At 41.7% G+C, this 57671-nt stretch carries 53 protein-coding genes (2 of these 53 cut by a window edge); 38 read left to right on the top strand and 15 right to left on the bottom strand.

What is annotated here, in order from left to right; genetic code table 11:
• From MKX62_RS01380 to MKX62_RS01325, 12 genes are all read left to right on the top strand, one after another.
• Positions 1 to 3: the 3' end of a hypothetical protein gene (locus MKX62_RS01380; RefSeq protein ID WP_067211663.1), read on the top strand. The gene continues 228 nt to the left of window position 1, outside the view; only the last 3 of its 231 coding nucleotides appear in the window; its start codon lies beyond the left edge, outside the window; its stop codon occupies positions 1 to 3.
• 107 nt (positions 4 to 110) lie between these two features.
• Positions 111 to 551: a cyclic-di-AMP-binding protein CbpB gene (gene cbpB / locus MKX62_RS01375; RefSeq protein ID WP_187045481.1), complete on the top strand. Its 441-nt coding sequence runs from the start codon at positions 111 to 113 to the stop codon at positions 549 to 551.
• Positions 552 to 663: 112 nt separating this feature from the next.
• Entirely contained in the window at positions 664 to 2109 is a 1446-nt protein-coding gene (locus MKX62_RS01370) for an MDR family MFS transporter (RefSeq protein ID WP_340742525.1), read from the top strand.
• A complete protein-coding gene (locus MKX62_RS01365; protein WP_067211655.1) occupies positions 2090 to 2983 on the top strand; it encodes a LysR family transcriptional regulator in 894 nt (297 codons plus the stop codon). Before MKX62_RS01370 ends, MKX62_RS01365 begins: the two co-directional genes overlap by 20 nt.
• 97 nt (positions 2984 to 3080) lie before the next feature.
• Positions 3081 to 5489 carry a hypothetical protein gene (locus MKX62_RS01360; RefSeq protein WP_338655714.1) on the top strand — a complete coding sequence of 803 codons (2409 nt, stop codon included), beginning with the start codon at positions 3081 to 3083 and terminating at the stop codon, positions 5487 to 5489.
• Positions 5486 to 6415, top strand: a complete 930-nt coding sequence (locus tag MKX62_RS01355) for an ABC transporter ATP-binding protein (RefSeq protein ID WP_067211650.1) — start codon at positions 5486 to 5488, stop codon at positions 6413 to 6415. The genes MKX62_RS01360 and MKX62_RS01355 overlap by 4 nt, the downstream gene beginning before the upstream one ends.
• Position 6416: 1 nt before the next feature.
• Positions 6417 to 7268: an ABC transporter permease gene (locus MKX62_RS01350; protein ID WP_067211648.1), complete on the top strand. Its 852-nt coding sequence runs from the start codon at positions 6417 to 6419 to the stop codon at positions 7266 to 7268.
• A 15-nt stretch (positions 7269 to 7283) separates the two neighbouring features.
• Positions 7284 to 8675: a hypothetical protein gene (locus MKX62_RS01345; protein ID WP_340740467.1), complete on the top strand. Its 1392-nt coding sequence runs from the start codon at positions 7284 to 7286 to the stop codon at positions 8673 to 8675.
• Between the two features lie 21 nt (positions 8676 to 8696).
• Positions 8697 to 9701 (top strand): AAA family ATPase, encoded by a 1005-nt coding sequence (locus MKX62_RS01340; protein WP_340740466.1) that lies wholly within the window; start codon positions 8697 to 8699, stop codon positions 9699 to 9701.
• On the top strand, positions 9698 to 10570 hold the full coding sequence (locus MKX62_RS01335; RefSeq protein WP_187045477.1) for a DUF58 domain-containing protein: 873 nt from the start codon (positions 9698 to 9700) through the stop codon (positions 10568 to 10570). The genes MKX62_RS01340 and MKX62_RS01335 overlap by 4 nt, the downstream gene beginning before the upstream one ends.
• Before the next feature lie 14 nt (positions 10571 to 10584).
• Positions 10585 to 12345 (top strand): vWA domain-containing protein, encoded by a 1761-nt coding sequence (locus MKX62_RS01330; protein ID WP_340740465.1) that lies wholly within the window; start codon positions 10585 to 10587, stop codon positions 12343 to 12345.
• Positions 12329 to 14926 carry a VWA domain-containing protein gene (locus MKX62_RS01325; RefSeq protein WP_340740464.1) on the top strand — a complete coding sequence of 866 codons (2598 nt, stop codon included), beginning with the start codon at positions 12329 to 12331 and terminating at the stop codon, positions 14924 to 14926. The genes MKX62_RS01330 and MKX62_RS01325 overlap by 17 nt, the downstream gene beginning before the upstream one ends.
• Positions 14927 to 15154: 228 nt before the next feature.
• Here MKX62_RS01325 and MKX62_RS01320 read toward each other — a convergent pair whose 3' ends face one another.
• On the bottom strand, positions 15155 to 16348 hold the full coding sequence (locus tag MKX62_RS01320; RefSeq protein WP_187045474.1) for an MFS transporter: 1194 nt from the start codon (positions 16346 to 16348) through the stop codon (positions 15155 to 15157).
• A 268-nt stretch (positions 16349 to 16616) separates the two neighbouring features.
• Between MKX62_RS01320 and MKX62_RS01315 the strand changes: the two genes are divergently transcribed.
• On the top strand, positions 16617 to 17969 hold the full coding sequence (locus MKX62_RS01315) for an IS1182 family transposase (RefSeq protein WP_338652378.1): 1353 nt from the start codon (positions 16617 to 16619) through the stop codon (positions 17967 to 17969).
• A gap of 411 nt (positions 17970 to 18380) precedes the next feature.
• Here the strand turns inward: MKX62_RS01315 and MKX62_RS01310 are convergent, their stop codons facing one another.
• The 6 genes from MKX62_RS01310 to MKX62_RS01285 form a co-directional block, all read right to left on the bottom strand.
• On the bottom strand, positions 18381 to 19454 hold the full coding sequence (locus MKX62_RS01310; protein ID WP_340740463.1) for an ABC transporter substrate-binding protein: 1074 nt from the start codon (positions 19452 to 19454) through the stop codon (positions 18381 to 18383).
• Positions 19451 to 20251: an ABC transporter permease gene (locus MKX62_RS01305; RefSeq protein ID WP_340740462.1), complete on the bottom strand. Its 801-nt coding sequence runs from the start codon at positions 20249 to 20251 to the stop codon at positions 19451 to 19453. The genes MKX62_RS01310 and MKX62_RS01305 overlap by 4 nt, the downstream gene beginning before the upstream one ends.
• A complete protein-coding gene (locus MKX62_RS01300) occupies positions 20235 to 21059 on the bottom strand; it encodes an ABC transporter permease (protein ID WP_340740461.1) in 825 nt (274 codons plus the stop codon). Before MKX62_RS01300 ends, MKX62_RS01305 begins: the two co-directional genes overlap by 17 nt.
• Entirely contained in the window at positions 21049 to 22155 is a 1107-nt protein-coding gene (locus MKX62_RS01295; RefSeq protein WP_067211626.1) for an ABC transporter ATP-binding protein, read from the bottom strand. Before MKX62_RS01295 ends, MKX62_RS01300 begins: the two co-directional genes overlap by 11 nt.
• Before the next feature lie 17 nt (positions 22156 to 22172).
• The gene (locus tag MKX62_RS01290; RefSeq protein ID WP_067211624.1) at positions 22173 to 22715 is read right to left on the bottom strand and encodes a helix-turn-helix domain-containing protein; all 543 of its coding nucleotides are present in this window, start codon (positions 22713 to 22715) and stop codon (positions 22173 to 22175) included.
• Between the two features lie 936 nt (positions 22716 to 23651).
• On the bottom strand, positions 23652 to 25106 hold the full coding sequence (locus MKX62_RS01285) for a hypothetical protein (protein ID WP_340740460.1): 1455 nt from the start codon (positions 25104 to 25106) through the stop codon (positions 23652 to 23654).
• A gap of 72 nt (positions 25107 to 25178) precedes the next feature.
• Here MKX62_RS01285 and MKX62_RS01280 point away from each other — a divergent pair, with 72 nt between their 5' ends.
• The 4 genes from MKX62_RS01280 to MKX62_RS01265 all read left to right on the top strand — a co-directional run bounded on the left by MKX62_RS01280 (position 25179) and on the right by MKX62_RS01265 (position 27745).
• The gene (locus tag MKX62_RS01280) at positions 25179 to 25502 is read left to right on the top strand and encodes a hypothetical protein (RefSeq protein WP_067211620.1); all 324 of its coding nucleotides are present in this window, start codon (positions 25179 to 25181) and stop codon (positions 25500 to 25502) included.
• Positions 25503 to 25700: 198 nt separating this feature from the next.
• Complete coding sequence (locus MKX62_RS01275; RefSeq protein ID WP_067211617.1) at positions 25701 to 26243, top strand: peroxiredoxin; 543 nt, start codon at positions 25701 to 25703, stop codon at positions 26241 to 26243.
• Positions 26244 to 26327: 84 nt separating this feature from the next.
• Positions 26328 to 26780, top strand: a complete 453-nt coding sequence (locus MKX62_RS01270) for a TlpA family protein disulfide reductase (protein ID WP_187045470.1) — start codon at positions 26328 to 26330, stop codon at positions 26778 to 26780.
• A 305-nt stretch (positions 26781 to 27085) separates the two neighbouring features.
• Positions 27086 to 27745 carry a potassium channel family protein gene (locus MKX62_RS01265; protein ID WP_067211613.1) on the top strand — a complete coding sequence of 220 codons (660 nt, stop codon included), beginning with the start codon at positions 27086 to 27088 and terminating at the stop codon, positions 27743 to 27745.
• A gap of 662 nt (positions 27746 to 28407) precedes the next feature.
• Here the strand turns inward: MKX62_RS01265 and rnjA are convergent.
• The 3 genes from rnjA to def all read right to left on the bottom strand — a co-directional run bounded on the left by rnjA (position 28408) and on the right by def (position 31307).
• The gene (rnjA, locus tag MKX62_RS01260; protein ID WP_187045469.1) at positions 28408 to 30075 is read right to left on the bottom strand and encodes a ribonuclease J1; all 1668 of its coding nucleotides are present in this window, start codon (positions 30073 to 30075) and stop codon (positions 28408 to 28410) included.
• Positions 30076 to 30077: 2 nt separating this feature from the next.
• On the bottom strand, positions 30078 to 30287 hold the full coding sequence (locus MKX62_RS01255) for a DNA-dependent RNA polymerase subunit epsilon (protein ID WP_067211608.1): 210 nt from the start codon (positions 30285 to 30287) through the stop codon (positions 30078 to 30080).
• 462 nt (positions 30288 to 30749) lie between these two features.
• On the bottom strand, positions 30750 to 31307 hold the full coding sequence (gene def / locus MKX62_RS01250; protein ID WP_340740459.1) for a peptide deformylase: 558 nt from the start codon (positions 31305 to 31307) through the stop codon (positions 30750 to 30752).
• A 136-nt stretch (positions 31308 to 31443) separates the two neighbouring features.
• Between def and MKX62_RS01245 the strand changes: the two genes are divergently transcribed.
• The 7 genes from MKX62_RS01245 to MKX62_RS01215 all read left to right on the top strand — a co-directional run bounded on the left by MKX62_RS01245 (position 31444) and on the right by MKX62_RS01215 (position 38698).
• Positions 31444 to 32085, top strand: a complete 642-nt coding sequence (locus tag MKX62_RS01245; protein WP_340740458.1) for a YkyA family protein — start codon at positions 31444 to 31446, stop codon at positions 32083 to 32085.
• A 266-nt stretch (positions 32086 to 32351) separates the two neighbouring features.
• Positions 32352 to 33467 (top strand): pyruvate dehydrogenase (acetyl-transferring) E1 component subunit alpha, encoded by a 1116-nt coding sequence (gene pdhA, locus MKX62_RS01240; RefSeq protein WP_067211600.1) that lies wholly within the window; start codon positions 32352 to 32354, stop codon positions 33465 to 33467.
• 3 nt (positions 33468 to 33470) lie between these two features.
• Complete coding sequence (locus tag MKX62_RS01235) at positions 33471 to 34448, top strand: alpha-ketoacid dehydrogenase subunit beta (protein ID WP_187045468.1); 978 nt, start codon at positions 33471 to 33473, stop codon at positions 34446 to 34448.
• A gap of 30 nt (positions 34449 to 34478) precedes the next feature.
• Positions 34479 to 35828: a dihydrolipoamide acetyltransferase family protein gene (locus MKX62_RS01230; protein WP_340740457.1), complete on the top strand. Its 1350-nt coding sequence runs from the start codon at positions 34479 to 34481 to the stop codon at positions 35826 to 35828.
• A 3-nt stretch (positions 35829 to 35831) separates the two neighbouring features.
• On the top strand, positions 35832 to 37244 hold the full coding sequence (gene lpdA, locus MKX62_RS01225; protein ID WP_067211592.1) for a dihydrolipoyl dehydrogenase: 1413 nt from the start codon (positions 35832 to 35834) through the stop codon (positions 37242 to 37244).
• 191 nt (positions 37245 to 37435) lie between these two features.
• Positions 37436 to 38392 (top strand): NAD(P)H-dependent flavin oxidoreductase, encoded by a 957-nt coding sequence (locus MKX62_RS01220; protein ID WP_340740456.1) that lies wholly within the window; start codon positions 37436 to 37438, stop codon positions 38390 to 38392.
• 24 nt (positions 38393 to 38416) lie between these two features.
• Complete coding sequence (locus MKX62_RS01215; RefSeq protein ID WP_340740455.1) at positions 38417 to 38698, top strand: UPF0223 family protein; 282 nt, start codon at positions 38417 to 38419, stop codon at positions 38696 to 38698.
• A 257-nt stretch (positions 38699 to 38955) separates the two neighbouring features.
• On the opposite strand, the gene MKX62_RS01210 is transcribed toward MKX62_RS01215, so the two are convergent.
• On the bottom strand, positions 38956 to 39585 hold the full coding sequence (locus MKX62_RS01210; protein WP_340740454.1) for a YktB family protein: 630 nt from the start codon (positions 39583 to 39585) through the stop codon (positions 38956 to 38958).
• Positions 39586 to 39744: 159 nt separating this feature from the next.
• Here MKX62_RS01210 and MKX62_RS01205 point away from each other — a divergent pair, with 159 nt between their 5' ends.
• Together MKX62_RS01205 and MKX62_RS01200 are read left to right on the top strand one after the other, a co-directional pair.
• Positions 39745 to 39942: a hypothetical protein gene (locus MKX62_RS01205; RefSeq protein ID WP_067211583.1), complete on the top strand. Its 198-nt coding sequence runs from the start codon at positions 39745 to 39747 to the stop codon at positions 39940 to 39942.
• Positions 39943 to 40060: 118 nt separating this feature from the next.
• A complete protein-coding gene (locus MKX62_RS01200; protein ID WP_067211581.1) occupies positions 40061 to 40855 on the top strand; it encodes an inositol monophosphatase family protein in 795 nt (264 codons plus the stop codon).
• 66 nt (positions 40856 to 40921) lie between these two features.
• On the opposite strand, the gene MKX62_RS01195 is transcribed toward MKX62_RS01200, so the two are convergent.
• Entirely contained in the window at positions 40922 to 41107 is a 186-nt protein-coding gene (locus tag MKX62_RS01195; protein ID WP_067211578.1) for a YlaF family protein, read from the bottom strand.
• A gap of 99 nt (positions 41108 to 41206) precedes the next feature.
• On the opposite strand from MKX62_RS01195, the gene typA reads away from it, so the two are divergent.
• The 3 genes from typA (at position 41207) to MKX62_RS01180 (ending at position 44264) form a co-directional block, all read left to right on the top strand.
• Entirely contained in the window at positions 41207 to 43036 is a 1830-nt protein-coding gene (gene typA, locus MKX62_RS01190) for a translational GTPase TypA (protein ID WP_067211576.1), read from the top strand.
• Between the two features lie 170 nt (positions 43037 to 43206).
• Positions 43207 to 43554 carry a YlaH-like family protein gene (locus tag MKX62_RS01185; protein WP_067211573.1) on the top strand — a complete coding sequence of 116 codons (348 nt, stop codon included), beginning with the start codon at positions 43207 to 43209 and terminating at the stop codon, positions 43552 to 43554.
• Between the two features lie 572 nt (positions 43555 to 44126).
• Positions 44127 to 44264 carry a hypothetical protein gene (locus tag MKX62_RS01180; protein WP_156476076.1) on the top strand — a complete coding sequence of 46 codons (138 nt, stop codon included), beginning with the start codon at positions 44127 to 44129 and terminating at the stop codon, positions 44262 to 44264.
• A gap of 103 nt (positions 44265 to 44367) precedes the next feature.
• Here MKX62_RS01180 and MKX62_RS01175 read toward each other — a convergent pair whose 3' ends face one another.
• Together MKX62_RS01175 and MKX62_RS01170 are read right to left on the bottom strand one after the other, a co-directional pair.
• On the bottom strand, positions 44368 to 44571 hold the full coding sequence (locus MKX62_RS01175; protein ID WP_067211571.1) for a YlaI family protein: 204 nt from the start codon (positions 44569 to 44571) through the stop codon (positions 44368 to 44370).
• Between the two features lie 13 nt (positions 44572 to 44584).
• Positions 44585 to 45085 carry a peptidyl-prolyl cis-trans isomerase gene (locus MKX62_RS01170; RefSeq protein WP_187045465.1) on the bottom strand — a complete coding sequence of 167 codons (501 nt, stop codon included), beginning with the start codon at positions 45083 to 45085 and terminating at the stop codon, positions 44585 to 44587.
• A 396-nt stretch (positions 45086 to 45481) separates the two neighbouring features.
• Between MKX62_RS01170 and MKX62_RS01165 the strand changes: the two genes are divergently transcribed.
• The 3 genes from MKX62_RS01165 (at position 45482) to pyc (ending at position 50457) form a co-directional block, all read left to right on the top strand.
• Positions 45482 to 45775 carry a YlaN family protein gene (locus MKX62_RS01165; RefSeq protein WP_067211564.1) on the top strand — a complete coding sequence of 98 codons (294 nt, stop codon included), beginning with the start codon at positions 45482 to 45484 and terminating at the stop codon, positions 45773 to 45775.
• 62 nt (positions 45776 to 45837) lie between these two features.
• Positions 45838 to 47001, top strand: a complete 1164-nt coding sequence (locus tag MKX62_RS01160; protein WP_067211561.1) for an FtsW/RodA/SpoVE family cell cycle protein — start codon at positions 45838 to 45840, stop codon at positions 46999 to 47001.
• An 18-nt stretch (positions 47002 to 47019) separates the two neighbouring features.
• Positions 47020 to 50457: a pyruvate carboxylase gene (gene pyc / locus MKX62_RS01155; RefSeq protein ID WP_340740453.1), complete on the top strand. Its 3438-nt coding sequence runs from the start codon at positions 47020 to 47022 to the stop codon at positions 50455 to 50457.
• A gap of 105 nt (positions 50458 to 50562) precedes the next feature.
• Here the strand turns inward: pyc and MKX62_RS01150 are convergent, their stop codons facing one another.
• A complete protein-coding gene (locus MKX62_RS01150) occupies positions 50563 to 51474 on the bottom strand; it encodes a COX15/CtaA family protein (protein ID WP_067214026.1) in 912 nt (303 codons plus the stop codon).
• Between the two features lie 325 nt (positions 51475 to 51799).
• On the opposite strand from MKX62_RS01150, the gene cyoE reads away from it, so the two are divergent.
• The 6 genes from cyoE to ctaG form a co-directional block, all read left to right on the top strand.
• A complete protein-coding gene (gene cyoE, locus MKX62_RS01145) occupies positions 51800 to 52717 on the top strand; it encodes a heme o synthase (RefSeq protein WP_340740452.1) in 918 nt (305 codons plus the stop codon).
• A 100-nt stretch (positions 52718 to 52817) separates the two neighbouring features.
• On the top strand, positions 52818 to 53891 hold the full coding sequence (coxB, locus tag MKX62_RS01140) for a cytochrome c oxidase subunit II (protein ID WP_340740451.1): 1074 nt from the start codon (positions 52818 to 52820) through the stop codon (positions 53889 to 53891).
• A 34-nt stretch (positions 53892 to 53925) separates the two neighbouring features.
• Entirely contained in the window at positions 53926 to 55800 is a 1875-nt protein-coding gene (ctaD, locus tag MKX62_RS01135) for a cytochrome c oxidase subunit I (protein ID WP_187045460.1), read from the top strand.
• Positions 55800 to 56426, top strand: coding sequence for a cytochrome c oxidase subunit 3 (locus MKX62_RS01130; protein ID WP_067211552.1), 627 nt, complete (start codon positions 55800 to 55802; stop codon positions 56424 to 56426). Before ctaD ends, MKX62_RS01130 begins: the two co-directional genes overlap by 1 nt.
• A gap of 1 nt (position 56427) precedes the next feature.
• Positions 56428 to 56775: a cytochrome C oxidase subunit IV family protein gene (locus MKX62_RS01125; protein WP_067211550.1), complete on the top strand. Its 348-nt coding sequence runs from the start codon at positions 56428 to 56430 to the stop codon at positions 56773 to 56775.
• A gap of 406 nt (positions 56776 to 57181) precedes the next feature.
• On the top strand, positions 57182 to 57671 hold the 5' portion of the coding sequence (gene ctaG, locus MKX62_RS01120; protein ID WP_067211548.1) for a cytochrome c oxidase assembly factor CtaG. 434 nt of this gene lie beyond the right edge of the window; 490 of the gene's 924 nt are visible here — the first part of the coding sequence; it begins with the start codon at positions 57182 to 57184; its stop codon lies beyond the right edge, outside the window.

Genomic DNA, 57671 nt, shown 5'->3' with positions numbered 1-57671 from the left:
TAACAGAAGGGGTTTTCTTTTTCATTTTCAAGGATAGAAAGTCCTTCTTATGATATGATAGATATGTAGTTTTAAGGTGAAAAGCATAGCTACAGAAGGAGTAGATTTACATGATTTCTATAAACAATAGGGATTTTCTTTTCACACCGATAGCGGATTTTATCATTTCGTCTGAAAAAGTTGCGCATGTTCAGGTTGGAAATAATGCAGAGCACGCCCTCCTTGTACTAACAAAAACAGGTTATTCAGCTATACCGGTCCTTGATGCGAAATATCGTTTAAAAGGGTTGCTCAGTATGGGGATGATTACTGATTCTATTTTGGGACTTGAACGTATTGAATATGAACGTCTTGACGATTTAAAAGTTGATGAAATTATGCAAACTGATTTGCCATCCATAAAAACGACGGATCGATTCCAAAAAGGGCTCGATTTATTAATTGACCATACATTTCTTTGTGTGACGGAAGAAGACGGCACATTTGCAGGCATATTAACACGAAGAGTAATAATGAAACAATTTAAAAGATATATTTACTCGGTTGAATAATTGTTTTGGTTAAATTGTGGGCTCCTAAATGGGGCCCTTTTCTGTTTAAAGGAGAATCTAGACTGTGAAAAATAATAAAATTACGAATCGCCCACTTGTGCTCATTTCTGTCATGTTGGCAATGTTTGTTGGTGCGGTGGAAGCGACGATTGTGACTACAGCAATGCCCTCAATTGCTTCGGACCTTGGTGGTTTTTCAAGATATAGTTGGATTTTTTCTTCTTATTTACTGATGAGTACAGTTACTGTACTCATTTATGGGAAATTGGCGGACTTATTTGGCCGAAAACCAATTTTGTTTATTGGATTGACGATATTTCTTATTGGGTCTATATTATGTGGTTTTGCAGTTTCGATGGAGCAGTTAATTGTATTTAGGTTACTTCAAGGCCTCGGTGCGGGTGCCGTAATGCCAATTGCTACTACGATTGTAGGCGATATATATACGACGGAAGAACGGGCGAAAGTCCAAGGGTATTTATCTAGTGTATGGGGAATTTCAGCTGTATCAGGTCCCGTTATTGGTGGGCTGATTGTTCACTATATGAATTGGAAGTTTGTTTTCTGGGTGAATGTGCCGCTTGGAATACTTGCAATGGTCGGTATCTATCTGTTTCTACATGAACCAAAGCGGGAGAAAAAGGTTTCGATTGATTATAAAGGTGCCTTCCTACTTACGTTATCGTTATCCACTATTTTATACTGGCTTGTTGAAGGTGGTCAGGCATTCGGTCGCTTGTCGTTTTACAGTATCACCCTCGTTATTGTAGGACTCGGGTCGTTAGCGTTATTTGTTAGGGTCGAACGACAAGCAATAGATCCAGTAATGCCATTTGCATTGTGGAAAACCCCCGTTATATTGTATGCGAATCTTGTTTCGTTAACGACAGGGGTCATATTGATTGGAGTTTCCTCTTATTTGCCGACATTCGTTACAGGTGTTATGGAACAGCCGGCGATAATTGCTGGATTCACCCTGACAGCAATGTCTATCGGATGGCCGATTGCATCCTCTGTTGCAGGTCATTTGTTAATCCGCTACGGTACGTTTCATGTATCTTTTGCAGGTGGGTTATCACTCATATTTGGAACAACCTTATTTGTCATGATGGACGCTGGGTCAGGACCTTGGTGGGCTGCGATTGCAAGCTTTTTTGTGGGCGTTGGCATGGGACTGACAAGTACATCGTTCACCGTCACAATCCAAGGGGCGGTTCCAAGAGAGAAGCGAGGATCAGCGACGGCTGCCAATATGTTCATGCGGAATTTCGGGAATACGGTAGGGGCGGCATTATTTGGCGCGATTTTAAATGGCATGTTAATGGCCCGGTTCAAAAAGGATGATTTGAATTATAGTTTAGATGATGTCAATTTACTTCTGACGGATGAAATGAGAAAAACGATACCTGCAACAAAAGTACAGCTGTTACAAAATGCGCTCGCTGGCTCGCTGCAATGGGTGTATATTACTGTAGCCATTTTTGCTGTTATCAGCTTGCTCTTTATATTAAAAATTCCACGTGGAAAGGGGTATTTGAATGACAACGACAGAACTTGAAATCATTAAAGCATTAGCAGAAGAAGGGAATATGCGAAAAGCTGCAGAGCGACTTTTTTTATCGCAACCGGCACTTTCTCAGCGGCTACAATCAATTGAAAAGGAATGGGGAACGTTATTGTTCATCCGCTCGCAGAAAGGTCTTGAGCCGACGCCAGCGGGAGAATTGATCATCGGCTATGCACGTGAAGCGATTATAAAACGTGAAGAAACGTTTGAAATGATTGCATCGATGGCGGACAAAGTGCACGGCACATTGAAAATTGCATGTGCATCCATCGTAGGGCAGACGTGGTTGCCTCAAGTATTGAAAGAGTATGTTGAAATGTATCCAGATGCCAAAATATCGCTGATAACGGGATGGAGTTCAGAAATTGTCAAAGCACTATATGAAGGAGAAGCTCATGTTGGAATTGTTCGGGGCCAGGTAGATTGGAAGAGTAAAAAAACGTATTTATTCCGAGACCATCTCTATTTAGTAGACCGTGAAATTACGTCAATCGAAGAATTGAAAGATACGACTCGTCCATTTATTCAATTCAAGAGTGACTCGAATTACCATATGGAAATTCAGCGTTGGTGGCAGCGTCATTTCGACCAAAATCCGGGGCGTCAAATTACAGTCGATCAGATTGAGACTTGTAAGCAACTGGCGTTAAATGGGATTGGTTATGCGATATTACCGTCAATTACGTTGACCGGTGATGAAGATGTCAATAAAATGCCGCTTTTGAACAATGAAGAAGAATTTGAGTTGACCCGAGATACATGGTTAATCGGCTATGAATCTTCGTTTGCACTAAAACAAGTGGATGCATTTACACAAATTGTCCAAAGTCATGCTGAAAGATTACAAAAAGATTACAATTATTGAGAAATAAAGGAACTTTAGGTTGTCTCGTTCGTACTAATAGATGAGAACAATTAGTCTACTGATAGATTTCTATTCAGCATGACAGGAGGAAATTAGTATGTGGAAAAAGTTCGGGGTAGTGTTGGTTTTGTTTGTTGGAATGATTGTCTTCATTCCAGCTGTCAATGCTCTTGCAGCTCCAAATCTGAAAGTGAGTGTTTCGGCAGGCATCGACGGTAAAGCAAAGGAAGGAAAAGGTGCTCCAGTAGTAATTGTGATTGAGAACAGTGGAACTGCATTTAGCGGGGATCTTGTAATCGACGTTCCGAGTTACTTTACGACAGGAAGTGGGGAAGCTATCCCTGTTGATATCGGTGCAGGGGAGACCAAAACGATTTCGCTTGTCATCCCGAGTATGACTGATATGAACAATATGTATGGGGGAATGTCGAACACGAAAACAATTTACCTATACGAGGGCGGATGGGAAAAAGGGAAAGAAGTTGTACATAAAGGAGCACAAACATTAACGACGACCATGTTTTACGATGATTCGAAATTCATCGTAACGTTTACGGATAATCCGGATCGTCTTGGCGCTTTGAAAACTAGCCGAATTTTGAATGCTTCTACTAGCCAAATCATTAGTGCGTCGAAAATGGGTGAACCAAATTTCCCGGAAGAAGCGGCAGGATGGGGAGCGGCTGATTTTATCATCATCGATGAGTATCCGCTTGCCGATTTATCTGAAAAGAAACAGAATGCGTTGATAGGATGGGTTCGTTCAGGAGGCATCTTAGTAATCGGAGGTTCTGATAACGTGAAAGCGGAGACGGGTGTCTTTTCAGATCATTTGCCTTTGACGTTGAAAGCAAGTTCTAAAGCGAATCCTGAAGTTTTGAATAAGTGGGCGGGAACAAAAGGATTTGAAGGCACAATCCCTTCCTATTTAACAGCATTAAATCCGGGTGCATCGTCTCTACTTGAAGATGAAGGAAATGTCCTCGTTGCCTATTCCAAGTTGGGCAGGGGGCAAATCGTCCAAACGGCTTTTTCAGTCGGCGATGACCCAATTGCTAAAATGGTTGGAATGCCGGCGTTCTGGGGGACATTATTCGATGCGACGGGACATTCAAATCAATGGGGACAGAATCCTTATGACAGTCCGAATAATGCAATTGTCCATACGGTAGCTAGCACCAATGAATTGTTTCCTTCATTCAAAGTATCTACGCCATTAATTTTTGGAATAATTATATTTTATATTATTCTTATTATACCAGTGCTTTACTTTATCCTTAAACGGAAAGACAAACGAGAATATGCGTGGTGGATTATTCCATCCATTGCGATACTGGCGTCCATTGCCATATTTGCATACGGAGCGAAAGATCGAATTGGAAGAGCACAAATTCAACATTCCGCAATATTAAATGTTGAACAGGATGGTAGTTTGACAGGGTATTATGTGGAGTCAATCCTAACCAATAAAGCTGGGAATTTTACATTTACTGCACCTGTTGAAACAACGCTTGGTGCTTCGTTGCCAAATAATGATCCTTTCAGGTCTTCTCAAGCGACTATCCATAAACAAGCAATTGTTGAAAAGGACGCAGCAGGTACGACAATGCATCTTCGAAATATTGGCTATTGGAATGTAGGGACAGTGTACGGAGAAACCAGGATCGAAAAGCAAGGGAATTACGAAATCCAATTAAATGTAACGGATAAAAAATTGACGGGTTCAGTGACAAATGGATTTCCGTTTGCATTGAAGGATGTATCGATTTGGTCGGGAACAAAACTGATTCCAATCGGTGATCTTGGACCGGGGGAAACTGCCCAAGTGGATGAAACGCTAAAAACCTCTACGTTGCTTCCGAGAAAATCGATGTTCAATTCGTATATGAATCCTGCACCAGTCAATATGGATGATTTAACGAAGATGAGGAAAGATAGCGTTCTCTCATTTGCCGGTGATTATATGAACAAGACTTCGAGTCCAGCCGTAATTGGTTATACAGATACACAGATTGTTCCTATTGAACTTCTTAAAGTAAAACCTTCAGTGTCAGCATTGACGATGCTCGTTCAAACAGCAATGGTAGACGTGACGTTGACTGATGTGTTTACAGTTGAACCAGAGATGATGGAGATGTCGATGCTGTCAGAGGATGGACAGTTTCAGCCTGATTCACAGGGATATGGTACGGATGAATATTACTTTAATGAGGCCGTGTACAATCAAACATGGCAATTACCAGCAGGGTTAATCGGAAAGAACATGAAATGGACATCGCTGGAACTATCGAAAATACAAAAAAAACTATATGATGTCAGCATATTAAATGTGCGATCGGGTCAATACGAGCAGTCAGAGTCTGGGAAATTGGTGAAGACGGAAAATGTAAACGACTATATAACGCCTGATGGAAAAGTTGTTGTCCGAATCATTTTTCATGATGAAAAGAATGGTAATCAAGGCCGTGCTCCTATGCTGAAGCTGAATGGGGAGGTGTCGCAATGATAGAGATAAAAGGACTTACAAAGAAGTACGGCCAATTCAAAGCGCTTGATAATTTGAATTTGACGTTGAGTGAAGGAACAGTTTTTGGGTTTGTTGGTGCGAACGGCGCTGGGAAATCGACGACATTCCTCATTCTTGCGACCTTATTACAACCGACTGCGGGGGACGTTTTCATCGACGGAGTGAATATCCGGAAGAATCCGGAGGCAGTTCGTAAAATGATTGGCTATATGCCTGACTTTTTTGGTGTCTACGATCAGCTAAAGGCGGACGAGTACCTGGACTTTTACGGTGCGAGCTATGGCATTCCTGAAGCGGAGCGGCAAAAGCTTATTCCGCAATTGTTGGAACTCGTCAACCTGTCACATAAGCGTCATGCGTACGTAGATCTTTTGTCGCGGGGGATGAAGCAGCGGCTTTGCTTGGCGCGCAGTCTTATCCATGATCCTAAAGTGCTTATTCTTGACGAACCTGCATCTGGACTGGATCCGCGTGCACGTGTTGAGATGAGAGACATTCTAAAAACATTGAAAAAGATGGGCAAGACGATTTTAATTTCATCACATATTTTGCCTGAACTGGCGGAAATGTGTGATGAAATTGGGGTAATTGATAATGGTCGTCTCATCGCACACGGCTCTGTTGCCGAAATTCAAGATAAGCTGCGCGGAGAAAGAGTTATTACAGTCCGTTTGGCTGGATCGCTCGATAGCACAATCGCATTTTTCGAAGAAGATCCGTACGTGTCAAATATCGAACAGTTGGATGCTAATGATGGCGTCAGATTTTCATATAAAGGGACGGAAGAAGACCAGGTCCAATTGTTGAAGCAAGCGATCACGAATAATGTTCCAATCCTTTCATTCATGGAGCATGTGACCAATCTGGAGGATGTGTTCATGGAAATTACGAAAGGAGCCGATTAATATGAAGATGAATTTCAATAATCCGGTTCTCTTTAAAGAATTGAAACTAAGGTTCCGCTCACCAAAAAGTTTCGTTGGTATCCTATTCTACTTGATAGCAATGTGTATTTTTGTTTTTGGTTTCATCTTTGCGACAATGACGATGTCAGGGACGTCTTATTTCAGACCTAGTGAAAGTTTCATCTTGTTTGGGTTGTTAGCATTTATCCAACTAGGACTTGTGTTATTCATCACTCCGGGTTTGACGGCTGGAGCAATTAGTTCGGAAAGGGAAAAACAAACGCTGTCAATTTTATTGACGACATCACAAAGTTCATTTCAAATTATTTCAGGAAAGTTGTCGTCATCAATCGCATTCCTGTTGCTGCTCATTGTGGCGGGATTACCGGTCTATAGTTTAGTATTCCTATTCGGCGGTATCTCTCCATTGGACTTTGTTAAAGTGTTCTTTTTCTTATTTGTAACGCTTCTTGCAATCGGCAGTGTAGGTGTTATGTTCTCCACGCTTATTCGCCGGACGATTGTTTCGATGATTGCAACGTATGGAACAATGCTGTTTCTATCGGTCGTCACTGGGTTCATATTCTTGATTGTTATGCAAATGATAGAGTTCAATCACATGGGAACAGGTACGCCGCCAACTTCAATGCTTGGGCATATTCTGGCGTCAATTAATCCTGCAATCCTCTTCGCATCATTCCTTTCGACAGGAATGGGGGATAGCATTTCGGAAATGACGCAAGTGAAATTTCCGATTTGGATAGGCTATCTTATTTTCTATTTGTCACTAACGGTTATTTCACTATTTATTTCAGTAAAGAAATTGCGTGTTAATATGAAACGTTCAAAATAATAGGGAGGTGGGCGAATGGAAAAGAAATCAGTATTAAAGAAATATGTGCTGGCTACTCTGTACCGGCTACGTTTTGAAAAAGCCATCTATACGGTGCAGACTGGAATGTTTGCTGCCGCCCTTTTCGCGGTCCTTTTAGTTGTCGCTTCTCGACTATTTGTCCTTCCTTATTATGGACGTATCGCGCTTATCGGTGCAGTATTGCTACTCATTGCGACAATCGTTTTCATTATCTACAAAAGATATAACAACGCTGAAGCGGTAAGGCAGCTTGATGAATTTATGCCAGATAATCTTCTTATAACAGCGATGGATATCAAGGTCAATGAAACTCATCTTGCTCCTGCTATTATCATTGCAGCCGAGTCGAAAGTGGCGGTTGCTTTTGAGCAATTTAAAAAAAGGGAGAAACGGTATGTAAATCCAAAGATGCTAGGTGGATTCATTATTATATCTGCTTGTCTTGCCCTATTAATCACGTTTCCCTCTGAAGCGCAGTTAGAAGCGGGAGCGATTGAACAGGAAAAAAAGATTATTGAAGAGATGCAAAAAGATGTGCAGGAATTGATTAAAAAAGAAGAATTACCCGAAGTGAAAAAGGAATTGCAGGAACTCGCTGAAAAGCTTTTGGAAGCGGAAACGTCGGAAGAAGCGTTGAAAGAACTTGTTAAGAAACAGAAGGAATTACGATTAAAAGAACAGCGTCTAGCAGACAAAAAAGAGTTAGCTAAGACATCTGGTGATCCAACCAAATCGTTAAGCGAGGCGGAAGAAAAAGAACTTAGTGAGCTTATGGAACTTACGGATAAACTTGCGCAAAATGCAGGTGAAGCACATAGTGCGTTGAATGAAATCGGTAAAGCACCTGCATTACCCGCCCTTGCAAGCTCAGGGAGTAGCTCTTCAGCAACAGAGGGTGATACTAAAACTGGGACATCAGAAGGTGAAGGCCAAGGGGAAGGCGAAAGTGAAAGTGAAGGCGAAGGGGAAGGCGAAGGTCAAGGTCAAGGTCAAGGTCAAGGTCAAGGTCAAGGTCAAGGTCAAGGTCAAGGTCAAGGTCAAGGTCAAGGTCAAGGTCAAGGCCAAGGTCAAGGTCAAGGTCAAGGCCAAGGACAAGGCCAAGGAGGAACCGGTGCTGGCAAAGGTTCGGGAGGAAGGAGTCTTCTTTCAATCCCGAATGACCGTGTAGGGGAAAAAGGGGATTCGTCCGTTGTTGGAGGGGAACTTGGTGAAGGGAGTTTCATCGAGGAACGAGAAACAGAAGGTCCAGTTGAAAAAGGAACAATTCGACCTTATAAAGAAGTTGTTGGAGATTATAAAGATTCTTACCTGAAGAGTACGGATAAGATGAAGCTGCCACCAGATTTGCAGCACATCCTCTCTGATTACTTTTCCTCAATCGAATGATGACAGAATGGGAGTGTACGTATGCCATTTACACCAGAGCAGTTTGAAGAAATGAGTGGGAAACTAGGATTAGTTAAAGAGGAAATCGGTAAATTCATCGTCGGACAACAGGAAGCGGTCGAGTTTTCTATCTATTCGATTTTGGCAGATGGGCACGCACTATTGGAAGGGTTGCCCGGACTTGGGAAGACAATGCTAATTAGAACGATTTCAGAAGTGCTCGATTTGTCATTTTCACGGATTCAATTTACGCCTGATTTAATGCCGGCCGATATAACGGGGACAAGCATTTTGGAACGAAATGAAGAAGGAATGCAGCGCTTCGCTTTTAAAGAAGGTCCGATTTTTAGCCAGATGGTATTGGCGGATGAAATTAACCGAGCTACTCCGAAAACACAAAGTGCCTTGCTTGAAGCGATGGGCGAAAAAACGGTGACGGTACTTGGAGAGACGAGACAAATGGCACGTCCGTTTTTCGTTCTTGCAACGCAGAATCCGATTGAGATGGAAGGAACTTATCCATTGCCGGAAGCACAGATGGACCGTTTTCTTTGTAAAATAATTTTACCGTATCCAGCGAAATCAGAACTGAAGGAAATTATTCTGCGTACAACGGGACCGCGACTTATCGAAATTCAAAAAGTAATGGATGCGGAAGAAATCGTAATGGCGCAAGAAATGGTCAAAGAAGTTGTTATTGCGGATGAAATGATTAATTACGCGGTCGATTTGGTTTCAGCAACCCACAACAACAACAACAACAACGGTTCAACCGATGACTGGGCAAAATATGTTCAGTACGGAAGCGGACCAAGGGGACTTCAGTCAATTATTAGACTCGCCAAAGCGCGTGCGCTTGTGTCAGGTCGTTATCATGTATCCATTGCGGATATTAAAACAGTTGCTAAACCTGCGTTACGTCATCGTATTCTCATCAATTATGAAGGGGAAGCAGAGGGCGTTGACGTTGACGGACTGATCGTTAAATTGCTTGAAGAAGTACGTCAAGGAGCATCGGTGCAATGAACGGTGAACTGTTTCCTAATGGGTTAGCGAAAAGGCTTGGTGCATTGTCAATTGTTTCTCGGTCGGGCCGTCTAGGACATCATAAAGGGACGCATCGTTCAAGGAAGACCGGTTCTTCCCTTGATTTCTCTGATTTCAGGGAATACCATCCCGGTGATGATTTGCGCCATATCGACTGGAATGTCTATGCACGAACGGACAAGCCTTACATTAAGCAGTTTCTTGATGAACAAGAGATGCGTATCCATATTTTACTCGATCCGACGAAGTCAATGGGGGCAGATGGAAAGTGGAATTATGCCCGTCAGCTGGCAATTGCGCTCGGGCAATTAGCGCTTAAAAGTGGAGATACACTATCGTTTTCCACGTGGACTGATGAGCAGGATACCTTTTTTAGAAAGAAAGGCGCTGCGCATCGTGCTTCAGTGACGAAATTCATTTCAGCGATTGAGGATCCGGGATCAACAGAAAATTTCACGGACCGAGCACTTGCGTCTATTCCAAAAGCAGTAACGGTGTTGTTCATCCTGACAGATGGACTTGAAGAGGTCGAAAAGTGGGAACATCTTTTCCGCCGTCTGCCAGGAATTTGCGGTGACGTACGTGTTGTAACGATTCATTCGAAAGTGGAAGAAGCTCCAAATTACGAGGGGGATATTCGATTTGTCGACATCGAGAGTGGTGACGGCATCGAAGTGACTATGACGAGGCGTACGGTTCAAGATTACCTGGAAAAGAAATCGGTACATGAAGCACAAATGATAGCGCTTGCCCGCAAATTCGGTATTCAACTTATTCGTGCAGAAGTTGCTGAAGGGGTCATGGAAACCGTAACTAAAAAAATGCGCCATGCAGGATGGGTGCGATAGATGGAGGCGGCTAAGTGGGATTTGATAAGTTAGTGAATGGTTGGACGGTGGTTTTTCCTTTGGCCGTCCTTCTCTATTACTTTTTCCGAAAACGCTACGAAACGACAACGATATCATCGACATTGTTCTGGGAACAATCGATGCGGGAAACAAGGGTGTCTCCTTACTTGAAAAACTTGCAGCGGAATGCCTTGTTTTATCTGCAAATGGCGGCACTTCTGCTAATAGTATTTATTTTACTAGGGCCTTATCTTACTAAAGAAGAGGCGGTCGGTGGTCATACTATTCTTATTGTGGACACGTCTGCGACTATGCTAGCTAGCAATGAAGGAACTTCACTATTTGCGCAAAATCAGGAAGCAATGAAGGAACTAGTCGCGAGTCGTCCGGGAGAACCAATCACAATTATGACGACTGGGAAAGAGCCCATTGTCGTCATACGGGAGGAAACAGACGGCGAAGCAATCATGACCGCTATCGATAAATTAACCGTTACATATGAACATGAATATATGGAACGGGCCATTGAGTTTGCAAAGTCAATCACTACAACAGGTGCTGCTATTCATATTTATACGGATTCGCTAGATCAAGCAACTTTTTCTGAAGGAGAAAGTGCCATCGCGTGGACGATTCATGGGGATGAAAATCCTAAAATCAATGTCTCCATCGATAAATTCGGAGCGGTCAAGACACCTGAAGGAACGGAAGCTATTATAAGAATTACCAATGATTCAGATGATACTCAAATCGGAGCCGTACATATTAAAGATCTACTAACCGGTAACTTATTGATAGCTGAAACTTTTTCTATTGAAGGCGAGGAAGAAGTACTTTTATCGTTCAAGGAATTACCCGAAAGTAAATTATTACGTGCCGAAATCGTTGTAGAGGACGATTATGAAGTCGATAATACGGCCTACATATTGTTAGGTAATGAGACGGGGGAGGCTGTTGTCGACGGGCACTTGCATGAGTTGGTCAAGAGAGCATTTGAAGCTGTCGGATTAACCGTTACGACCGGTTCCACGACTGAAATGCTTGCTGCGCAGGAAGAGTCCATTATCGTGACAAATGATGTTTCATTCCTGAAAAAAGGAACGAAGCCGGTGATAATTGTCGGAAGGAACGATAAATCCACTGAACCAGTTGCAGGCGCTGTACAAAACACCTCAGATCCATTGTTTACGGTTGCAAATATTAGTGACGTCTACGTAAGTGCCTTGTATCCGTCGTTTAAATCGTATACGACAATCGCGACTGTGGGCGATAAGCCGTTCATCCAAAAATCGAAGCGCGGCGACATTGTCATACTTGCAGATATTGAGCTGACTGATTGGCCACTTCATCCGTCCTTCCCACTATTTGTTTGGAGTACAGTTGAATTGTTGCGTTCTGAAACGGATTCTTTAGGGTTATTTGTACCGAATGAGCGCAAAGCGGTTCTTTCGGGTAGAACAGAGAATGGACTGGAAATCTACACGATAGATGATGAATATGTCACAACAATTACGGATGGTTCGAGTTTCATCGCGCCAACACGTCCAGGTATTTATAAAGCATTGGACGGAGGAGTAGAAAAGATGTTTGCTGTTCAGCTTGAGAAATCTGAAAAAGAGCTTGTACAGGGTTCATCGTACCAAATAGGGCATTCTGAAAATGTGAAAGGGAATGAAGAAGGGAAAAATAGGATTGGCTGGCTATTCCTCGTGCCACTTTTGCTTCTTCTACTTATTGAATGGGAGGTGCAAAGAAGACGTGGATATCCGAATTGATCAGCCTGTATGGCTTTTATTGTTCATTCCAATTGCGCTTTATATGGGGTATACATGGAAATCATCGGGCATGCGGCTTATTGGAAAAGGAACCATTCTCTTTGTTCTAAGATGTACTGCGATTGCTGCTCTCATCTTTGCACTGGCAACTCCTTTTATAACGCTGCGAGCTGATAAAGAACAAATATTGTTTGTTGTAGACCGCTCTGTTTCAATTGAAAGTGCCGGAAATTCAGCGGATAAATGGATTGCAGAAAGTCTGAAAGGCCGTCAAGTGTATCAGTCAGTGGGTATGTATTCATTCGCAGAGACGTTCCGAACAGATTCACAGTTGACAGATGCAGACGTAGAGCTTCCGATAATTGGGCAGATGGAATCAAGAGATGCAACCGATATTGCGAAAGCGATTGACCTTGCTGCAGCAGTGGCTAAAAATGATAGTGCGACACGGATCGTATTACTGTCTGATGGTTTAGAAACAGTGGGCAAGGTTGAAGAATTATTGCCTAAATATAGTGAAGGCCGTATGATCATTGACACTGTTTTACTTGAACGACCAGGAAGTGCGGACGCTTCGATCTCGATTTTTGATACGCCTCTGACTGCTTACGAAGGCGAGAAGCAGTTGCTACAAGTTGAAGTGGAATCATCTACTCGAACTACTGGTGAACTGCTCATTTATCAAAATGATAAAGAAATCATCAAAGAGCAGGTGACACTTGAGCCAGGTAAGAACACTTTTTCATTTCGGACATCGGCAACTGGAGGCGGGTTGCTGAAATACGAAGCTAAACTCCTTGTATCGGATGACAGCTTTTTAGAAAACAACCGAATGCTGTCCGTCACAATGATGGAACGTTCCCCGAGTGTGCTCGTTGTTCAGACGAGCCGTAATCCATCAGCAATCCCAGCACTGCTGGATAAAAACGTGATGAGCGTAGATGTTATTGATGCGGAACAATTACCAGAAACGCTGTCGGGTTATTTAGGCTACGGTGCTATCATTTTTGATAATGTGCCAGGGCACGTCGTTGGTGAGGATAAGATGACGGTCATTGAACAGGCTGTGAAAAACTTTGGTACAGGTTTCATGATGGTCGGAGGGGACGAAAGTTTCGGGCTTGGCGGATACTTCAAGTCTCCGATTGAACGGCTTCTTCCAGTTGAGATGGAAGTGAAAGGAAAAGAATCGCTTCCTTCGCTCGGGCTAATGATTGTTATGGACAGATCGGGAAGTATGTCCGGTTCGAAAATCATCTTGGCAAGAGAAGCAGCTGCCCGATCGGTAGAGCTTCTCCGTGATGATGACACGTTTGGTTTTACTGCATTTGATGATCAAGTATGGGAAGTCATTCCAATCGGTAAGCTAGAAGATAAGAAGGACGCAGTCGAACAAATCCTTTCCGTTCCGGCAGGCGGGGGGACGGATATTTTTCCGGGCATGCAAAAAGCCTATGATGATCTTGCGGATTTGAAGCTACAAAGAAAACATATTATTTTGATGACAGATGGCCAATCACCGATGCCTTCGGATTACGAAGAAGTGATTGCGGAAGGTAGAAAAAATAACATTACGATGTCGACGGTTGCTATCGGTTCAGATGCCGACTGGTCGCTTTTAGAAGATCTTGCGGAGAATGGTGGCGGACGGTTTTACGATGTCGTCGATGAGTCGACAGTACCGGCAATACTGGCCCGAGAAACGTCGATGATGACGCGAACATATATCGAGGATAATCCATTTTATATGACGCTAGGCGGTGTTCCTGAATGGTCGTCTTTGTTTAGAGAAGGGGTTCCGCAAATGAATGCCTATATTGCAACGACTGCGAAAACTACAGCTACGATTGCAGGGATTAGCCATAAAGAAGACCCAGTCATTGCTGAATGGATGTATGGACTCGGAAGGACTGTTGCATTCACATCTGACTCAACAGGGAAGTGGACGGGTGATTTAGCAAGATGGGACGGTTACCCAGAGTTTTGGAATACTGCAGTGGCACGATTGCTGCCGTCATATGAAGAAGTCCCTTACATCATCACCCATGAACGAGGTGGCACCTATACGGTAACAGATAGTTCTCGTAAGGCGGCATTCCTCGACATAGCCGTCGTGGATGAAGCAGGACAAGAAGTACCATTCACCTCAGAGCCACTTGCTCCCGGTAAAGTACGGGTAACTGTAGATGCCAAACCGGGTCTTGTATTTTTCGGTGTATCGGATGATAAAGGTGGATTGTTCGAAGCTGGCCTTTCAGTACCGTATAGCGATGAATATAAACCGGCAGTACCGAACGCAGCACTGATGACTAAAATTGCCGAACGGACAGGCGGAAAAGTGTTAGAAGAACCGACAGAGGCATTCCGTGATCACCCCTTTAAAAGTGGTGAAAAGATACGGATTGCAGAATGGCTAATCTTAGTAGCGATGATTTTGTTCTTTATCGATATTACGTTGCGTCGTTTCGGTATGTTCAAAGGGCTTACGAAGAAACGTCTAGTACGCGAACCAGTTGTCAAGGAGACATCGACAGCAGGGGAGAGTATTGCTGAATTATTGAAGGCGAAGAAGAAACGATGATTTGAAAGATTCCAAACCTGTAGAGGCTGTTATCTGCAAAGATTTTTACCGGTGGCGGTCATAATCTAAGTCATGCCGGTCATAACAAGTCTCATGGCGGTCATAACTGCATCCATGGCGAGCATAACAAGCTGCATGGCGGTTATAACGTAAAGGACGGTTATTGTTACATGAAGAAGCCCCATCACACTGGAATCTTTCAAGTGTGATGGGGCTTCTTTCATATGTTTATAGACCTGTAAGTAAATCTCCGTTTCGTTTTGCCCAATAGGATGCAATGACAAAACAGACCAGTAGGATGACTGTACCGATAATATATGGGTAAATAATATTGATATCAAACAGGATACCCGCAAGTGCAGGTCCAACCATGTTACCTAGAGACATGTATGCAGTCATCATACCAGCTGCAAAACCTTGTTCTTCGCCCGCCAGCTTCGAAATAAGTGTGTTAACGGCAGGTCGAAGGAGAGATGTAGCAGTGAAGAAAATCGTTGCTACGAAAAGAATCATAAAGAAAGAATTGACGAATACAATGCCAATCATTGCAAAAGCCGCGATGATAAGATTGACTTGAATGACGCGCATTTCCCCAAATCGATTGAACAGTTTGTTGATGACAAATGTCTGAGCGATGACTCCGACAAATCCTCCAACTGTAATGATGACGGCGATTTGGGCAGGTGTATAGCCGTATTTATGGTCTACATAAAGTGAAATTGTAGATTGGAAATTAGCCAAACCGAATGAAAAGACAAACATGACAATTAGCATGACGAAGTAAGGGGTTGTAGTTGAGCGCTTCATCTGCATGACAAGATTTTCCCTCTTTTTTTCAATTCCAGGATTGTCTGCACTACGAGGCGCCGGATTTGGTAAAGCAAAAATGGAAATAACCGCTGCCGTTAAGGCTGCTGCTGTCGCGATGTAAAAAGGGAATTGTAAGCTAACTTTTGCAAGGAATCCGCCGATTGCAGGTCCAATCATGAATCCTAGCGACATGGAAGCACCGAGAAGGCCCATTCCTCTGCCTCGCTGTTCGTATGTTGTGATATCAGCAACAAATGCCATCATAGGCGGTATGAGGAATGCAGAGCCAAGGCCAGAAAAGAATCGTGAGGCATACAGCATCCATAATTGGGTTGAGGTTCCGAATGCAAGTTGCGATAGACCAAAAATAATCAATCCTATAATAATCAGCTTTTTCCGTCCGTGCTTATCAGATAGATCGCCGGCAATCGGAGAAAAGATAAATTGTGAAAATGAGAACATGGCAACTAGAAAACCAAGAGCTTGACCAGCAACGCCAAACGTGCCCAGGTATTCAGGCATAATTGGGATTATAAGACCGATGCCTGCCATGGCGATGAACATATTGAACATTAAAACGTATAAGGCAAAATTATTAGATTTGACTGCCATAATTATCCCAACTTTCCAAACTGTTTCGTGTCACTAAAGTATAATACCATAAATCGCATGGGAATAGCTTTTAATGAGACTTCTGTACAGAAAGTAAAGACGCCCTTCGTGTGTATGAAGGGCGTCTTTATCATATCTATATGAATCAATTTCATATCTCTGAGCCCTTGCGGCTCTAAGTATAAAACGGCAAGAAAATAGAGCACCTCCCCAAATCCTGTATAATGAGAGTTCTGACACACACATTAACAGACTGGAGAAATGCTCTATGCCTATTATACGACAAGAAAGCCTGTTTGACATGAAAGTTTTATTTGATTTGGAACCTACCCATCGATTTAATTCAATTTTATCCGGTATTGAGATTCATCCGATCCTTGACGTAGTAATGAAAAAGTCTAGATTCGGACCTAAACAATCGCTTAATTACTCTGCAATGATCTATTCATTGATCATCCGAATCACCGAGCGTATTCCTTTTATTAAAGACTTAGTAAAACGTCTCTCTACAGACTTACGATTTAAAGTTGATTGTGGATTCTTGGTATCAGATGAAATCCCATCCGAAGCTTCTTATTCACGTATGATCACATTGATTAGCGATTCTGATGCGTTAGAAATTGTTCAAGAAAGCCTACTTCTTCAGGCTATATCAGAAGGTTTCGTCTCAGATGAAACGATAGCCATTGATGCAACGCATGTAGAAGCACGTGATCGTGCTCCATATAAATCAGATAAGGTTGAAAAAGAACCCCAAAAACGAGGGCGTAAAAAGAAAGAGGAACGTGAACAATGGCTAATTGATAAAGCCGAAATAGAAGCGAATCTTCCGGTTTACGAAAAGAAAATTGAATACCAACTTGATATACCGCTTAAGGAACTTCGTTCCTCAGTTCCCACACAACCAAAGTGGGGAATAAAGAAGAACAGTGAAGGGAAAAACGTATTTTGGTACGGATTCAAATGTCATCTGGCAGTTGGGACGAAGAGCCAATACATTCTTCAATCTCTGTTTTCCTCTGGTAATCTTAACGATGGAAAAGCTGCAATCCCATTATTAAAAGGTACTAAAGAACGCCTTCCGTTATTGAAAATAAAACATGTGACAATGGATGCTGGTTACGACTACCAACCAATTTATGAACAGATTTATCGTAATGGAGCGCAATCTATCATTGCTTATAATAAGAAGAACGAGCCCGAGCCAATAGGCTTTGATGAGCATTTCGCACCCACATGCGTGCGGGAACATTCCTATCGTTATGATAGCTTCGATGCGAAGTACAAAACGTTGAAATACACACGGCCAAACGAATGTAAGGACTGCCCATTAGCTAACGACAGTTTATGTCAGAAAATCTATAAAAAGAAAATTTCTGGCGATCTAAGACGTTACACAGCACCAGCACGTGGGTCAATGAAATGGGATGAAATTTATAAGGAACGAAGTTCCGTTGAACGTGTAAATGCTTATCTAAAAGGCTTTTTTCTGCTAGATCAGATTTATCATTGTACCGGAGTCAAAGCCAAAGTTCATTTCGACTTGGTTCATATTGCATACAATGCCAGTAAACTTGCAGTTGATCGTCTTACACAGCTTCAACTATCCGCAACAGCATAATCGTCTATTTCATTCGTTTTTTTAAGAAATCATTTCAAATTCTGTTTCTTTATGATTTTTTAAAAGTACGCATTATGAAATTGATTCATATAGGTTGAAATAAAGAAACCCATTGAATTAGCTACGGCGCTAGGGGATGCCTTCCGCCATAAGCTAGCCTAGTTATGCGGAAAAGAACGTCGCTGGGCCTGCAGGGTGTAGGTCATGCAACTAGGAGGGATTGTGAACTACATCCCTCCTAGTTGCGACAGGACGTCGCGAACTTAGACTGCCTTCCTCATTTCGTTACATTGTCTAGTCTCAGGCGGCCAGATGCTCGGGTCATAAGCCAGCCTGGCTATGCGGAAAAGAACGCCGCTCCGCCATTCTGTCTTATGCCTGTCGCATCTAAACGGCCGCATCGACATTTCGTTACTTCATATCCATTTTGAATTCCAGGAAAAATTCATTATAATGGCCCAGCATTTCAAGGCCAAGATTTCTATATACTTCAAGATGATCACGTGTTTCTTCATCGGGATAGAAACGTTCATCTTCTGTCACTTCAGCATCCATCAGGTCGAGAGCTGCCAAATTTGGTGTGGAATAGCCGACGTAATCGGCATTTTGTGCGGCAACTTCGGCATCGAGCATGAAGTTGATAAACGCATGTGCACCATCGATATTTCGTGAAGTTCGGGGAATAACCATATTATCGAACCAAAGATTGGAGCCTTCTTCAGGGACGATATAATCGATATCCTCGTTCTCATACATCATATCGGCGGCTTGGCCGGACCAAGTAAGTGAGATAGCAGCTTCTCCATTAATCATCAGTTGAGTCACTTCATCCCCGATGACGGCTTTGATATTAGGGCTAAGTGTTTTTAACTTATCTGTCGCTTCACGCAATTCGTCCATATCGGTAGAGTTCAATGAATAGCCTAATGAGTTTAGCCCCATTCCGATTGTTTCACGCGCGCTATCGACAAGAATAACTTGCTGTGTAAGAGTGGGGTTCCATAAATCATCCCATTCTTCAAATGTCTGTCCCTCTAAAAGTGAAGAATTGTATGCAATGCCGACCGTCCCCCAAAAGTAGGGTAGCGAATATTTATTGTCAGGATCGAAAGGTAAATCGAGAAAATAGGAATCGATATTTTTGATGTTTGGAATCTTACTGTAGTCGAGTGGCAACAGTAAATCTTTTTCCTTCATCATTTCAATCATATATTCAGAAGGCATTGTAATGTCGTAGGATGTTCCACCCTGTTCAATTTTCCCCATCATTCCTTCATTTGAATCAAACGTTTCGTACGTAACCTTAATGCCTGTTTCTTTCTCGAACTGTTTAAGTAAATCGGGATCGATGTATTCACCCCAGTTATACACAGTAATGGAATCCTTGCTGGCACTTCCTCCGCTTTCATTTAACTTGCTATTGATGAGTAGTAAAATAGCGGACATAATAATAATCACTACCGCACCACGTAAAATATCTTTCATTTTTTCACCCCCGAAAGCGGTGTTTTGGTTTTGCGGCTAACAGCGTAATAGCCTAAAACAAGTACAACCGTCACTAAGAAAATAAGTCCCGATAATGCATTGATTGTCAACGTAATACCAGCGCGTGCCATTGAATAGATTTCAACAGACAGCGTGGAGAATCCGTTTCCAGTGACGAAGAATGTTACGGCAAAGTCATCGAGAGAATACGTCAATGCGAGGAAGAATCCTGCAAGTATTCCCGGTTTAATAAATGGAATAATAACGCGTGTCAAGACATCGCGTTTTGAAGCCCCAAGATCGAGTGCGGCATCGATTAGCGTTGGACTCATTTCCTGTAGCTTAGGCAGTACCATAATGACAACGATCGGGATACTGAATGCGATATGCGAAATAAGTACGGAAGCGAATCCAAGCTTGACGCCAATCATTGTGAATAAAATAAGGAAAGATGCACCGATGATAACGTCCGGGCTGACAATCAAGATGTTATTGAGTGACAACACGGCATTGCGCATCGCTTTATTGCGCATGAAAACAATAGACAATGCACCGAGCACACCGATTGCAGTAGAAACGAGTGCAGACAATAACGCGACTACAATTGTATTGATTAAAATGACAATCAGCCGAGTATCTTCAAAAACTGCCGAGTAGTGTTCAAACGTAAACGACTCAAAATTAGACATGTTGCCGCCTGAATTGAACGAGTAAAAAATCAAGTAGAAGATCGGAGCATATAAAATAATGAATACGACTACCAAATAGATTTTAGGAAGCTTACTTAACTTTTCCATTGATTGTCGTCCCCCTATCGCTACTGCTCGTAATCAACATGATGATAAACATAAATAAAATTAGGAATACGGCGATGGTTGAACCCATTCCCCAGTTTTGCGTGACAAGAAACTGTTGTTCAATTGCGGTTCCAAGTGTAATGACTTTGTTACCTGCAATCAGTCGAGTAATCATGAACAGCGACAGGGCAGGGATGAAAACAACTTGAATTCCCGATTTAACACCGTTTAATGTTAAAGGCCATATGACACGCCTGAATGTCGTCCATGAATTAGCACCTAGATCACGTGACGCGTCAATAAGCGCCGGATTTAGTTTATCAAGTGAATTGAAAATCGGTAAGATCATGAACGGGATGAAAATATAAACGGATACGAAAACGAAACTAAAATCAGTGAATAGAATTTGCTGACTGCCAATACCAACCGTTTCTAACAATGCATTTATTGGACCATAAAGTCCGAAAAGGCCAATGAAAGCATATGTTTTTAGAAGAAGGTTAATCCAAGATGGAATAATAATGAGCAATAGCCAAAGTTGCTTATGCTTCGTTTTCGTCAGGAAATAAGCAGTTGGATAGGCAAACAGTAACGTGAACAATGTAATAAGAAACGCATACCAGAATGAACTGATAGTCAGTTTCAAATAGACAGAAGAGAAAAAGTTTACATAATTGTCAAAAGTGAAATGGCCTGCTAAGTCAAAAAATGAATAGTAAATGATAAGTGCAATCGGCGCTATTACAAAAAGCAGGATCCAAGCTGTATACGGAATCGTGTACAGCGGGCGTAGTGGTTTATTGTTCATTATCCGCTACCCCGTATGCCTCAAGTCTTGCGTCGAACTCCTCTTCAGATTCGTTTAAGCGCATGACATGAATGTCTTCCGGATCAAAATCGAGTCCGACCGTTACGCCGACTTCCGCTTTTTTAGTTGAATGCACAAGCCATTCATTGCCATCAGCATCGTAAGTAGAGAGTTCATAGTGAACGCCGCGGAATAATTGTGTATCTACTGTCACGTTCAATTTCCCTTTATCGACAGTTGTGAGTTCCAAATCTTCCGGACGAATGACGATATCTACTTTCTCATTTGGATTTAACCCTTTGTCTACACATTCAAATGTTTTGCCGGTAAATTGGACTACAAAATCTTCAATCATTTTTCCTGGTACGATATTGGATTCGCCAATGAAATCTGCGACAAACCGGTTGATAGGTTCATCATAAATATCAAGTGGAGTTCCTGATTGTTGAATTTCTCCTGCATCCAAGACGAAAATTTCATCAGACATCGCGAGTGCCTCTTCTTGGTCATGTGTAACGAATACGAACGTTTTACCTAATCGTTGCTGTAATTCCCGGAGTTCGTATTGCATTTCAGAACGCAGTTTCAAATCGAGTGCTGATAGCGGTTCGTCGAGTAATATAACTTCTGGGTCATTGATGATTGCACGTGCGATGGCGACACGTTGACGTTGCCCACCGGACATTTCTGCGATTTCCCGATTTTCATAGCCTTCCAAGTTGACGAATTTCAGTGCTTCAATAACACGACGTTTGACTTCGACTTGTTTCACTTTCTTAATACGTAGCCCAAATGCAACATTTTCAAAAACATTCAAATGCGGAAACAACGCATAATCTTGAAAAACCGTGTTTACTTGTCGTTCATTGGCAGGTACGTTGTTGATCTTTTTCCCATTGAAGAAAATTGTCCCATCCGTGGGTTCGATAAAACCTGCGATGAGACGAAGAATTGTCGTTTTGCCGCAACCTGATGGACCAAGTAATGTGTAAAACTTTCCACGTTCCATTTCAAAGGAAACACTGTTCAATACAGTTGTATCATGGTTATATTTTTTTGTAACATTTTCGAATCGAATAATTGGCTGAGTCGTCATGCTGACACTCCTTTTCTTTATAAGTAAGATTCTGTCGCGACGAGCAGTATTTCGCTCGTTCCGTTAGATGCATTTGATAAACAGTGATGCTCGGATGCATCATAGTAGACTGCATCTCCTTTTGAAGCGATGTGTTGTGTATTCCCAATGATCACGGCGACTTTTCCTTTCAAAACATATATAAATGTTTCTGCAAGAGATGGCTCGAATTTTTTAAATTCGCCCTGTGCGTGAAATGTGATGTGGACAGGTTCCATATCATTCTCATTTGATCTGGGCACTAACCACCGAATACTATATTTCATCTCATCATCGCTGTAGATCGTCTGATTATCAGTCGAGTAGACAACTTGTACATTTTTCTTGGGTTCGTCAAAAAAGTCTTTAGGTGTCGTTCCTAACACTTCTAATAATGCAAAAAGCGTTTCAATCGAAGGGGAATTCAAATTTCGTTCCAACTGTGAAATATGCCCTTTCGTTAAATCAGTCCGTTCTCCAAGTTCTTCCTGAGTGAGCCCCTTTTTTAAGCGTAGGCTTTTAATCCTGCTTCCAATCTCCATGGACATCCCCCTAATCGTAATGGAGTTTAGTAATACTATACTTGAAGTTTACTGAAAACCCTTCTAATTATACAAAATATCAAGCGAAAATCAAGGGTTACTTTAATATAACTCAGCAGAAGTATCTCGCTTCTATAAATGACATGATTGATAATACATGTGTTGGTTAACCAAACAAACTTAAATAAACACAATGGAGGGCACTGAAAAAGTACGATAACCTTCAATCCCGTTGATTTCCGTTCCGAGCGGACGCTTTCCGCGGGCACGGCTTCAGCTCGGGCTGTTCCCGCCGGAGTCGCCGCTCTTCACTACAATCAACTAGTTCTTACTATCAAAAAAGAACTTTTTCAGTGGCTTCACATAAAGCGCTAAAGTTTTTGGGAACGAGTAAATAACCAGTTACTTATCCATCAAAGGGCAGCCAAAGATGCAATTTTGGCTGCTTACTCCTTCTTTATAGCATTTCCTTTTCGAATGTAAGGCAGTGTCACTTTCTATATAGCGTCACACTGTTACTTGTATGATCTTTGCTAAAATAAGCAAAGAGACTTTATTAAAAGTGATGGAGTGCCCGAAATTTCATCTTCGGGTACTTGCAACCTTTATAGAAAGGTAGTTATTCTTTAATCTTCCAAAGTAGTTGCATTTTTCACTTGAATATTTTAGGTACGCGGCGGACAAATAGTCGCAACAGTATGACCGAAAGGGGTGTGGCCGAAAAATGACGAAGTCATTTTCGGCCACATTTAACCCACGGTAAAGGTATTGTGATCATTTCTTCCGAAGCGAGCCGGAAATGTACACGTGCAAATGTGAATTTTTATGCTTTTCTTAAAGATGATTCATGTGAGAAAATGGTTAATCAACAATCTTGGATTGATAATAAATAAAACCGGATTAGCCTCCTTATAAGAAAAGAGGGTCCGGTCATTATCACATACGGGAATTTGATTTCTTTCGGCGCAGTTTACTCATCATCATCTTGCCAAATGTAGTAACAACTAAATAAGCAGAAAGACCAATTCCACTCAGTGCAGTGACAAGTGAGACCCATTCAAAAAACGTGTAGCTGGAAAATTGCCTCCAGCCAGAAGGGGATTTCCAGTCTTCGATAACGAGATTCATACCATAAATTCCAGAAATGACGGTGAAAATTGTGAGAATGAAAAGAAGCATGTTCATCTTGTCGGAAGCCTGATTTTCTTGGCTTTTATACAGTTCGTGCAAAGTTGTATTCACTTCTTTGTAAAGGCAATCGATATTGAATGCTTGTCGGAACATCTGCGAAAGCTCTTTTCCTTCCGAACGTGTACTTACTTCCTGAGAATAATAGCCGGCTGAAAATAGCGTGATGAACTTAATCAGTGATTTTACATACTCCTCATCTTTTTCCCATTCGATTTGACTATATTCGAAAGACATTCGAAGTAACATTATCTTATAAAAGTAATGGAGAAGAAAGTTATAATAATGAGTACCCATGTATTGTGAAAGTTCCCTGCTCATATCCTTAGGAAGGCAGTTTGTAACAGTTACAAATGCATGCTCAGTTGTAACTGTATATGTGTTTGGGGCCCATCTATCATGAAGTGACTGATTCAGAGAACGCTGAATATAGTTTGGATTATTAGCGGATATGAATAGCTGGCCATTAGGTAATCTACCGTCCAAAGCACCCATTCGATACAATTGATCATCTGTGATGAGAGAATCTTGCTGGCAGAAAAGGAAAGCGGTTGTATACATCCTCTCATCTTCAAAGTAAGGCAGAGAGCCGGAATAGCCGTTCGACTTATCATCATGCAATATGAATTTTTCCAAAAAAGGACATAGATATTCAAAAAGTAGATGTCGAATAGATAAGTGATTTCCATTTTCGGGGCAGACAATTACCATCCCTTGTTCCTCTACTAACTGAGGTTCGACTGCTCTGAAATGATGCATGAAATCAAGAACGTCTGCTAGTTCATGGTCCTGGTTATCTAATTGAACTTTGACAGTTAAAAAAGCAATGTCGAAAGGGCCGAGTATTATATCGACGCTTTGGATAATGAAAGACATATTTATAGTTCTAAGTTTGTATTCAAAGCGTTTCATGATAGACTTTGTAAATCTGTGAAATCCATTTTCGTCTAACGAAGTGGGAAAGAGTTTGTCTTCGATATAGGGTAGAAAATACTGTTTAAGTTCTTTGCCAGTAACAGAGATTTCATCTTCGTTAACGCTACCTTCACTTAAAGACTTGTCTATCTGAAAAAAAGCGTAGTCATTTGCCTTAAGTGTTAGCGCAAGGTCATCCTTTCCCATACTGTCATATCTTATAGGAAGAGTAAATGACATATGCGAATGATGAATATCCAGTTTATTAATTGGAATTGTTAACTGCATTTTCACTCATCCTTCATCAATTGAAATTTTGGCTTTTCATGGTACAATATAGCGAATAAAGGAGGGCTTTGATTGGGAAAAAAGAAAGTAATTTATTTGGACCCGGATGACCGTAAATGGACAATGGAAGACCTCGGACTTAGTTGGGAATCGATTGGTAATCTGTTGGAAGATAAAAAAGAAATCGAAGGCATCTTTCTTATGAAAAATGGAAAGATCCGCAATATAGTAGAACTGCCCAATCACTGCAAAATCTGCCTTGATCCATTAGATTATAATGACGAACACGATTCCATATTTTGCCCATCGTGCGACGAATGGCGTGAGAGCTCTTGTAGTGATCCAACTTGTGAATATTGCCTAGCACGGCCTGCGAAACCGTCTAATTGTAAATAACACTTACAACTCTTTTCCCTCAATTGGGAGAAGAGTAAACATAATGACTGTATATACGTCATGGAATTGCCACATATTGAATAGGGCGCTGTTTGGACAAGGCGCTCCGTTTGAAATAGGGCGATTTTTTTGTTAGTCTTGATAAGGATTGTGCAGGCGGTTGTCCTGGCACAAAAGAATTAGTGGAGGGGTTATTTAATGATTAACCGTATGGTAGGTAAGCAAGCACCAGATTTCGCATTGGATGCGGTACTAGCAGATAAGTCTTTTGGAAAAGTAAGCCTTCAAGAAAATATGAAAAACGATAAATGGACAGTATTATTCTTTTATCCAATGGACTTCACATTCGTGTGTCCAACGGAAATTACAGCAATGTCTGATCGTTATGATGAATTCGAAGATTTGGATACAGAAATTATCGGTCTATCTACGGATACAATCCACACGCACCTTGCGTGGATCAACACAGACCGTAAAGATAATGGCTTAGAGCAGTTGAAATATCCACTAGCAGCAGATACTAACCACCAAGTTTCACGCGACTATGGTGTGTTGATTGAAGAAGAAGGTATCGCACTACGCGGCCTGTTCATCATCAACCCTGAAGGTGAACTTCAATACCAAACAGTATTCCACAACAATATTGGCCGTGATGTTGACGAAACATTGCGTGTGCTTCAAGCTCTTCAAACTGGCGGACTTTGCCCGGCTAACTGGAGACCTGGTCAGAAGACACTATAAGTAACAGTTGAATTTTTACCAAATGAAGTCCCCGTGCATATATTAGCAGTGGGGATTTTTTTGAAAAACGAAGGAGGAAAAAGCATGAAACTACGTGATCAATTACCTGAACTTACAGGTGCAACAGCATGGTTGAATGGAGAAAGAACAAAAGAGGAATTGGTCGGTGAAAAACCAACTCTAATCCATTTCTGGTCTGTTAGCTGTCACTTATGTAAGGAAGCAATGCCTGAAGTCAATGAATTTAGAGACAAATACAAAGAAGATTTAAACGTCATCGCAGTTCATATGCCACGTTCTGAAGACGATTTAGATCTAGTTGAAATCAAGTCAGTAGCAGCTGAACACGACATTACTCAACCGATTTTTGTCGATAGTGAAGCGACACTAACGGATAAATTCGATAACCAATATGTTCCGGCTTATTATGTGTTTGATAAAGACGGCCAGTTACGTCACTTCCAAGCAGGCGGCGGGGGCATGAAAATGCTTGAAAAGCGCGTTAACCGCGTACTAGATGAAATGAAAAAAGAGTAAAGAATCAGCCCGATTGCGCATTCGCGACATCGGGCATTTTTAATTGTTTAGGAAATAGTAAAACCACGTACTGTTGTAGATAAGTTGTATTATAGAGATTTTACATCTAGGCCCAAGACCCACACGATGTTGGTCATGCAGTGGGGAGGGATTGAATAGCATCTTCTTCCTTATTGCGACAGGATGTACTAGTGAGGACGTCGCCACAGGACGTGGCGCCTTTAGACGATAGATGGATATTTGAGCGTGCTAATTCAGTATGATACACTAATCGAATCCAGTAAGTGGATAGGGGAGGGTGCTCTATGAAAAAGGAATTTGCGGTAATTGGCTTGGGTCGTTTTGGTGGGAGTATTGTAAGAGAACTAATTGAGCTCGATGCTGATGTTATGGCTATCGATATTTCATCAGAAAGAGTGGATGAGTATGCTCACATTGCTACACAAGCGGTAGCGGCCGATACGACTGATGAGTCTGTTCTCAGGTCAATAGGCATCCGCAACTTCGAACATGTAGTCGTTGCAATTGGAGAAAATATCCAAGCAAGTATTTTGACAACACTTATGTTGAAGGAAATTGGTGTGAAAAAAATAACAGTGAAAGCTCAAAATGATTCCCATGAAAAAGTGTTGCGTAAAATTGGGGCAGACCAGGTAGTACACCCTGAACGCGATATGGGGATTAGAATTGCGAACAATATGGTATCGAATAATATACTCGATTATCTTGAACTATCAGATGAGTATTCCATTGCGGAAATAAAGGCGAATGATAAACTCGTTGGATCAACATTAATAGATTTGGACATTAGGGCCAAATATGGTGTCAATATTGTTGCCATCAAACGAGGTAAGCATATACTTGTATCTCCTCAAGCAATTGAAAAAATCCGACTTGAAGATATCCTGATTGTCATTGGATCGGATGAGGAAATCCATAAGTTTGAAAAGAAAGCACTGCATTAATGAATCACGTCTGTTGATTAATCATTTACTTGCATGAAATACTGGTGAGTAGGGCTTGAAGACCTTCATTTTCACTGCACTATTTTCAGTAATACTATTGGGAATAGTTGCCTGTCGCGTACCTACAATGTTCAAGTAAAAAATGCAGTCGTTTGGAAGAAAAGAATAGATTATATTCTATGGAGAGTATCAGTGCCCGAAGATGCAATTTCGGGCACTCTATTACGTTGTACAATGCGTTCCTTGCTTACTTTTAGCAAAGAGTATGCATGTAATCATGTGAACCTTTATAGAAAGTTTCAGCCGCCAAAATTGCATCTTTGGCGGCTTTTATCCAGCTAAGAAGCACAAGCTATTCTTTCGTCCCAAAAAGCTTCAGCAATACGTGTACTTATCCATTTGGAGCGCGACGGATGAAGGACCACCATACGATTACCGAAAAGACTGTGTAGGGATGCGACAAAGTCGCATCCCTACACAGTCAGACATCCCGTTAATTGTTTAGAAGTCATTCAATCCAAAGCAATCGGAAAATGCAACTATACACGTAGCGCCCAGTAGGTAATCATGTTATTCACTAGTTACTATTAGGTTTATCAACAGATGTGTTAATGAATAAAAAAACCGTAAACGCTTATAGGCGTTTACGGTTTTTAGCTTTGTTAAACTTCCATGATAACAGGAAGCACCATTGGTTTACGTTTCGTTTTATCGTATAAATACGGTCCGAGAACATCAATGATTTCACTTTTCAGTGCATCGAAATCTGAGGGCGAGCTTGCAAGCTTGCGCTGCATCTGTTTGGATAACATCTGTTGTGCTTCGTGAATCATTGCACCAGATTCACGCATATAAACGAATCCACGAGAAATGATATCTGGTCCTGAAACGACACGATTGCGTTTTAGATCTACAGTTGCTACAACAATTACAAGACCATCTTCAGACAAAATTCTGCGATCACGCAGAACGACGCTGCCGATATCCCCGATTCCGCTTCCGTCAATATAGACATCACCAGAAGGAATCCGACCAGCAAGGTGCGCTTCATCTTGTGTAAGAGCGAGTACATCGCCATTCCCCATGATGAATGTGTTCTCTCGAGGAACATCACAAGAGACAGCAAGATCAGTATGGATTTTCAACATTCTATACTCACCGTGAATCGGCATGAAGAATTTTGGTTTGATCAATCTGATCATCAATTTTTGTTCTTCCTGCGAACCGTGACCGGAAGTATGGATATTATTTAAAGAACCATGGAGCACATCAGCACCTGCACGGAATAGTGCATTAATAGCTTTATTGATGCTAAGTGTATTGCCTGGAATCGGTGAAGACGAGAAAATTACCGTATCGCCAGGATGGATTTGAACTTGTCTATGCGTTCCGTTTGCAATACGAGAAAGTGCAGCCATCGGTTCACCTTGACTACCTGTACAAAGAATTAATACTTTGTTGGCCGGCAGCTTATTCAATGATTGGGTATCGACAAATAATTCTTTCGGTGCATCGATGTAACCAAGTTCTCGACCGATTGTAATGGCATTGTCCATACTGCGGCCAAATACCGCAATTTTACGACCCAATACTTGGGCAGACTCAATTACTTGTTGCAGTCTATGAATATTTGATGCGAATGTCGCGAATATAATACGGCCTTCAACTTTTCTGAAAATCTCATTCAAGCTGTCGCCGACTTTTCGTTCAGACATTGTGAAGTTAGGGATTTCAGCATTTGTACTATCTGATAACAGACAAAGTACGCCTTCGCTACCGATTTTCGCCATCTTCGTCAAGTTTGCTGGTTCCCCAACTGGTGTGAAGTCAAATTTGAAGTCACCCGTGTGAACAATATTACCGGAAGGTGTTTTAACTACAACACCGAATGCATCTGGAATACTATGTGTAGTCCGGAAAAATGATACCGCTGTCTTACGAAACTTGAAAACGTCATCTTCACCAAAAGGGATCAACTTCGTAGTCCGTAACAGACCATGCTCTTCTAGTTTGTTACGCAAAAGTCCAAGTGCAAGTTTTCCGCCATATACTGGCACGTTAATTTTACGAAGAAGATAAGGAATACCGCCAATATGATCCTCATGGCCATGTGTAATGAATAGGCCTTTAATCTTGTCCACATTACGTTCAAGGTATGTGTAATCTGGAATGACATAGTCGATACCGAGTAATGCGTCATCAGGGAACTTAATACCAGCATCAATTAGAATAATTTCGTCTTGGAATTGTACACCATATGTGTTTTTACCGATTTCACCTAGTCCGCCTAAAGCGAAAACGGCAGTTTCATTGTTTTTGATAGATTTCATACTTAAACCTCTTCAAGCTCGAAATAGGGTGCAGCCTGTTCGTATTCAAGATGAACACCTTCAAGAAGTTGGATAAATTCGATGTTAAAAGCACGATCTTTCAACTTCGCACGGACTGACCTTTCCGAGTCCGCCTCGATGTACATGCTTTTCGTATTTTCACGGACTGGTATTTGAAGCAAGTTATCTTGATAATAGATTTTATAAATCATCGTTTGCTCTCCTTTTTACGTTCGTTTGAACTGATTCTCTTTATATTAGCATGACACCTCTTTAAAATAAAGAAAAGCCCACCAATTTGATGGCGGACTTAACATAATTAAGCGATAGTTTTTTTTCCGAGTATGCCATTTAGCCGTTTCAACCATTTTCGTTTTAGGCGTTTGTACATGGCGACATCACTCCTCGAAATCATTATACTATATTCAGAACATTGTGTCAAGTGGGATTTTCGGCATAGCCGAAAGATCCGTCCGTTATTTAAAAGCGTAGTCGAAAGATCCAAGTAATCACCAGTAACATGGGGGGAGGGGGTTGTATCAACTACTGCCCTTCAAATTGAGACAGTAGCTGGTACCACACACTTGGCACCATACTACAAACTGAACAAACTCTAGGATCATGTAGGATATAAAGATTCCGTTCAACTTCGCTCTGTTTACACAGAAAACATTTCAATCGCGAACAAGTGGGGTGGCACCGGGAATATCCTTAAAAGGTACTTCTTTATCAATATGGTCATAGAACATGACACCATTCAAGTGATCAAGTTCGTGTTGAAAAGCAATAGCGGCAAGTCCTTTCAATCTTTTTTTGAATTCATTGCCATCGGGATCATAGGCTTTAATTGTAATCCGTGCATAACGAGGTACATATCCTTCTACATCGCGATCTACTGAAAGGCAGCCTTCACCTGAAGGAAGATAGGTTTTTTCGATAGAGTGACTGACGATTTTTGGATTAACAGCAATAAAACTAATTGCTTGTTGAACATCATCTGTAATATGGAGTGCAAATATTCTTTTCGATTTATCCAATTGTGGTGCGGCTAGGCCGATTCCAGGGCGGAGGTCGAACTTTTCACTCAGTTCGGAATCTTGACTATTTATAACGTACCCCATCAAATCCTCGCAAAGTTTCCGGTCAACATCGGACAATGGGAAACTTAATTCTTCGGCTCGTTTGCGGAGAGCAGGGTGTCCTTCCCTAACAATATGTTCCATTAAAATCATCGTGCAATCTTCCTTTCGGTTTTACTCTATTCAATAGTATAAACGAATGTGAATAGGGGTGGAAGAAATTGAACGCGAAGTTGAATAGTGAAATATAAAACGTTATAGTGTAGAGGGAAATTGGAGGTCGGCAATTTTGAAGAAATCTATCATTGGATACATATTAGCGGTAACTTTGGTGCTCTCAGGGTGTAGTTCTGACTCGACGATTAAAACGCAACTGTCAGCTACTATAACAAAGATGAATAATGCCGAACAAGCATATAAGGATGCGCAAGCTGAATTGACGGAGCTTGAAAAATCGGAACAGGAATTATTCAATCAGACGATGGAGTTGACGCAACAACAGTTAGGTGAGCTGAAAATAAAGGTAGCTGAGCTTGAAGAATTGCTGGGACAACGACTTACTCATATAGAAGGAGAAGAAAAGTCCATAAGTAAAGCAAGCAAATCCGTGGACGAACTCGATGCAATCATTGAACAAACAGATGGAACTGTTGAAAAAAGTATAGAAGAACTGAAAGAAGCTGTAACTAACCGATATGAGCTCCATTCAGCCTTTGTTGTTGAATATAAAAAACTTACCAGTCTTCAAGAGGAGTTATACGGAATGCTTGTTGCTGAGGAAGTTGAACTAAAGGAACTTAAAGGTAAGGTCGGCGAAGTGAATGAACAGAATGAGTTAGTCCATACAGCAGTTATCTCTTTTAATGATGCGACGGTCAAAGTGAATGTGTTAAAGGACGACACTTTCTCTAATTTACAGAAAGAAGAATAAGCAGTAGTGAGGCAGTAGAGTTAATTCTATGCTTTTTTCTATAAATATAAAGTGTGGGAAAATGGTATTCTATTATAATACAGACGTCTTATTGTGCTAATACAGTTTGGTAATGACCATCAATTCTAATAGCTATTATCTGCAAAGGTACATGCGATTACTATGTTTGACCATTCAGTTCTGATTAGATATACTGTGAAGGGAATAGATTGTACCAATCAATACACTAATGGTTCATAATACAGTTATAAAGGAGAGTTGCCGAAATGGCTGCCAAAAAAGACAAGCAGTTCGATCCGGTGGAAACACTTCACGCGATTGAAGAAAAGTTTGAAATGTTCCAGATCTTGAACGAAGAAGGCGAAATCGTTAATAAGGATGCAGATCCGAATTTATCCGATGAAGAACTCATTGAGTTAATGACTCGTATGGTATATACACGTATTTTGGATCAACGTTCAATTTCGTTGAACCGTCAAGGACGTCTAGGATTCTATGCACCGACAGCGGGGCAGGAAGCTTCACAACTTGCTTCACAATTTGCACTTGAGAAAGAGGATTTCATCCTTCCAGGTTATCGTGACGTTCCACAAATGTTATTCCACGGATTACCGTTATCAACGGCATTTTTATGGTCACGCGGCCATTTCCAAGGTGGTAATATTCCAGAAGGCGTCAACGTATTCCCGCCACAAATCATTATCGGTGCACAATATATTCAAGCAGCAGGCATTGCACTTGGCTTCCAAAAACGCGGAACGAAAGCAGTTGCTATGACATACACAGGTGACGGTGGTACATCGCAGGGTGACTTCTATGAAGGGATTAACTTTGCAGGAGCATATCGTTCTCCAGCAATCTTCATCATTCAGAATAACCAATTTGCTATTTCGACTCCACGTGACATGCAAACAGCTGCAAAAACGCTTGCACAAAAAGGTATTGCAGCAGGTATACCAAGTGTTCTTGTTGACGGTATGGACCCTCTTGCGGTGTATGCGGTTACACGTGACGCACGCGAGCGCGCAATCAATGGCGATGGACCAACACTAATCGAGGCGCTTTGCTACCGCTACGGGCCACATACGATGGCAGGAGACGATCCTACGCGTTACCGTACTTCAGAAACAGACAGCGAGTGGGAAAAACGCGATCCGTTAATCCGTTTCCGTACATACCTAGAAGCAAAAGGTATCTGGAATGAAGAACAAGAAAACGTAGTAATTGAACGCGCTAAAGAAGAAATTAAAGAAGCAATCAAAATAGCTGATGCAGCTCCTAAACAAAAAGTAAGCGATTTTATCAACATCATGTACAAAGGCGACCTGCCATACAACTTGCAGGAACAGCTAGCCATTTACACAGAGAAGGAGTCGAAGTAACCGATGGCACAAATGACGATGATTCAAGCAATAACTGATGCTCTACGTACGGAGCTGAAAAATGATGAAAACGTCCTCGTCTTCGGTGAAGACGTTGGAAATAACGGAGGAGTCTTCCGTGCAACTGAAGGCTTGCAAAAAGAATTTGGCGAAGTGCGTGTATTCGATACACCGCTTGCAGAATCTGGTATTGGTGGACTAGCAATCGGGTTGGCATTCACAGGCTACCGTCCAGTTATGGAAATTCAGTTCTTTGGTTTCCTTTATGAAGTAATTGACTCAGTTAGTGGTCAACTTGCGCGCATGAGTTTCCGTAGTGCAGGTCGTTTTAATGCACCTGTTACAATCCGCTCACCATTCGGAGGCGGCGTAGCAACACCTGAGATGCACGCTGATAGCCTTGAAGGTCTCGTAGCTTCACAGCCTGGTTTGAAAGTAGTTATCCCTTCAACTCCATATGACGCGAAAGGGTTACTGATTTCTGCAATCCGCGACGACAATCCGGTCATCTTCCTTGAACATATGAAACTGTACCGTTCATTCAGACAAGAAGTTCCTGAAGAAGAGTACACGATTCCACTTGGGAAAGCGGATGTGAAACGTGAAGGGAAAGACCTTTCAATTATCACGTACGGCGCAATGGTTCACGAAAGCTTGAAAGCGGCTGAAGAGCTTGAAAAAGAAGGCTTCTCTGTAGAAGTTATCGACTTGCGTACAATTCAACCAATGGATATCGAAACAATCATTGCATCTGTTGAAAAAACAAACCGTGCAATCGTTGTACAAGAAGCGCAGAAACAAGCAGGAATCGCTGCGAATATCGTAGCTGAAATTACAGAACGCGCAATTCTAAGCCTTGAAGCACCTGTTCTTCGCGTAACTGCACCGGATACTATTTATCCATTTGCGCAAGGTGAAAATGCTTGGCTTCCGAATGCGAAAGATATTATTGAAACAGCTAAAAAAGTATTGACGTTCTAAAAAGGTATCAATTAAGAAAGGGTGAATCACGTGGCATTTGAATTCCGTTTACCAGATATCGGAGAAGGAATCCATGAAGGTGAAGTCGTAAAATGGTTCGTCGCTAAAGGCGATAAGATCAATGAAGATGACATACTTCTTGAAATCCAAAACGATAAAGCAGTTGTGGAAATTCCATCACCGGTTACGGGTACTGTTGAAGAAATACTCGTTTCCGAAGGAACAGTTTCAGTCGTAGGGGATGTATTGATTCGCTTCGATGCACCTGGTTATGAAAATGTGAAATCTGAAGAGGATGACAACGCAGAAACTGAAGCACAAGTTCAAGCAACAGCTGAAGCGAGTCAACCGATTGAAAAAGAAGAGGCGCCTAAGGAAGAAGCAACTACAACAGTAGCTGCCCCGACTGCAAGTGTGCAAGCACAAACAGACGTCGATCCGAATCGCCGCATTATTGCAATGCCTTCCGTGCGTAAATTTGCGCGTGAGCAAGGTGTCGAAATTCAGCAAGTTGCAGGATCAGGCAAAAACGGCCGCATCTTGAAAGAAGATATCGAGTCATTCAAGAATGGTGGACAAACAAAAGCGGCAACTCCGGCAGTGGCGGATCAAGATGGTCAAGCTGAAAGCGTTGCACAAGAAACTTCGGCTCCGGCTCCAGTTCATCTTGAAGGCGATTTCCCTGAAACACGCGAAAAAATGTCTGGAATCCGAAAAGCAATTGCAAAAGCGATGGTCAATTCAAAACACACTGCTCCGCATGTTACGTTGCTTGACGAAGTGGATGTTACCGAACTCGTTGCACATCGCAAAAAGTTCAAAGACATTGCTGCAGAAAAAGATATCAAACTGACGTATTTGCCTTATGTCGTAAAAGCACTTGTGTCGACATTGCGTGAATTCCCAGCGTTCAATAGCTCACTCGATGATGCTACACAAGAAATTGTTCAGAAGCATTATTACAATATTGGTATCGCTGCGGACACTGACCGCGGACTTCTTGTTCCGGTTATCAAGCATGCAGACCGTAAATCAATCTTCGCAATTTCTGATGAAATCAATAGCCTTGCCGTAAAAGCACGCGATGGTAAATTATCACCTGCTGAAATGAAGGGTGCTTCTTGTTCCATCACGAATATTGGGTCTGCAGGAGGACAATGGTTTACACCTATCATTAATCATCCTGAGGTTGCAATTCTTGGAATTGGTCGTATCGCAGAAAAGCCAGTTGTGAAAAATGGTGAAATTGTAGCGGCACCTATGTTAGCATTGTCATTGGTATTCGATCACCGGATGATCGACGGCGCTACTGCACAACACGCGCTGAATCACCTTAAGAGATTGCTCGCAAATCCGGAACTTTTATTAATGGAGGCGTAAACAATGGTAGTAGGAGACTTTCCAATCGAAGTAGATACACTTGTCGTAGGTTCTGGACCGGGAGGATATGTCGCAGCAATCCGTGCGGCACAATTGGGCCAAAAAGTAATCGTTGTTGAAAAAGGCGATATTGGTGGCGTGTGCTTGAACGTAGGATGTATTCCTTCTAAAGCGCTAATTGCTGTTGGACATCGTTATGCCAATGCAAAAAATTCCGATTCAATGGGAATTACAGCAACAGAAGTGAAACTAGATTTCACTAAAGCGCAAGCGTTCAAAGATAGCGTAGTCAGCAAGTTGACTGGCGGAGTTGCAGGACTTCTTAAAGGCAACAAGGTTGATTATGTTCAAGGTGAAGCTTATTTCGTCGATAGCAACACAGTACGTGTGATGGACGAAAGTTCTGCGCAAACATATAAATTCAAAAATGCAATCATTGCAACGGGTTCACGTCCGATTGAAATCCCGACATTCAAATTTACGAAACGCGTTATCAATTCAACAGGTGCTTTGAGTCTTACAGAATTACCGGGTAAACTTGTCGTTATCGGTGGCGGTTATATCGGTACTGAGCTAGGATCTTCATATGCAAATCTTGGATCTGAAGTAACGATTATTGAAGGCGGCAATGACATTCTTGCAGGTTTTGAAAAACAAATGACACAAATCGTTAAAAAAGGCTTGAAGAAAAAAGGCGTCGAAGTTGTTGTTAAAGCGTCTGCAAAAGGCGTTGAAGAGACAGCTACTGGCGTTACAGTTACATACGAAGTAGGCGGAGAAGAGAAGAAAGTCGAAGCTGATTACGTACTTGTTACTGTAGGTCGTCGTCCAAATACGGATGAAATCGGATTAGAAGAGATGGGCATCAAGTTCCTTGAGCGTGGTCTTATCGAAGTCGACAAACAATGCCGTACAAGCATTCCAAATATCTATGCAATCGGTGATATCGTTCCAGGTCTTCAGCTTGCACACAAAGCTTCTTATGAAGCTAAAATTGCAGCAGAAGCAATTTCAGGCGAGAAGTCTGAAGTTGACTACTTGGCGATTCCTGCCGTTTGTTTCACTGATCCTGAACTTGCAGCTGTTGGCTTGAACGAGCAACAGGCAAAAGAAGAAGGTTATGAAACAGTAGTAGGGAAATTCCCGTTTGCAGCTAATGGACGTGCACTTGCACTTGATGCTTCTGAAGGTTTCGTCAAACTTGTATCACGTAAAGAAGACGGGCTTCTACTTGGAGCGCAAATTGTGGGTGAAAGTGCATCAGATATGATCGCTGAACTTGCTCTTGCAATCGAAGCAGGAATGACACTTGAAGATGTTGCAATGACAATTCATGCTCACCCAACATTGAGTGAAATTTCAATGGAAGCGGCTGAAGTCGCTTTGGGTAAACCAATTCATATGATTACGAAATAATTTTCTAGAGTCAGTGATTAAGACCGTCTATGAGGTAGCAAGATATCCTCGTAGATGGTTTTTTTAGTTTGAATCGGACTATGAAACAGGTATGTGGATCCGTGTGACCTAGCTTTTTCTGCCTTTTGTTTGCAGGTTTAGTAGATGGGGATGAAGAAGAGTGTCAGTGGAGTAACGGGGGAGGCATTCAAATGGAATGGAAAACAAAAATAACGGAACTGCTCGATATCAATTATCCAATCATTCAAGGGGGACTCGCTTACTTGGCTTATGCCCAACTTGCTGCTGCCGTCTCGGAAGCAGGTGGACTTGGACAAATTACGGCAATGAGTTTGGATTCAGCAGATGCACTGCGCGTTGAAATTAAAAAAGTAAAAACGCTGACTGATAAACCGTTCGGCGTGAACTTTGCGATTGGACAACATGGACGTCCATATGCCCATATGGTGGAAGCTGCTCTGGAGGAAGGCGTTACAGTAATGTCGGTAACGGGTGGGAATCCCGCGCCATTTTTTGCCCAACTTCAAAATACCAACGTTAAAAAGCTTGTGCTAGTTGCTGCAAAAAGGCAGGCTCAGAAAGCGGAATCACTCGGAGCTGATGCAGTTATGGTTGTTGGACAAGAAGGTGGGGGACATCTTGGGCGTGACGATATCGGAACGATGGTACTTGTTCCACAAGTTGTCGATGCTGTTTCAATCCCAGTTATTGCATCCGGTGGTATCGGGGATGGTCGCGGTTGGATGGCCGCTCAGGCATTAGGCGCCGAGGGGATTGAGATGGGAACAAGATTCATTGCGATGAGAGAGTGTATCCATGCATCTCAAGCTTATATCAATCTACTTCTTGCAAGTAGTGAAACCGATACGACTGTTATTAAAAGAACACTAGGAGCACCCGCTCGAGCATTAGCGGGAAGTTGGACGAAGAAAATAATTGACATGGAAGCTAAAAATGCTGATTATGAAGCGATGAAAGATTTAATCAGTGGCGAAGCTAATCGCCGTTTTATTCATGATGGAGATGCCAATAATGGTTATGGATGGGCGGGTCAGGTTGCTGGGCTTATTAACGATGTACCATCCGTTGCAGAATTAGTTGAGCGTATGGTGAATGAGGCGGAAACAATTCGTAAAAGATGGAACTAAAGAGAGTAAAGGGAGCGAATTAGCATGGATTATAATTATCCAATTAGGCATGATTGGTCGACCACAGAAATTATCGCAGTAGCGGCATTTTATGAGGCGGTTGAAAAAGCATATGAATCAGGAATTGCAGGAGAAAAACTGATGGAGGCATATCGGGGATTCAAAAAAGTGGTTCCTTCCACGGCGGAAGAAAAAACATTGTGCAAGGAATTTGAGGAAGCGAGCGGTTACGTCTGTTACCGTGTTGTTCAAATGGCGAAAGATACAAGTGGTGAAGAAATAATAAAAGGAATGCCCTCGCGTTAAGCGGGAGCATTCCTTTTATCTAAAGCTAAGAAGTATAAGGTTTTCACCTGGAACAGTATCTAGACTCCAGCGCCTAGCCCCACACGACGTGGGTCATGCAGTGGGGAGGGATTGAAACTGCATCCCTCCTTGTTGCGACAGGATGTCGCGATCCTAAGCTGCCTTCCCCTGTCGCATCAGGCCTTAAGTTAAAGGCAAAGAGCGCCTTTCTCTTAAGGCCTTCCAGCGCTTGTGGGTCTACCAAGGCGCTTACGCTTTTATTGTTTATTAATGACTACATCATAAACAGGTAGCAGTTGGTCAAAAGTCTCTTCTGCAAATGCCATGAATTCTTCGGTGGAAAGTTTAACGGCGTCTTCACTTGGTAAATGCCGACCGACAAGGAACTCCGCTTTTTTGACAGTTTGTAACCGCTCTAAAAGTTGTTCGAGTCCAACGTCCCCCGCTTGTTCGATAGTTGTAGCTTCGGGTTTCATATGATCACCAGAAACGATATAAGTACCAGGGAGGCAAGTTAAAACATCCAATTTGCTATCTAGACGATCGGCAATCCCTTTTTTATCTGAATTCTCATAAATTACCGCTAAAATAATGAATAAATGTGACCCCCATAAGCCAATCTGAAAGTGAGGCAATGCTTTGTAGCCCCGTTTAGCAGGTGCGAAGGCGACCCAACTGTCATTTGGTGGATTTACTGTCCGTCTTGCGTGTTTTGCGACATGTGGAAAAAACTCATCAGTCCCATGTGCTGAAAGGCGGTCCGCAAAATGCATACCTAGAGTTCCAAACTTGGGTTGGATTCGATTTTGCAATGCTTCCATCCGCTTTTCTAGCCCTTCAATTGAAAATACATCAAAATCATCTTTTTCCCAAAAAAGACCAACCATTTTCATTACCCCCAATTACATTTACACGTTTATCATAACAGAAAAAGGGGAACAATCTTTAGTAACAAGGCTTATAACTAGAGCGAACTCTGGTCGTAGCATATTTTAAGTATAACTAACGGAAAATTTGGACTATATACTGAAAAAGGGGTGTCAACTATGAAACAAGTCGTCCATGTTATTCGCAAAGCCGATGTAGAGAAAGAATATGTGAAGCTACTTAACCTAGAACTCGATTATGAACTTGCAACACTTTTCGATGCTGTGCAAGAAGATGATGCAAAGCAAAAAATGAAAAGCAAGCATAGGCTTATGGAAATTCACCGTGAGCTGGAGATACTTAATGGCTTCGCATGATTCTGATTGTCGGACCAGAAAAGGCATCCATACACATCCTTTAGAAACAGGGATAGTGTAATGGGATGCCTTTTTCGATATAGTGTACTATAGATAGTCGTTTGGAAGGGGTGGCTTTATGAAGTGGGGAATTATTGATCGTTATGCAAAGTCGTTGATAAAAGAAGCGGGTCATAAAATTCGCGTGTCTTTTTTCAATCAAATCGATATCGATACAAAATCGAGTGCGAATGACCTTGTGACAAATATTGATAAAGAAATCGAACAATTCTTCATCAGCAGGATTAAAAGAGATTTTCCTGACCATAAGATTCTCGGTGAAGAAGGATTTGGCGATGTCGTTCAGACGCTTGATGGGGTCGTTTGGATGCTTGACCCAATTGACGGAACGATGAATTTCATCCACCAAAAACGGAACTTTGCCATCTCTCTCGGAATATATGCAGAAGGCGTCGGTATGCTTGGTTATATTTATGATGTAATGCGCGATGATTTTTATCATGCTGCTAAAGATGAAGGGGCTTATTTCAATGATGAACGGCTACCGCAATTGGAGATTACACCACTAGAAGAAGCCGTTATTGGTATTAATGCCAGTTGGGTGGCTCCGAATCACTTCGTTGACAACGAAAAAATTATTGAACTGATTAGAACGTGTAGAGGGACAAGATCATATGGCTCGGCAGCGCTCGAGTTGGCGTATGTCTCTTCAGGTAGGCTGGATGCATACATGTCTATGAGGCTGTCGCCATGGGATGTTGCTGGGGGCATTGTTATTGCGCAGGAGGTCGGTGCAGTTGCAACAAACATGAAAGGGGATTTCCCGCACCTTCTTGGGCAGGATACATTTATAGTCGCGAGGCCTGGATTGCATCAAGATATTGTGACAAACTATATTGACCTAAAACAATAAAAAAAGGACGTTACAGGCATCGAATACTACGATTACCATGAAACGTCACATTTGAAAAGAATGTTATTAAAGTAGGCCTTGTTCTCTATATTTCTTTTTCGTTTTAAATCCGTTACCCATAATTAGAATCAATGCAACGATGGCTACAATCGCAATCGTGGGGCTGCTCATACCGACTGCAACGCCGATTGCACACATTGAAGCGATAGCGGCAATGGAGTAAAAAACGAAAATCCATTTGATGTTTTTCAAAAAAATACCTCCATCTACAATTAAATGTTTTCGAATTATCTTTACATGTGCTATAATAACACAGTTAATCAACCGAAAAAAGAATAATGGAGTGAAATCATGACTAAACTTAGAAGTGACTTACGTAACATAGCAATTATCGCCCACGTCGACCACGGAAAAACGACGCTTGTCGATCAACTTTTAAAACAATCGGGAATCTTCCGTTCTAACGAACAAGTAGATGATCGTGCAATGGACTCAAATGAAATTGAACGTGAACGCGGAATTACGATTCTTGCAAAGAATACAGCAATTGAATATAAAGATACAAAAATCAACATTTTGGATACACCAGGTCACGCAGATTTCGGCGGAGAAGTGGAACGTATCTTGAAAATGGTAGATGGTGTAATTCTTGTTGTCGACTCATACGAAGGGTGTATGCCACAAACGCGTTTCGTACTGAAAAAAGCGCTTGAGCAGAACTTGAAACCAATCGTTGTCGTTAATAAAATTGACCGTGAATTTGCACGCCCGGAAGAAGTAGTTGATGAAGTTCTTGAATTATTCATCGAACTTGATGCGAATGATGAACAACTTGAATTCCCAGTTATTTATGCATCAGGATTCAACGGTACTGCAAGCTTATCACCAGACGTTTCAACACAAGAAGAAACGTTGCGTGTACTATATGACGCAATTCTAGAACATATCCCTGCTCCAATCGATAATAGAGACGAGCCTTTACAGTTCCAAGTATCACTTCTTGATTACAGCGATTATGTTGGCCGTATCGGTATCGGACGGATTTTCCGTGGAACGATGCAAGTCGGACAGTCGGTTGCCGTTATAAAACGTGATGGTACTGTCAAAAACTATCGTGTTACGAAAATGTCTGGATTCCTTGGTTTGAAACGCGTTGATATCCAAGAAGCTTTCGCAGGAGATCTTGTTGCGGTATCTGGAATGGAGAACATTGACGTTAGTGAAACAATTTGTCCGGCAGATCATCTGGAAGCACTTCCAGAGTTATTCATTGACGAACCAACGTTACAAATGACATTCCTTGTAAACAATAGCCCGTTTGCAGGTAAAGAAGGTAAATGGGTAACGTCAAGAAAAATTGACGAACGCCTTCAATCACAATTGCAAACAGATGTATCTCTTCGTGTAGATCCAACTGATTCGCCTGATGCATGGACTGTTTCAGGACGCGGAGAGCTTCACCTTTCTATTCTTATTGAAAACATGCGCCGTGAAGGATTTGAATTGCAAGTTTCGAAACCAACAGTAATCGTGAAAGAAGTAGATGGTGTTCGTTGTGAGCCTATCGAACGTTTACAAATTGATATTCCTGAAGAGCATACAGGCTCTATTATCGAGTCGATTGGTGAGCGTAAAGGCGAAATGCTTGATATGATCAACAATGGTAATGGACAAGTTCGTCTAATATTCAATGTACCTGCACGTGGATTGATTGGTTATTCAACTGAATTCCTTACATTGACAAGAGGTTACGGAATTATGAACCATACGTTTGATTCTTACCAGCCAATGGCAAAAGGTAAAGTCGGCGGCCGCAGAAACGGTGTTCTTGTTTCAATGGAGAACGGTACAGCTACGCCTTACAGCATCATGCAGCTAGAAGACCGCGGTATTATGTTCGTTGGTGCTGGAACTGAAATCTATGCTGGGATGGTTGTTGGTGAAAATACGCGCGAAAGCGATTTGACAATCAACTTAACAAAAGCTAAACAAGCAACAAACGTACGTTCAGCTTCTAAAGACCAAACAGTTACAACTAAAAAACCACGTATTATGTCGCTTGAAGAAGCGTTACAATATCTGGGTGATGACGAGTATTGTGAAGTGACGCCAGTATCGATCAGACTTCGTAAGAAGATACTTGATAAAAACGAACGCGAACGTGTTCAGAAAAAGAAATAATCGCTGTTTAAACATAAGTGATCTTAGTAAAAGAAAGCATCTTGAGTGCCTTACCTCATACAGGGCTAGTCGACTGATAGGTCAGGTGCGGCTTTCTGAGGTCCTTTAACAGTGACGGGATTATTACTATTCCGACCTATAGAAAAGCTTTACAGAAGGGAATGTGTTGAATGAGTGCTAGTGTTGGCGATACAGAGTTCGTATTCGGAAAGATGTCGGGTATTGCACGCTTTATATACGAAGTGATGCCTTCCTATACGGCTGCCGGTTATGTACTTTTTGCCCTCGTCTTCCTCATGTCGGCAATTGTTTATAAACTGGGATTTGCTAGAAAACTGAGGCCTTTACAGACTTTGCTGATCTATGCCTTCTTGTTTATCGGCTGTCTAATTTTGACGTTTCTTGGCTTTTTCCTCCCGATCGTGGAGGCTCTCATCGTGGCGGCTCTTATTTTAATTATCTACCGAGTGCGCAGGATGAATGAGTATAAAGAGAAAAAAGAAGACTCCATCATCTGATGGAGTCTTCTTTTTTAGAATATAAGAAAGTCACGTCTGTTGATTAACTATCTATTTGTATCAAATACTGGTGAGTAGTGCTTGGGGAAATCCATTTTCATTGGATCGTTTCCGGTTCGCTTTCGGCTGAATAATCACGACACCTTTACCGAGGGACCCTAGTGTGGCTAGAAGTGAATCCGTCACTTCTAGCCACACTTTTTTCAGTAATTCTGTTGCGAATAGTTGCCTGTCGCGTTCCTACAAAGTTCAAGTGAAAAATGTAGCTGCTTTGAAAGAAAAGAATAGATGACTTTCTATATAGAGTGTAGGTGCCCGAAGATACAATTTCGGGCACTCTTGCCCGTCGTACAATGCGTTCCTTACTTACTTTTAGCAAAGATTATTCATGTAATCATGTGATGCCTTATAGAAAGTGACACTTCTTTAAAATAAAAAAGAAAGAACCATAGAGAAAGCATCAGCCGCCAAAATTGTATCTTTGGCGGCCTTTATCCAGATAAGAAGCTAGCTATTCTTTTGTCCCAAAAAGCTTCAGCACTACGTGTACTTATGCATTTGGAGCGCGACGGATGAAGGACACTCATACGATTACCGAAAAAATGTGTAGGGATGCGACGAAGTCGCATCCCTACACATTAAGATATCTCGGTACTGGTATAGGAGTTGTTCAATCCAAAGCAACTGTACTCGGGACGCCTAGTATTTGACTAAGTTATTTTGTGGTTAACTTTGGTTAATCAACACATGTGTAAGAATGTATAAGTTTTCGACACGGAACAGTGTCTAGGCTTCAGGCGCCTTACGCTTTTCTCAGAAATCTTTTTCGATTGACTGGGAACTTCGGTAGAAAATGAAATTCCCAGTCGCGATTCGTGCAATCGTTTTTTCGGCAATCCGATTATTACATTCCTGACACATATACGTATGGATAGGGCGATTCCGGAGTGTTTTTGCTAGTGGCAAATCGTCTGGAAGTTGCCCGACGTTGTCACAGATGACACATTTTACACGCATTGGAAATCCTCCTTCAGTCAACTCGGATCGCAATGACGTTGCGAATCGGATTATCATTGTTCGAACCGTCTTTGAAGACAACATGCACGGGCCCGCCCTCAAGTAGCGGCTTACCCTCGTCGCTGAATTTGAAAATGATATCATCGACTTTCGTAAGTGGGAATGAGTGACTTTCGCCGTCTGATGTTTCAAATGCTAATGTTCGTGCATTTTCGGCAGGCTCCGCGATTTTTAAAAAGTGACGCAATTGGATGCCGTATGTTCCAGTAAGGACTTTTCGTTTTTCAAACTTTTTTTCTGTTTCCAGGGTAGGCGGGAACGTTGCGCCTTCCATTATTTCACGGGACCAATGTTTCCCCATAGCTCTTTTATATTCTTCTAGTTCATCTTTTTCGATGTGACTTTCTGTAAAGTACGTTTTCAAATCAACGCGACGATCATCGAAAATCCACACGGTCGGGTCAAGTGTGATGACATGACGTACATTTCCTTTAATCGGAATTATTGATTCCAAATGAATATCCCCCTACTTGAATTAAATTATCTTTTGTTTCTAGTATAACGCTTTGATGTCTCAAGGAAAAGCTTTTGCTTTTCGATGGCTTAGGAAACTAGAGAATTTTGTCCTATAGATAAGTTGTAACATAAAGATAATACTACCTAACATCAGTCCATAGCGACTCTGGCAATAAGAAGGGCTGAAGAGGCGGCATTTTTTGTTTGAGAAGGATATAGGTTATGTACTGTTGCTACAGGGAGTGGCGCATTTAGGCTTCGTTCATCTGTTACAAGCACTTGTATTTTTGTTTTGTAAAACGCCAAAGGGAAAACGCTTGCTTTTTCCTGTTCTGAAAGATACAATTTATTGATAATAACCATTAAGAAATAAAAGTTTGATGGGGGCGTCCTCATGGATATAGAATTGCAGGAAACGAATAAGGAAACGTATCAGGAAAAGGCATTGAAGCAACTTCAAGCTGATGCTGATAAGATTGGTCAACTTATAAAAGTACAGATGGACCATTTGACGATGCCGCAGTGCCCACTCTATGAAGAAGTGTTGGATACACAAATGTATGGCTTGTCTCGTGAAATTGACTTTGCTGTAAAGCTAGGTTTGATTGACCGTCCGAAAGGCAATGAAATTCTTTCTTTACTTGAGAAAGAAATGACAGTGTTGCATGAAGTATATACGAGAAAATAAGCCGAAAACTCAAACTGACATAATGGTTTGAGTTTTTTGTTTAATGAAAAAGAGGTAACCCTATGAAAACATATACTAAAAAGCTATTCCGCTATTTTGATTTCCCACTGTTTTTTGTTTACCTGTTACTTTGTCTGTTCGGACTTGTCATGATATACAGTTCAAGTATGGTTGTAGCGGTAGGTAGGTATGATCTTCCGGCAGATTCTTTTTATCAAAAACAGTTGTTAAATTTAAAACTTGCCATTCCCGCTTTCTTTTTGGCGGCTTTTTTTCCGTACAAGAATTATAAACGGAAAAAATTGATGATTTTTGCTGTAATAGGTATGCTATTTCTGTTGTTTCTGGTCCATTTCGTTGGTACAGGTGATCATGTTGGAGCCACTAGTTGGATAAAAACGCCTTTTGGTAATCTACAACCCTCAGAAGTTGCGAAATTGGTCTTAATTGTCTATTTTTCAGGAGTTTTTGCAAAAAAATATGAGTCTGGCACAATCGATAATATTAACCAGTCAATATTACCGCCCGTGGTCATTTTAGTATTAGCAGTGGGTTCTATTATGCTCGAGACTGATATCGGAGGCTCGTTCATTATAATCATCACAGCACTTTCGGTCCTAGCAGCAAGCGGTATTAAAAAAAGAACCTTTATGAAAATTAGCGGGATAATTTCTGTGGGTCTTGTCTTTGCTGCGCTTGTCCTTTATTTCAAATGGGAATCGATTATGACCCCAGGTAGGGCTGGCCGTATACTATCATTCCTGAACCCATTCGATTATATCCAAGGGTCTGGCTATCAGATTGCGAACGGCTATATTGCCATTGGTTCTGGAGGTTTGCAAGGGAGAGGTCTTGGTAACTCTATTCAAAAAATGGGCTACTTACCAGAGCCGCAAACAGATGTCATTATGGCGGTGATTTCAGAAGAATTAGGCCTTCTTGGTGCTATTATCGTAATAGGGGGACTCGGTTTCATCGTCTTAAGGGCTTTATCTATTGCGCTTCAGGCAAAAGATCCCCATGCGCGCATGCTTGCGGCGGGAATTGGAAGTATGATAGGAATTCAAACATTCGTTAATTTGGGTGGCCTGACGGGGTTGATACCGCTTACAGGAGTTACTTTGCCGTTTATTAGCTATGGCGGTACATCTGTTATTCTGTTATCTTTAGCTTTAGGAATATTAACGAATGTCTCAATGTTCGTAAAATATGAAAAAAACAATTAGAAAAGGAAGTGCCTTGTGATGGAACAGATTAAGAAAATTCTTGTAGCCAACCGTGGAGAAATAGCAATACGAGTTTTTCGCGCTTGTACCGAATTGAATATACCGACGGTGGGGATTTATTCAGCGGAAGATAGTGGGTCATTCCATCGTTACAAGGCAGATGAGTCTTATCTAGTCGGAGAAGGTAAGAAGCCGATTGATGCTTATCTCGATATCGAAGGGATTATCGCGATAGCGAAAGATTGTGGGGCGAACGCGATCCATCCTGGTTATGGATTTCTTGCTGAAAACACAGAATTTGCAAGGCGTTTAGAAGAAGAAGGAATTATTTTCATCGGCCCAAGTTCAAAGCAACTGGATATGTTTGGGGATAAAGTAAAAGCACGTGAGCAGGCTGTTAAAGCGGGAATTCCAGTGATTCCAGGTAGTGACGGTCCGGTTTCTACAGTCGGAGAAGTCGCAATGTTTGGCGAATCGAATGGTTATCCTGTCATCATTAAAGCATCTCTTGGTGGTGGAGGACGCGGAATGAGGATTGTGAATTCTGCGGAAGAAGTCAACGAGGCTTTTGAACGTGCGCGGTCAGAAGCGAAATCTGCATTCGGATCTGATGAAGTGTATGTCGAGAAATACATCGATAAACCAAAACATATCGAGGTACAAATACTTGGAGATACATATGGCAATGTCATTCATCTATTCGAGCGGGATTGCTCAATTCAGCGTCGCCATCAGAAAGTCGTCGAAATAGCACCCTCGATTTCACTTGAAGACGGATTACGGGAAGCAATTTGCGATGCGGCAGTAAAGGTGATGCGAAATGTTAATTATAAAAATGCGGGAACCGTAGAATTTCTCGTATCGGATGGCCGATTTTATTTCATCGAGGTAAATCCACGTATTCAAGTTGAGCATACAATTACTGAAATGGTGACGGGTATCGATATCGTCCACGCGCAAATTCATATTGCAGACGGGAAAAACCTTCACGCTACTGAAACAGGCATACCAACACAAGACAAGATTCCGTTATTCGGATATGCAATCCAATCCCGTGTGACAACGGAGGATCCATTGAATGATTTCATGCCGGATACTGGTAAATTATCGGTTTACCGATCGGGTGGAGGATTCGGTGTTCGTCTTGACGCGGGGAACGGTTTCCAAGGGGCTATCATCACGCCGTACTATGATTCATTACTTGTTAAAGTATCTACATGGGGTATGACTTTCCGTGAAGCTGCTTCCAAAATGGACAGGAATTTACAGGAATTCCGGATTCGTGGCATCAAAACAAATATCCCGTTTCTTGAGAATGTTGTGAAGCACAAAAACTTCTTAACAGGTAACTATAATACGAGTTTTATTGATTCAACACCTGAATTATTCCTGTTCCCGAACCGCAAAGACCGTGGGACGAAAATGTTGAATTATATTGGTAATGTGACTGTTAATGGATTCCCGGGAATCGGTAAACAATCTAAGCCGGTTCTACATCCTGTAAGAAAACCGATAATTGACCTTCTTACACCGCCAAAACCGGGTACAAAACAAATTTTGGATGAACGTGGTGCTGAAGGGCTTATCAAATGGATTAAAGAGCAAGACGATGTACTTTTGACAGATACAACATTCCGCGATGCACATCAATCATTGTTGGCTACACGGGTGCGTACTTCCGATATGACGTCAATTGCGGCTGAATCGGCAAGACTGATGCCTGACCTGTTTTCTTATGAAATGTGGGGCGGAGCAACATTCGATGTTGCTTATAGGTTCCTGAAAGAAGATCCTTGGGACAGGCTGTTAAAACTGCGAGAACAAATTCCAAATGTACTTTTCCAAATGCTATTCCGCGGCGCAAATGCCGTAGGTTATACAAATTATCCTGACAATGTCATCCGTGAGTTTGTTAAAAAGTCAGCGGATGCTGGGATTGATGTCTTCCGTATTTTCGACAGCTTGAACTGGATTAAAGGCATGGAAGTTGCAATTGATGCAACACGGGATGCGGGGAAAGTTGCCGAAGCGGCAATTTGTTATACAGGAGATATTCTTGACGATTCCCGAGCGAAATATACGGTTAATTATTATAAAGAGATGGCAAAAGATCTTGAATCAGCTGGAGCCCACATCCTTGCTATCAAAGATATGGCAGGTCTTTTAAAACCGGAGGCGGCTTATCGACTAGTTTCTGAATTGAAAGCAACAGTGGACATTCCAATTCACCTACATTCGCATGATACGAGTGGAAACGGTATCTATATGTATGCCAAAGCGATTGAGGCTGGCGTAGACATCGTTGACACGGCTTTAGGATCAATGGCAGGTCTAACTTCACAACCGTCGGCAAGTTCGCTACACTACGCGCTGCAAGGCGGTAAACGCAATGTACGTGCAAACGTGAAATCACTTGAAGACTTATCGTACTACTGGGAAGATGTTCGGAAGTATTATCAGCACTTTGAAAGTGGCATGATGAGTCCGCATTCGGAAATCTATGTACATGAAATGCCTGGTGGCCAGTATTCAAACTTACAGCAACAAGCGAAAGCGGTAGGTCTAGGTGAGCGCTGGGAAGAAGTGAAGAGCATGTATTCTCGCGTTAATCTGTTATTCGGAGATGTTGTGAAAGTGACACCTTCATCGAAGGTTGTTGGCGATATGGCCTTGTTTATGGTACAGAACGAACTTGACGAAAAGTCAGTCCTTGTACGCGGAAAGTCCATCGACTTCCCGGAATCAGTTATTGAGTTTTTCGAAGGATATATCGGCCAACCATATGGTGGATTCCCAGAAGAACTTCAAAAAATCATTTTAAAAGAACGCCAAGCGATTACTGTACGTCCTGGAGAACTATTGGAGGATGTCAATTTTGAAAAGCTACGGGATGAATTGAATGTGAAATTGGAACGTCCAGTTACTAGCCATGAAGTACTTTCTTATGCCCTTTATCCGAAAGTTTTCGAAGAATATTCGCAAACGAATAAGCAGTTCGGTGATGTATCTGTTATTGATACACCTGAATTCCTATATGGGATGCGTCTCGGCGAGGAAATCGAAGTAGAGATTGAAAAAGGGAAAACGTTGATTGTTAAGCTAGTGTCGATTAGCGAACCGCAATCGGATGCAACAAGAGTCATCTATTTCGAATTGAACGGACAGCCGCGTGAAGTGATTATTGAAGATATGAGTGTAGAGTCCGTCGCAGTTAGGAAACAAAAAGCGGATACCTCAAATGCTGCGCATATTGCTGCTACTATGCCGGGAACTGTTTTGAAAGTTGCAGTCTCAAAGGGAGCGAAAGTGAAAAGAGGAGAACATTTGCTCATCACAGAAGCTATGAAAATGGAGACAACGATACAAGCACCTTTCGATGGTATAGTAAAAGAAATATATGTGGTTGCAGGAGAATCGATAGCTACAGGTGATTTGCTCGTTGAACTGGAGCACTAACATAAAAACAAGAGCACTCGAATTATATTCGGGTGCTCTTGTTATTTTTGTTAATAAGTTGGGTAGACAAGTAGTAAGGACTGGCCAAGGGCTGGTCCTTACTACTCATTTTGATAGTTTACTTCTTGATACAAGTAGAATCATGTACGTTAACAAACCGAATAACAACGTGATGAATAATGAATGAAGCAAAGCAATATAAAGGTTTAGTCTAGTCAAAACAACCAACATTCCTGTTGTTGCTTGGAGTGCGACAAGTATAAATGCGATACTCCAGCCCCAATAGATGACGCGTTGATTTTTGTAATGACGAAGTGCATGGATCATGATGATTAATAACCAGACGAAAATAAATGCCGCGGCAGTACGGTGACCCATCTGAACCCACTCGAACATGTTACGCGGAAGGGCGAATGCCGCGTTCTGGCATAGTGGCCAGTCCAGGCAGGCAAGACCAGACTCTGTATGACGGACGAGTGCTCCAGTATAAACTACAAAGTAAGAGTAAACGGATACGCCAATTGTATGCCATTTCAACCGTTTACCTATTTGTAACTTATCTGCATCAAACTTTCGATCCACTTCAAATATGAGAAGGGTTAATAGAAGGACTGATGCAAAGCTTAAAAGAGAAATACCAAAATGAAGCGCGAGTATGAAATCACCTTGACCCCATAATACTTGAGCGGCACCAATCAATGCCTGTAATATAAGGAAGAATACGGCCGCGATTGCTAAGAATTTTGTTTCCCTTATATGTCCGATTGATTTCCATGACCAGACAGCTAATATGACAATCAAGATTCCCACAGACCCAGTTACCAGCCGATGTGAAAATTCAATAAGTACTTCTGCGGTAATCTCATCGGGAATAAGTTGCCCGTTACATCCTGGCCAATGTCTGCCGCAGCCCATGCCGCTATCGGTTTTTGTAACAAGCGCCCCTCCAAGTAAGATTAAAAGCATGCCTATTGTCGATGCGACTGCGAACCATTTTAAATATCTATTAGATTTCAAAAAAATGACACCTACTTTTTTATTGATGACCATTGTATAAAAGGTCCCTGCTTTTTTGATGATAACGAAAAATAAGTAAAAAGACAACGAAGATTGGCTGAAAATGCCTCAGTAATGGACCTTTTCACAAATTGTTCATAAAGAAGACGCTTTAACTTCACAAAAGACCCATCGAAATGATTTACTATAGAGGGTGTTGAGTAATAAATGTGTCGATATTTCAAGGAATTCGGTAGAAATTTTGTATATGTATAGAAATACTACCCGAATTTCGCTATAGTTAACTGTAGCGGTTAACGCTCACAACTTTGGAAGGAGGGGTAACTTGTCAAACGGTCATACAATTTCCACACCTGTCGAATCGAATGTAGTGACGGTGTCTCTTTATAAGGACTTCCTTGCGCTCATTAAAATCGGCATTGTTAATTCGAACATGATCACAACTTTTACGGGACTATTTCTTGCTTTTCAGTTCACTGGTAAAAACTTTCTACATAATATAGATTTGCTTGTCTATGCTCTTCTCGGATCGGGATTGATAATTGCTGGATCTGCGGCACTGAACAACTTGATTGATCGTGATATTGATCCAGTCATGACGAGAACAAAGTCCAGACCAACAGTTACCGGGCGATTCAAGGCACCGGCTGTATTGACACTTGCGCTGACTTTCATCGTAGTAGGCGAAGTGCTATTGTTTTCTGCTTCTATAGCAGCTGGTCTTTGGGGACTTGCAGGTATCTTCAGTTATGTTGTACTCTATTCGATGTGGTCGAAACGTAGGCACGTAGCTAATACAGTAGTTGGAAGTGTTTCGGGAGCAATTCCGCCTTTAATCGGATGGGCTGCGGTTGATCCAGCACTTGGTGCAGGTGCCTTGGCGCTATTCCTGATTATGTTTGTTTGGCAACCGCCGCATTTTTATGCGCTGGCGATGCGTCGGACAGACGAATACCGTGCAGCAAATATTCCAATGCTACCTGTTGTAAAAGGTTTTGCAAGAACGAAGAAATCGATGTTGGTATGGGTACTGTTTTTATTTCCATTGCCGTTTCTACTTACTGAGCTAGGGGTAGGCTTCTTAGTACTTGCGAGCGCATTGAATATAGGGTGGCTGTATTTAGCACTTAAAGGATTTAAAGCGAAAGATGATATAAAATGGGCAACGGGTATGTTCATCTATTCATTGAATTACATGACGATCCTTTTTGTGGCCATGATTATCTTCTCGATATTCATCTAACATATTGGAATTCTTTCTTTGCATAGGAATTCATATAAAGAGGTCAGCAGTCCTCACAAGAAGAAAAACATTTTTTTAGAAAGAGAGGTATCATTAAGCGATGATGAAAGGACTCAAAAAGTGGCGTCTTTTTTCTTTATTAGCAGCTCTTACCGTGTTTCTAGCGGGATGTGGTCAGGAAGGGCTATCCACACTTCTTCCGGCTGGTCAAGTCGGGAAAGATCAATTCAAATTGCTGATGTTATCATCAGGAATCATGTTACTGGTTATTCTAGTAGTAGTGATTATTTATGTAGTTGCAATTGTTCGTTTCAGACGCTCGAAACTGGGTGAGGACTTTGTTCCTAAAGAAGTTGAAGGAAGCCATACATTAGAACTTGTATGGACGATTATTCCTGTTCTCCTTGTTTTACTTCTAGCGGTCCCTACAGTTTATTACACATATAAACTAAGCGATGTCAGTGCGATGAATGAAGTCAATGAGGATGGCGAGTCAGAAAATCTGGTCGTAGATGTTACGGCTAAGTTATACTGGTGGGAATTTGAATATCCTAATCTCGGAATTGTTACAGCGCAAGAACTTGTTGTACCAACTGGAGAAAAAGTATATTTCAACCTCCTTGCGGCAGATGTTAAGCACTCCTTCTGGATTCCGGCAATCGGAGGAAAACTCGATACAAACGTTGAAAACGTAAACAAATTTTATTTAACGTTTGATAAAGAATCGAAAGATGTGCAAGACGGAGTGTTTTACGGGAAGTGTGCGGAGCTTTGTGGTCCATCACACGCACTTATGGATTTCAAAGTAAAATCATTACCCCGTGCTGAATTCAACAAATGGGTTACAGCAATGCAAGCAACTGGTGAAGAAACAACAGATGTTGCTGCAGCTGGTCAAGGTGAAGAATTATTCCAACAAAGTTGTATTGCATGTCATGCGACATCTGCAGTCGGTGAAGGCGGAGATAAGGCTGGACCAAACCTAGCGTCATTTGGTGACCGTAATCGTGTTGCTGGATTTATGGATCACACGCAAGAGGATTTGGTTGAGTGGATTTCAGACACTCAGAAACAAAAGCCAGGAAACTTGATGCCGTCATTCGGTGAACAACTTTCTAACGAGGAAATAAATTCAATTGCTGAGTACCTCATGGGACTTTCAGTAGAAAAATAACTATTAACGTGAATTTGAAGAGGAGGTAAACAAATTGAGTTCAGTTGCTCAAAAAAGAGGTTTTGGCGCAACGCTATGGGATTGGCTTACAACAGTTGACCATAAGAAGATCGGTATCCTTTATCTCCTAGGTGGAGGATTCTTCTTCATAGTCGGCGGTATAGAAGCAATGATCATTCGTTTGCAACTTTTAACGCCAAACAACGATCTCGTCAGTGCGGGAATATTTAACCAAATTATTACGATGCACGGAACGACGATGATTTTCTTGGCGGCCATGCCTATATTAATTGGATTTATGAACGCCATTATGCCACTCCAAATTGGAGCGCGTGATGTAGCATTCCCATTTCTTAACTCACTAGGTTTTTGGATGTTCTTCTTCGGTGGAGTATTCTTAAACGTATCATGGTTCTTTGGTCAAGTTCCTGATGCAGGTTGGACATCTTACGCATCACTTGCAATGGCATCTGAAGGACATGGTGTTGATTTTTATGCAATAGGACTTCAAATAGCCGGTGGTGGTACGTTATTAGGGGGGATTAACTTCCTCGTAACGATTATCAATATGCGTGCACCGGGGATGACGTATATGCGTATGCCATTATTCACATGGACTACGTTCGTTGCGTCAGCTATGATTCTGTTCGCATTCCCACCACTTACAGTAGGACTTTTCCTTCTGACATTTGAAAGAATGTTTGGTGCTAACTTCTTCGATCCTGTGATGGGTGGTAATACCATTATATGGGAGCATATATTCTGGATATTTGGTCACCCTGAAGTATATATTCTGATTTTACCGGCATTCGGTATTTTCTCGGAGATCTTTACAATTTTCTCTCGAAAAAGACTATTTGGTTATTCAGCGATGGTATTTGCTACCGTCCTTATTGGATTCCTAGGCTTCATGGTTTGGGCTCACCATATGTTTACAGTTGGTCTTGGGCCAACAGCAAACGCGATCTTCTCTGTAGCGACAATGGCTATTGCCATACCTACTGGAGTTAAGATATTTAACTGGTTGCTAACCATATGGGGCGGAAGTATTAAAGTAACAACACCAATGCTTTGGGCGCTGAGCTTCATCCCAACGTTTGTTATGGGTGGAGTTACGGGTGTTATGCTAGGTACTGCACCACTTGATTACCAATTGCATGACACATACTTTGTTGTTGCTCACTTCCACTATGTAATCGTTGGTGGTACTGTATTCGGTATACTTGCGGGTACGCATCTATATTGGCCGAAGATGTTCGGTACAATGCTAAATGAAGCACTTGGTAAAGTTACATTTTGGTTCTTCTTTATCGGTTTCCATTTAACATTCCTAATTCAACACTGGTTAGGTTTCTGGGGAATGCCGCGTCGTGTATTTACATACATGGATGGTCAAGGTTGGAACTCAGCAAACTTAATTAGTTCTGTAGGTGCACTATTAATGGCTATTGGGATTACGATTATGGTTTATAACATTATCGTAACTTCAATTAAAAACGTACGTGTAGCAAATGACCCTTGGGGTGACGGGCGTACGCTAGAATGGGCGATTGAATCTCCACCGCCATTCTATAACTTTGCGCAGACTCCACTTGTACGTGGTCTTGATACAGTGTACATCGAAAAAATGGAAGGTAATCTGTCGGGAATTACTCCGGCTGAACCTGTTCAAGATATCCATATGCCGAACGGTTCTTTCATTCCATTCATGTTAAGTTTAGGTCTGTTCATTGCAGGATTTGGAGCAATGTTCCGTACTGAGGAATCATGGGGAATGGCAGTTCTAGTAATTGGTCTTATATGGACTTTCGCTTCTATGGCAATGCGTTCATTGAAAGACGATCTTGGCTTCTATGTTAAGAAAGAAGACATCTTAAGAGATATGAAACGTAAAGGGGGACAAAAATAATGGATTTGAATAAAAAATTCACCCCTGAGACGTGGCCTGATCATCCGGAAAAAGCAACGTTAGAGGCAAAGAATAAATTTGTTGGATTCTGGCTGTTCCTTGGCGGAGAGACAATCTTGTTCGCAACGCTTTTTGCGACCTATCTTGCTTTAAAGAACAAAGGACCAAGTGGATTTGAATTTTCGACACAAGGGCTTTTTGAATTACCGCTTGTCTTCGTCATGACGTTGCTTTTATTAACTTCATCTTTGACGAGTGTATACGCGATGTATCATTTGAAAAACTACGATTTCAAGAAAATGCAGCTATGGCTTGTCATTACTGCATTCCTTGGGCTTGGTTTCCTTGCGCTCGAAGTGTATGAGTTTGTACACTATATACATTTAGGCTTTACATTTGATAACAGTGCATTTAGTTCTGCATTCTATACGCTTGTTGGTACGCACGGTTTCCACGTAGCGATCGGACTTGTCTGGCTTACGCTACTCATCTTCCGTAACTCCAAGCGCGGACTGAACTTGTATAACGCGCCTAAGTACTATACATTCTCGTTATACTGGCACTTTATCGATGTTGTTTGGGTATTCATCTTCACTGTAGTCTACTTGATGGGAGTGATAGGTTAATATGTCTGACGTTCAAGTTTATAAAAAGTCACCAGCTGAATTTAACTTAGGTCAAAGACGCGCACGTAAGTCAATGCGCGGTCAGATTATGATGTTCTCGCTTATGATTTTCTTAACGATTATGTCATTTTCAATGGTTATGGCTTATCAAGCTGACGTAGCTGGATTTTCTAAGTATTTGATTATCCCAACGCTTCTGCTTTTTGCAGCTGTGCAAGTTGGCTTACAGTTGTATTACTTCATGCACATGAATGAAAAAGGACATGGTATTCCACAAATGTTCATGTATACGGGAGCCATTTTTGGATTCATTGTTGTGTTAACGTTTGTAGCAATTGTTTGGTGGTAATATCAATAGACAAGAAAGCCTATGGAAGATTTTATTCTCCATAGGCTTTTTCTTTTTTTAAAAGCTTAGAAAGTATAAGTTTTTCAACATGGAACAGTGTCTAGCTCCAACCGCCAGGAGGCCCTCAGAAAGTGGCGCACTTAGGCTGCGTTTCCTCCTAGATCATAAGCCGTTCATTCCTCCTTGGTAGCTTCTTGACTACCTCCACGTTGCCCAAGTGAGGAGGTAGTCAAGAAGCCGTTTAAGACAACACGGGGAGCTCTTAGACTGCCTTCCTTTTCATATCTGCCTGTCAGGGCTGGACGGCGCCTTGCACTTTTCTTATCAATTGTCATAGTTCGTACATTGAGTTACACCGCTATTAGTTTTATAATAAAGAAAGACTTTAAAAAAGGGAGCGATGGCAATGCCTTTAAGTATATTTGGATTCCGAGCTTTGTGGAGTCCGTGGTTCTTACTAATTATCATACTTGGTATGGCCTTATATTTATTATTGACGACTAAAATGCGTCATCGATTTCAGGATACGTATCCCGTTACAAGAAAACAAATAATCTTATTCATGTCCGGGATGGTTATACTTTATGTTGTCAAAGGTTCACCTGTAGATTTACTTGGTCATATCTTATTTTCAATTCACATGGTTCAAATGGCGGTTCTATTGCTTGTGGTTGCTCCATTAATCATGATGGGGATTCCTAACTGGATGTGGAAAAAAGTTTTTGATATTGGGATTCTTGACCGCATAATAACTTTCTTTACTAAACCGATTCTCAGTCTATTGGTATTCTGTGGTATGTTTTCCGTTTACCATATTCCACTTATTTTAGATAATGTGAAATTAAGTGCTCCATTGCACACAATTTTTACTATCACGTTATTTGTTGCGGCGGTGT

Origin of the sequence: Sporosarcina sp. FSL K6-5500 (genome assembly GCF_038005665.1) — a bacterium.
Classification (GTDB): Bacteria; Bacillota; Bacilli; order Bacillales_A; family Planococcaceae; genus Sporosarcina; species Sporosarcina psychrophila.
This window is presented reverse-complemented; position numbering and strand designations above follow the sequence as displayed.

What these genes read in the sequence shown, in the direction of transcription:
- MKX62_RS01275 (WP_067211617.1), top strand. Translation starts at nt 25,701, where the DNA reads ATGATTAACCGTATGGTAGGTAAGCAAGCACCAGATTTCGCATTGGAT.
- MKX62_RS01315 (WP_338652378.1), top strand. Translation starts at nt 16,617, where the DNA reads ATGCCTATTATACGACAAGAAAGCCTGTTTGACATGAAAGTTTTATTT.
- def (WP_340740459.1), bottom strand. Translation starts at nt 31,307, where the DNA reads ATGATTTTAATGGAACATATTGTTAGGGAAGGACACCCTGCTCTCCGC.
- rnjA (WP_187045469.1), bottom strand. Translation starts at nt 30,075, where the DNA reads ATGAAATCTATCAAAAACAATGAAACTGCCGTTTTCGCTTTAGGCGGA.
- MKX62_RS01350 (WP_067211648.1), top strand. Translation starts at nt 6,417, where the DNA reads ATGAAGATGAATTTCAATAATCCGGTTCTCTTTAAAGAATTGAAACTA.
- typA (WP_067211576.1), top strand. Translation starts at nt 41,207, where the DNA reads ATGACTAAACTTAGAAGTGACTTACGTAACATAGCAATTATCGCCCAC.
- MKX62_RS01360 (WP_338655714.1), top strand. Translation starts at nt 3,081, where the DNA reads ATGTGGAAAAAGTTCGGGGTAGTGTTGGTTTTGTTTGTTGGAATGATT.
- MKX62_RS01130 (WP_067211552.1), top strand. Translation starts at nt 55,800, where the DNA reads ATGGATTTGAATAAAAAATTCACCCCTGAGACGTGGCCTGATCATCCG.
- MKX62_RS01290 (WP_067211624.1), bottom strand. Translation starts at nt 22,715, where the DNA reads ATGGAGATTGGAAGCAGGATTAAAAGCCTACGCTTAAAAAAGGGGCTC.
- MKX62_RS01180 (WP_156476076.1), top strand. Translation starts at nt 44,127, where the DNA reads ATGAAGGACACTCATACGATTACCGAAAAAATGTGTAGGGATGCGACG.
- MKX62_RS01295 (WP_067211626.1), bottom strand. Translation starts at nt 22,155, where the DNA reads ATGACGACTCAGCCAATTATTCGATTCGAAAATGTTACAAAAAAATAT.
- MKX62_RS01235 (WP_187045468.1), top strand. Translation starts at nt 33,471, where the DNA reads ATGGCACAAATGACGATGATTCAAGCAATAACTGATGCTCTACGTACG.
- MKX62_RS01340 (WP_340740466.1), top strand. Translation starts at nt 8,697, where the DNA reads ATGCCATTTACACCAGAGCAGTTTGAAGAAATGAGTGGGAAACTAGGA.
- cbpB (WP_187045481.1), top strand. Translation starts at nt 111, where the DNA reads ATGATTTCTATAAACAATAGGGATTTTCTTTTCACACCGATAGCGGAT.
- MKX62_RS01270 (WP_187045470.1), top strand. Translation starts at nt 26,328, where the DNA reads ATGAAACTACGTGATCAATTACCTGAACTTACAGGTGCAACAGCATGG.
- MKX62_RS01335 (WP_187045477.1), top strand. Translation starts at nt 9,698, where the DNA reads ATGAACGGTGAACTGTTTCCTAATGGGTTAGCGAAAAGGCTTGGTGCA.
- MKX62_RS01125 (WP_067211550.1), top strand. Translation starts at nt 56,428, where the DNA reads ATGTCTGACGTTCAAGTTTATAAAAAGTCACCAGCTGAATTTAACTTA.
- MKX62_RS01300 (WP_340740461.1), bottom strand. Translation starts at nt 21,059, where the DNA reads ATGAACAATAAACCACTACGCCCGCTGTACACGATTCCGTATACAGCT.
- MKX62_RS01200 (WP_067211581.1), top strand. Translation starts at nt 40,061, where the DNA reads ATGAAGTGGGGAATTATTGATCGTTATGCAAAGTCGTTGATAAAAGAA.
- pdhA (WP_067211600.1), top strand. Translation starts at nt 32,352, where the DNA reads ATGGCTGCCAAAAAAGACAAGCAGTTCGATCCGGTGGAAACACTTCAC.
- MKX62_RS01255 (WP_067211608.1), bottom strand. Translation starts at nt 30,287, where the DNA reads ATGATTTATAAAATCTATTATCAAGATAACTTGCTTCAAATACCAGTC.
- MKX62_RS01345 (WP_340740467.1), top strand. Translation starts at nt 7,284, where the DNA reads ATGGAAAAGAAATCAGTATTAAAGAAATATGTGCTGGCTACTCTGTAC.
- MKX62_RS01320 (WP_187045474.1), bottom strand. Translation starts at nt 16,348, where the DNA reads ATGGCAGTCAAATCTAATAATTTTGCCTTATACGTTTTAATGTTCAAT.
- MKX62_RS01305 (WP_340740462.1), bottom strand. Translation starts at nt 20,251, where the DNA reads ATGGAAAAGTTAAGTAAGCTTCCTAAAATCTATTTGGTAGTCGTATTC.
- MKX62_RS01215 (WP_340740455.1), top strand. Translation starts at nt 38,417, where the DNA reads ATGGATTATAATTATCCAATTAGGCATGATTGGTCGACCACAGAAATT.
- MKX62_RS01210 (WP_340740454.1), bottom strand. Translation starts at nt 39,585, where the DNA reads ATGGTTGGTCTTTTTTGGGAAAAAGATGATTTTGATGTATTTTCAATT.
- MKX62_RS01365 (WP_067211655.1), top strand. Translation starts at nt 2,090, where the DNA reads ATGACAACGACAGAACTTGAAATCATTAAAGCATTAGCAGAAGAAGGG.
- MKX62_RS01185 (WP_067211573.1), top strand. Translation starts at nt 43,207, where the DNA reads ATGAGTGCTAGTGTTGGCGATACAGAGTTCGTATTCGGAAAGATGTCG.
- MKX62_RS01220 (WP_340740456.1), top strand. Translation starts at nt 37,436, where the DNA reads ATGGAATGGAAAACAAAAATAACGGAACTGCTCGATATCAATTATCCA.
- MKX62_RS01355 (WP_067211650.1), top strand. Translation starts at nt 5,486, where the DNA reads ATGATAGAGATAAAAGGACTTACAAAGAAGTACGGCCAATTCAAAGCG.
- MKX62_RS01285 (WP_340740460.1), bottom strand. Translation starts at nt 25,106, where the DNA reads ATGCAGTTAACAATTCCAATTAATAAACTGGATATTCATCATTCGCAT.
- MKX62_RS01165 (WP_067211564.1), top strand. Translation starts at nt 45,482, where the DNA reads ATGGATATAGAATTGCAGGAAACGAATAAGGAAACGTATCAGGAAAAG.
- MKX62_RS01265 (WP_067211613.1), top strand. Translation starts at nt 27,086, where the DNA reads ATGAAAAAGGAATTTGCGGTAATTGGCTTGGGTCGTTTTGGTGGGAGT.
- MKX62_RS01310 (WP_340740463.1), bottom strand. Translation starts at nt 19,454, where the DNA reads ATGAAAGATATTTTACGTGGTGCGGTAGTGATTATTATTATGTCCGCT.
- MKX62_RS01205 (WP_067211583.1), top strand. Translation starts at nt 39,745, where the DNA reads ATGAAACAAGTCGTCCATGTTATTCGCAAAGCCGATGTAGAGAAAGAA.
- pyc (WP_340740453.1), top strand. Translation starts at nt 47,020, where the DNA reads ATGGAACAGATTAAGAAAATTCTTGTAGCCAACCGTGGAGAAATAGCA.
- lpdA (WP_067211592.1), top strand. Translation starts at nt 35,832, where the DNA reads ATGGTAGTAGGAGACTTTCCAATCGAAGTAGATACACTTGTCGTAGGT.
- coxB (WP_340740451.1), top strand. Translation starts at nt 52,818, where the DNA reads ATGATGAAAGGACTCAAAAAGTGGCGTCTTTTTTCTTTATTAGCAGCT.
- MKX62_RS01160 (WP_067211561.1), top strand. Translation starts at nt 45,838, where the DNA reads ATGAAAACATATACTAAAAAGCTATTCCGCTATTTTGATTTCCCACTG.
- MKX62_RS01175 (WP_067211571.1), bottom strand. Translation starts at nt 44,571, where the DNA reads ATGCGTGTAAAATGTGTCATCTGTGACAACGTCGGGCAACTTCCAGAC.
- MKX62_RS01370 (WP_340742525.1), top strand. Translation starts at nt 664, where the DNA reads ATGTTGGCAATGTTTGTTGGTGCGGTGGAAGCGACGATTGTGACTACA.